The organism is Brevundimonas sp. TWP2-3-4b2 (genome assembly GCF_049897345.1).
Classification (GTDB): Bacteria; Pseudomonadota; Alphaproteobacteria; order Caulobacterales; family Caulobacteraceae; genus Brevundimonas.
Window position 1 is genome coordinate 1 of the sequence record NZ_JAFCWB010000009.1, and the last position, 49,804, is coordinate 49,804.

49 protein-coding genes, 2 tRNA genes and 1 other RNA gene are annotated in these 49,804 nt (G+C 67.8%); 23 read left to right on the forward strand and 29 right to left on the reverse strand.

All coding sequences use genetic code 11. The features are described 5' to 3' along the window. Positions 1-270: 270 nt before the first annotated feature. The 3 genes from ACP7AS_RS12580 (at position 271) to ACP7AS_RS12590 (ending at position 2,900) form a co-directional block, all read left to right on the forward strand. A complete protein-coding gene (locus tag ACP7AS_RS12580; RefSeq protein ID WP_426029206.1) occupies positions 271-1,176 on the forward strand; it encodes an SDR family NAD(P)-dependent oxidoreductase in 906 nt (301 codons plus the stop codon). A gap of 17 nt (positions 1,177-1,193) precedes the next feature. Further along, positions 1,194-1,490 carry a hypothetical protein gene (locus ACP7AS_RS12585; protein ID WP_426029207.1) on the forward strand — a complete coding sequence of 99 codons (297 nt, stop codon included), beginning with the start codon at positions 1,194-1,196 and terminating at the stop codon, positions 1,488-1,490. 207 nt (positions 1,491-1,697) lie between these two features. After that, a complete protein-coding gene (locus tag ACP7AS_RS12590) occupies positions 1,698-2,900 on the forward strand; it encodes an acetyl-CoA C-acyltransferase (protein ID WP_426029208.1) in 1,203 nt (400 codons plus the stop codon). Between the two features lie 12 nt (positions 2,901-2,912). On the opposite strand, the gene ACP7AS_RS12595 is transcribed toward ACP7AS_RS12590, so the two are convergent. From ACP7AS_RS12595 to otsB, 3 genes are read right to left on the reverse strand one after another with little or no spacing between them, the layout of a single operon-like run. After that, positions 2,913-4,340: an alpha,alpha-trehalose-phosphate synthase (UDP-forming) gene (locus tag ACP7AS_RS12595; protein WP_426029209.1), complete on the reverse strand. Its 1,428-nt coding sequence runs from the start codon at positions 4,338-4,340 to the stop codon at positions 2,913-2,915. A gap of 55 nt (positions 4,341-4,395) precedes the next feature. Beyond that, complete coding sequence (locus tag ACP7AS_RS12600) at positions 4,396-6,180, reverse strand: glycoside hydrolase family 15 protein (RefSeq protein WP_426029210.1); 1,785 nt, start codon at positions 6,178-6,180, stop codon at positions 4,396-4,398. Then, positions 6,177-6,965, reverse strand: a complete 789-nt coding sequence (gene otsB / locus ACP7AS_RS12605; RefSeq protein ID WP_426029254.1) for a trehalose-phosphatase — start codon at positions 6,963-6,965, stop codon at positions 6,177-6,179. The genes ACP7AS_RS12600 and otsB overlap by 4 nt, the downstream gene beginning before the upstream one ends. A 121-nt stretch (positions 6,966-7,086) precedes the next feature. Here otsB and ACP7AS_RS12610 point away from each other — a divergent pair, with 121 nt between their 5' ends. Beyond that, a complete protein-coding gene (locus ACP7AS_RS12610; RefSeq protein WP_426029211.1) occupies positions 7,087-8,073 on the forward strand; it encodes a KpsF/GutQ family sugar-phosphate isomerase in 987 nt (328 codons plus the stop codon). Here ACP7AS_RS12610 and ACP7AS_RS12615 read toward each other — a convergent pair. Beyond that, complete coding sequence (locus tag ACP7AS_RS12615) at positions 8,070-8,621, reverse strand: hemerythrin domain-containing protein (protein ID WP_426029212.1); 552 nt, start codon at positions 8,619-8,621, stop codon at positions 8,070-8,072. The two genes, ACP7AS_RS12610 and ACP7AS_RS12615, sit on opposite strands and share 4 nt — an antisense overlap. Before the next feature lie 224 nt (positions 8,622-8,845). Between ACP7AS_RS12615 and ACP7AS_RS12620 the strand changes: the two genes are divergently transcribed. The 4 genes from ACP7AS_RS12620 to ACP7AS_RS12635 all read left to right on the forward strand — a co-directional run bounded on the left by ACP7AS_RS12620 (position 8,846) and on the right by ACP7AS_RS12635 (position 14,289). Next, a complete protein-coding gene (locus ACP7AS_RS12620) occupies positions 8,846-10,051 on the forward strand; it encodes an acetyl-CoA C-acetyltransferase (protein WP_426029213.1) in 1,206 nt (401 codons plus the stop codon). 11 nt (positions 10,052-10,062) lie between these two features. Then, on the forward strand, positions 10,063-12,264 hold the full coding sequence (locus tag ACP7AS_RS12625; protein ID WP_426029214.1) for a 3-hydroxyacyl-CoA dehydrogenase NAD-binding domain-containing protein: 2,202 nt from the start codon (positions 10,063-10,065) through the stop codon (positions 12,262-12,264). A 231-nt stretch (positions 12,265-12,495) separates the two neighbouring features. Next, positions 12,496-14,163, forward strand: coding sequence for an amidohydrolase (locus ACP7AS_RS12630; RefSeq protein WP_426029215.1), 1,668 nt, complete (start codon positions 12,496-12,498; stop codon positions 14,161-14,163). 52 nt (positions 14,164-14,215) lie between these two features. Further along, positions 14,216-14,289: transfer RNA gene (locus ACP7AS_RS12635), tRNA-Gly, on the forward strand. A gap of 11 nt (positions 14,290-14,300) precedes the next feature. Here the strand turns inward: ACP7AS_RS12635 and ACP7AS_RS12640 are convergent. Beyond that, on the reverse strand, positions 14,301-14,468 hold the full coding sequence (locus ACP7AS_RS12640) for a hypothetical protein (RefSeq protein ID WP_426029216.1): 168 nt from the start codon (positions 14,466-14,468) through the stop codon (positions 14,301-14,303). A 36-nt stretch (positions 14,469-14,504) separates the two neighbouring features. Here ACP7AS_RS12640 and ACP7AS_RS12645 point away from each other — a divergent pair, with 36 nt between their 5' ends. Beyond that, complete coding sequence (locus ACP7AS_RS12645) at positions 14,505-14,672, forward strand: hypothetical protein (protein WP_426029217.1); 168 nt, start codon at positions 14,505-14,507, stop codon at positions 14,670-14,672. Positions 14,673-14,682: 10 nt separating this feature from the next. Here the strand turns inward: ACP7AS_RS12645 and ACP7AS_RS12650 are convergent, their stop codons facing one another. The 11 genes from ACP7AS_RS12650 to ffs form a co-directional block, all read right to left on the reverse strand. Then, positions 14,683-15,669, reverse strand: coding sequence for a TraB/GumN family protein (locus tag ACP7AS_RS12650; RefSeq protein ID WP_426029218.1), 987 nt, complete (start codon positions 15,667-15,669; stop codon positions 14,683-14,685). Positions 15,670-15,715: 46 nt separating this feature from the next. Next, positions 15,716-16,303: a hypothetical protein gene (locus ACP7AS_RS12655; protein WP_426029219.1), complete on the reverse strand. Its 588-nt coding sequence runs from the start codon at positions 16,301-16,303 to the stop codon at positions 15,716-15,718. Between the two features lie 3 nt (positions 16,304-16,306). Beyond that, a complete protein-coding gene (locus ACP7AS_RS12660) occupies positions 16,307-16,498 on the reverse strand; it encodes a helix-turn-helix transcriptional regulator (RefSeq protein WP_426029220.1) in 192 nt (63 codons plus the stop codon). 10 nt (positions 16,499-16,508) lie between these two features. Then, entirely contained in the window at positions 16,509-16,958 is a 450-nt protein-coding gene (locus ACP7AS_RS12665) for a hypothetical protein (RefSeq protein WP_426029221.1), read from the reverse strand. Positions 16,959-17,037: 79 nt separating this feature from the next. Beyond that, on the reverse strand, positions 17,038-18,306 hold the full coding sequence (locus ACP7AS_RS12670; protein WP_426029222.1) for a DNA recombination protein RmuC: 1,269 nt from the start codon (positions 18,304-18,306) through the stop codon (positions 17,038-17,040). 448 nt (positions 18,307-18,754) lie between these two features. Continuing rightward, positions 18,755-19,597, reverse strand: a complete 843-nt coding sequence (locus ACP7AS_RS12675) for a hypothetical protein (protein WP_426029223.1) — start codon at positions 19,595-19,597, stop codon at positions 18,755-18,757. 222 nt (positions 19,598-19,819) lie between these two features. Next, entirely contained in the window at positions 19,820-20,422 is a 603-nt protein-coding gene (gene recR, locus ACP7AS_RS12680) for a recombination mediator RecR (RefSeq protein WP_426029224.1), read from the reverse strand. A 15-nt stretch (positions 20,423-20,437) separates the two neighbouring features. Beyond that, positions 20,438-20,767 (reverse strand): YbaB/EbfC family nucleoid-associated protein, encoded by a 330-nt coding sequence (locus ACP7AS_RS12685; protein WP_426029225.1) that lies wholly within the window; start codon positions 20,765-20,767, stop codon positions 20,438-20,440. Between the two features lie 174 nt (positions 20,768-20,941). Then, positions 20,942-22,852 (reverse strand): DNA polymerase III subunit gamma/tau, encoded by a 1,911-nt coding sequence (locus ACP7AS_RS12690; RefSeq protein ID WP_426029226.1) that lies wholly within the window; start codon positions 22,850-22,852, stop codon positions 20,942-20,944. An 83-nt stretch (positions 22,853-22,935) separates the two neighbouring features. Continuing rightward, positions 22,936-23,316, reverse strand: a complete 381-nt coding sequence (locus ACP7AS_RS12695; RefSeq protein WP_426029227.1) for a DUF3597 domain-containing protein — start codon at positions 23,314-23,316, stop codon at positions 22,936-22,938. Positions 23,317-23,429: 113 nt separating this feature from the next. Next, positions 23,430-23,523: signal recognition particle sRNA small type (gene ffs / locus ACP7AS_RS12700), an RNA gene on the reverse strand. Positions 23,524-23,579: 56 nt separating this feature from the next. Here ffs and nudC point away from each other — a divergent pair. Both nudC and ACP7AS_RS12710 read left to right on the forward strand, forming a co-directional pair. Beyond that, positions 23,580-24,509 carry an NAD(+) diphosphatase gene (gene nudC / locus ACP7AS_RS12705; protein WP_426029228.1) on the forward strand — a complete coding sequence of 310 codons (930 nt, stop codon included), beginning with the start codon at positions 23,580-23,582 and terminating at the stop codon, positions 24,507-24,509. Between the two features lie 93 nt (positions 24,510-24,602). Beyond that, a complete protein-coding gene (locus ACP7AS_RS12710; protein ID WP_426029229.1) occupies positions 24,603-24,965 on the forward strand; it encodes a four helix bundle protein in 363 nt (120 codons plus the stop codon). On the opposite strand, the gene ACP7AS_RS12715 is transcribed toward ACP7AS_RS12710, so the two are convergent. Further along, positions 24,962-25,714 (reverse strand): 3-deoxy-manno-octulosonate cytidylyltransferase, encoded by a 753-nt coding sequence (locus tag ACP7AS_RS12715; protein ID WP_426029230.1) that lies wholly within the window; start codon positions 25,712-25,714, stop codon positions 24,962-24,964. The two genes, ACP7AS_RS12710 and ACP7AS_RS12715, sit on opposite strands and share 4 nt — an antisense overlap. 158 nt (positions 25,715-25,872) lie before the next feature. On the opposite strand from ACP7AS_RS12715, the gene ACP7AS_RS12720 reads away from it, so the two are divergent. Beyond that, positions 25,873-26,547, forward strand: coding sequence for a c-type cytochrome (locus ACP7AS_RS12720; RefSeq protein WP_426029231.1), 675 nt, complete (start codon positions 25,873-25,875; stop codon positions 26,545-26,547). Positions 26,548-26,614: 67 nt separating this feature from the next. Here ACP7AS_RS12720 and ACP7AS_RS12725 read toward each other — a convergent pair whose 3' ends face one another. Further along, entirely contained in the window at positions 26,615-27,394 is a 780-nt protein-coding gene (locus ACP7AS_RS12725) for an NlpC/P60 family protein (protein WP_426029232.1), read from the reverse strand. A gap of 135 nt (positions 27,395-27,529) precedes the next feature. On the opposite strand from ACP7AS_RS12725, the gene ACP7AS_RS12730 reads away from it, so the two are divergent. Continuing rightward, complete coding sequence (locus tag ACP7AS_RS12730) at positions 27,530-28,033, forward strand: hypothetical protein (protein ID WP_426029233.1); 504 nt, start codon at positions 27,530-27,532, stop codon at positions 28,031-28,033. On the opposite strand, the gene ACP7AS_RS12735 is transcribed toward ACP7AS_RS12730, so the two are convergent. Continuing rightward, positions 27,997-29,382 carry a leucyl aminopeptidase family protein gene (locus ACP7AS_RS12735; protein WP_426029234.1) on the reverse strand — a complete coding sequence of 462 codons (1,386 nt, stop codon included), beginning with the start codon at positions 29,380-29,382 and terminating at the stop codon, positions 27,997-27,999. The genes ACP7AS_RS12730 and ACP7AS_RS12735 overlap by 37 nt on opposite strands. A 93-nt stretch (positions 29,383-29,475) precedes the next feature. Between ACP7AS_RS12735 and ACP7AS_RS12740 the strand changes: the two genes are divergently transcribed. From ACP7AS_RS12740 to thrS, 4 genes are read left to right on the forward strand one after another with little or no spacing between them, the layout of a single operon-like run. Then, entirely contained in the window at positions 29,476-30,309 is an 834-nt protein-coding gene (locus ACP7AS_RS12740) for a tetratricopeptide repeat protein (protein WP_426029235.1), read from the forward strand. A 17-nt stretch (positions 30,310-30,326) separates the two neighbouring features. Beyond that, positions 30,327-30,797 carry an iron-sulfur cluster assembly scaffold protein gene (locus ACP7AS_RS12745; protein ID WP_426029236.1) on the forward strand — a complete coding sequence of 157 codons (471 nt, stop codon included), beginning with the start codon at positions 30,327-30,329 and terminating at the stop codon, positions 30,795-30,797. A gap of 43 nt (positions 30,798-30,840) precedes the next feature. After that, positions 30,841-31,092 (forward strand): membrane protein insertion efficiency factor YidD, encoded by a 252-nt coding sequence (gene yidD, locus ACP7AS_RS12750; RefSeq protein WP_426029237.1) that lies wholly within the window; start codon positions 30,841-30,843, stop codon positions 31,090-31,092. Further along, a complete protein-coding gene (thrS, locus tag ACP7AS_RS12755) occupies positions 31,089-33,014 on the forward strand; it encodes a threonine--tRNA ligase (protein ID WP_426029238.1) in 1,926 nt (641 codons plus the stop codon). Before yidD ends, thrS begins: the two co-directional genes overlap by 4 nt. A gap of 73 nt (positions 33,015-33,087) precedes the next feature. Here the strand turns inward: thrS and phnE are convergent, their stop codons facing one another. Genes phnE through phnC form a run of 3 tightly spaced genes read right to left on the reverse strand, consistent with a single transcriptional unit; the run spans position 33,088 to position 35,692 of the window. Continuing rightward, positions 33,088-33,906, reverse strand: a complete 819-nt coding sequence (gene phnE / locus ACP7AS_RS12760; protein ID WP_426029239.1) for a phosphonate ABC transporter, permease protein PhnE — start codon at positions 33,904-33,906, stop codon at positions 33,088-33,090. After that, positions 33,903-34,898 (reverse strand): phosphate/phosphite/phosphonate ABC transporter substrate-binding protein, encoded by a 996-nt coding sequence (gene phnD, locus ACP7AS_RS12765; protein ID WP_426029240.1) that lies wholly within the window; start codon positions 34,896-34,898, stop codon positions 33,903-33,905. Before phnD ends, phnE begins: the two co-directional genes overlap by 4 nt. Beyond that, a complete protein-coding gene (gene phnC, locus ACP7AS_RS12770) occupies positions 34,895-35,692 on the reverse strand; it encodes a phosphonate ABC transporter ATP-binding protein (protein ID WP_426029241.1) in 798 nt (265 codons plus the stop codon). Before phnC ends, phnD begins: the two co-directional genes overlap by 4 nt. A 420-nt stretch (positions 35,693-36,112) precedes the next feature. Here phnC and ACP7AS_RS12775 point away from each other — a divergent pair, with 420 nt between their 5' ends. The 5 genes from ACP7AS_RS12775 to ACP7AS_RS12795 all read left to right on the forward strand — a co-directional run bounded on the left by ACP7AS_RS12775 (position 36,113) and on the right by ACP7AS_RS12795 (position 40,372). After that, positions 36,113-37,378 (forward strand): type III PLP-dependent enzyme, encoded by a 1,266-nt coding sequence (locus tag ACP7AS_RS12775; protein WP_426029242.1) that lies wholly within the window; start codon positions 36,113-36,115, stop codon positions 37,376-37,378. A 99-nt stretch (positions 37,379-37,477) separates the two neighbouring features. Further along, on the forward strand, positions 37,478-38,530 hold the full coding sequence (locus tag ACP7AS_RS12780; RefSeq protein WP_426029243.1) for a 1,9-bis(guanidino)-5-aza-nonane synthase: 1,053 nt from the start codon (positions 37,478-37,480) through the stop codon (positions 38,528-38,530). A 109-nt stretch (positions 38,531-38,639) separates the two neighbouring features. Continuing rightward, positions 38,640-38,990, forward strand: coding sequence for a ribonuclease (locus ACP7AS_RS12785; RefSeq protein WP_426029244.1), 351 nt, complete (start codon positions 38,640-38,642; stop codon positions 38,988-38,990). Positions 38,991-39,098: 108 nt separating this feature from the next. Then, positions 39,099-39,596: a hypothetical protein gene (locus ACP7AS_RS12790; RefSeq protein WP_426029245.1), complete on the forward strand. Its 498-nt coding sequence runs from the start codon at positions 39,099-39,101 to the stop codon at positions 39,594-39,596. Continuing rightward, positions 39,593-40,372 carry a PA-phosphatase gene (locus tag ACP7AS_RS12795; protein WP_426029246.1) on the forward strand — a complete coding sequence of 260 codons (780 nt, stop codon included), beginning with the start codon at positions 39,593-39,595 and terminating at the stop codon, positions 40,370-40,372. The genes ACP7AS_RS12790 and ACP7AS_RS12795 overlap by 4 nt, the downstream gene beginning before the upstream one ends. On the opposite strand, the gene aguB is transcribed toward ACP7AS_RS12795, so the two are convergent. The 4 genes from aguB to ACP7AS_RS12815 form a co-directional block, all read right to left on the reverse strand. Continuing rightward, entirely contained in the window at positions 40,339-41,208 is an 870-nt protein-coding gene (gene aguB, locus ACP7AS_RS12800) for an N-carbamoylputrescine amidase (RefSeq protein WP_426029247.1), read from the reverse strand. The two genes, ACP7AS_RS12795 and aguB, sit on opposite strands and share 34 nt — an antisense overlap. Then, the gene (locus ACP7AS_RS12805; RefSeq protein ID WP_426029248.1) at positions 41,208-42,212 is read right to left on the reverse strand and encodes an agmatine deiminase family protein; all 1,005 of its coding nucleotides are present in this window, start codon (positions 42,210-42,212) and stop codon (positions 41,208-41,210) included. Before ACP7AS_RS12805 ends, aguB begins: the two co-directional genes overlap by 1 nt. A 146-nt stretch (positions 42,213-42,358) precedes the next feature. After that, complete coding sequence (locus ACP7AS_RS12810) at positions 42,359-45,100, reverse strand: TonB-dependent receptor (protein ID WP_426029249.1); 2,742 nt, start codon at positions 45,098-45,100, stop codon at positions 42,359-42,361. A 215-nt stretch (positions 45,101-45,315) separates the two neighbouring features. Beyond that, a tRNA-Met gene (locus tag ACP7AS_RS12815) sits at positions 45,316-45,392 on the reverse strand. Between the two features lie 184 nt (positions 45,393-45,576). Between ACP7AS_RS12815 and ACP7AS_RS12820 the strand changes: the two genes are divergently transcribed. Beyond that, positions 45,577-46,803: a PQQ-dependent sugar dehydrogenase gene (locus ACP7AS_RS12820; protein WP_426029250.1), complete on the forward strand. Its 1,227-nt coding sequence runs from the start codon at positions 45,577-45,579 to the stop codon at positions 46,801-46,803. Here ACP7AS_RS12820 and dapD read toward each other — a convergent pair whose 3' ends face one another. From dapD to argB, 3 genes are read right to left on the reverse strand one after another with little or no spacing between them, the layout of a single operon-like run. Then, positions 46,804-47,664, reverse strand: coding sequence for a 2,3,4,5-tetrahydropyridine-2,6-dicarboxylate N-succinyltransferase (gene dapD / locus ACP7AS_RS12825; protein ID WP_426029251.1), 861 nt, complete (start codon positions 47,662-47,664; stop codon positions 46,804-46,806). Then, entirely contained in the window at positions 47,664-48,356 is a 693-nt protein-coding gene (locus ACP7AS_RS12830; protein ID WP_426029252.1) for a pyrimidine 5'-nucleotidase, read from the reverse strand. Before ACP7AS_RS12830 ends, dapD begins: the two co-directional genes overlap by 1 nt. Continuing rightward, complete coding sequence (gene argB / locus ACP7AS_RS12835) at positions 48,353-49,279, reverse strand: acetylglutamate kinase (RefSeq protein ID WP_426029253.1); 927 nt, start codon at positions 49,277-49,279, stop codon at positions 48,353-48,355. Before argB ends, ACP7AS_RS12830 begins: the two co-directional genes overlap by 4 nt. Between the last annotated feature and the right edge of the window lie 525 nt (positions 49,280-49,804).

Here is a 49,804-nt window from a genome sequence, read left to right on the forward strand (position 1 = left end):
ATTCGGCTCAGCCGCCGCAGCGCCGGCTGACAACAGCCCCGCCATCGCGACGCCGGCGAGAAGTTTCACCTTCATCATATCCCTCATGCTCATTGTTTGCCCGAAGACCCATGTATACGGGACGCTCCCGAGGCCGAACGAGAATGTACGGTCGCGGTTCCGTATTCTGGCTACGAATGCGGCGACTGTGGCGCCGTTTCAACACATTGGGCCGGTGTTTCCCGTATCGAAGCACCTTCCCGATAGATTCCCGCAGACAAGGAGCACGACATGGCGATTGGGTTTGAGGGCCGGGTGGCCATCGTGACGGGAGCCGGAGGGGGTCTGGGGCGTGAACACGCCCTGGCCCTGGCCAAACGCGGCGCAAAAGTGGTGGTCAACGACCTGGGCGGCGCGCGGGACGGTTCGGGAGGCTCCGCCACGGCCGCCGAGGCCGTCGTCGAGGAGATTCGCGCCCTCGGCGGCGAGGCGATCGCCAACGCTGCCTCGGTCACGGATGTGGCGGCGGTCACGGCCATGGTGGTGGCGGCGATGGCGCAGTGGGGCCGGGTCGACATCCTGGTCAACAACGCCGGTGTGTTGCGCGACAAGACCTTCGCCAAGATGGAGCTTGAGGATTTTCGCTTCGTCGTCGACGTCCACCTGATGGGCGCGGTGATCTGTACCAAGGCGGTGTGGGACATTATGCGTGAGCGGAACTACGGCCGCATCGTCATGACCACCTCGTCCTCGGGCCTGTACGGCAATTTCGGCCAGTCCAACTATGGCGCGGCCAAGATGGCCCTGGTGGGCCTGATGCAGACCCTGTCGATCGAGGGCGCGAAGAACGACATCCGGGTCAACTGCCTGGCTCCGACCGCCCACACCCGCATGACCGAGGATCTGGGCGCGCGTCTGCCGCTCGACCTGCTGGGGCCGGATACGGTGTCTCCGGGCCTGCTGTATCTGGTCAGCGAGGATGCGCCGAGCCGTTGCATCCTGACGGCGGGCGCGGGCGGGTTCGAGCGGGCCTACATCACCCTGACCCAGGGTATCCGGGCCGTCGGCGAAGACGCGCCGGAACAGGTCGCCGCCCGGTTCGCCGACATCTCGGACCGCACGGGCGAGATCGTGCCGGAGATGGGGGCCGCCCAGGGCATGATCGAACTGACCAAGGCGCAGGCCGCCAGCCGCTGATCGACGGGAGCCAGCTCATGGTTGTGACCGGAATTGCCGCTTTCATCGCCTATGCCTCCCCGGACGGTCACACGCCGACGATCGCGCCAACGAGAGAATGCCCGATCGTTGTGCAGGCGGCGCGCTCTGCCGAGGCAGACACTTTCGTACTCGAGGATACGGGCCAAACGGTTCGTGTTGTCCCGGCGGGCGCGAGCGACCCCTTGGCGGTCACCGCGGTTGTCGATGATGATCCGATGGAGTTTGGCTCCGGCGACCTGATCTGGTTCCAGCGCTCGTCCGAGAATATGTTTGTGTTTCGGCGAGACTGCTAGCATGGCCCGAGGATCGTTCTGGTGCTCAGAAACAGGATCGGCATGGAAAGCAGCTTCGAGCGGATCGAATTCTGGGATGGTCGGGCACAGGCGTTCGGTCCGGGGTGGACGTATTCGCAATCGGCCCCGATGGTCCTGAGTGAGACCCGCTAACAACCGACCCACGAAACGTCTGACAAAATTTCACTTACTTCCAGAGGCCTGTCCATGCGCGAAGCCGTCATCGTCTCCACCGCCCGCACCCCGATCGGCCGCGCCTATCGCGGGGCGTTCAACGACACCCAGGCCCAGCAGCTAGGGGCCCACGCCGTCCGGCACGCCGTGGCGCGGTCGGGCGTGGACCCCGCCGAGATCGAGGACGTGATCATGGGTGCGGCCCTGCAACAGGGCTCGACCGGGACCAATGTCGCGCGCCAGATCGCCCTCGCGGCCGGCCTGCCGTCGTCGGTTCCGGGGATGAGCCTGGACCGCCAGTGCGCCTCGGGCCTGATGGGCATCGCCACGGCGGCCAAACAGGTGATCTTCGACCAGCAGAAGATGGCGGTCGGGGGCGGGCTGGAGTCCGTCTCCCTGGTCCAGAACCAGAATATGAACCTGTACCGGATGAAGGACGAGGCGCTGCTGGCCCTCTCGCCGCACATCTATATGTCGATGCTGGAGACAGCCGAGGTCGTGTCGCGCCGCTACGGCATCTCCCGCGACCGCCAGGACGCCTACGCCCTGCAGTCCCAGCAGCGCACTGCCAAGGCCCAGGCCGAGGGTCGCCTCGACGCCGAGATCGTCCCGATGACCAGCACCATGCTGGTGATGGACAAGGCGACCGGCCAGGCCTCTGCGAAGGAGGTCACCCTCTCGAAAGACGAAGGCAACCGCGCCGATACGACGCTGGACGGCCTTCAGTCGCTGAAGCCCGTCTTCGGCGGCGGCGAAGTAATCCAGCAGGGTGAGTTTATCACGGCGGGCAATGCGTCCCAGCTGTCGGACGGGGCCTCGGCCTGCGTCATCATGGAGGCCGGAGAGGCTGTGAAGCGCCAGCTTCAGCCGCTGGGGGCCTATCGCGGCATGGCCGTCGCCGGCTGCGAGCCCGACGAAATGGGCATCGGCCCCGTCTATGCCGTGCCCAAATTGCTGAAGCGTCACGGCCTGACCGTCGACGACATCGGCATCTGGGAGCTGAACGAGGCCTTCGCCGCCCAGGTGCTCTATTGCCAGGACACCCTGGGCATCCCCGATGACCGGCTGAATGTCTCGGGCGGTGCCATCTCGATCGGCCACCCCTACGGGATGTCGGGTGCCCGGATGACCGGCCACGTCCTGATCGAAGGCAAGCGGCGCGGGGCCAAGTACGGCGTCGTCACCATGTGCATCGGCGGCGGCATGGGGGCCGCAGGGCTGTTCGAGATCTACTAAACCCTCTGGTTTTCAGGCCGCATGGGCGGGAACGGCGGTGCCGTTCCCGACGGCCGGACGCTCGATGGCGCGCAGGGTCGAGACGAAGTCGTCGCGCCAGATGCCCACGTCGGTGTCGCGCACCACCTGCATCAGGCACGCCCATTTCCGCTTGCGCTCGGCCAGCGGCATGGTCAGGGCGCGCTGGATCGCATCGGACAGCTCTTCGCGGCTGAACGGATTGACCAGCAGGGCCTCGCCCATCTGTTCGGCGGCCCCGGCGAATCGCGACAGCACCAGAACGCCGGGATCGTCCGGATTCTGGGCGGCGACATATTCCTTGGCGACCAGATTCATGCCGTCCCGCAGCGGTGTGACCAGACAGACCCGGGCGGCACGATAGATGCCGGCCAGCTGATCGCGGCGATAGGTGCGGTTGATGTAGCGGATCGGCTGCCAGTCCATGTCGGCGTATTCGCCGTTGATGCGTCCGGCGAGGGAGTCGAGACGCCCGCGGATGTCCTGATAGGTATCGACGTCGTCGCGCGAGATGGGTGTGATCTGCAGCAGCAGCACCTCGGCGCGCATGTCGGGATGCGACGCCAGAAACTGCTCATAGCCGAGCAGCCGCTCTTCCAGTCCCTTGGAATAGTCGAGCCGGTCGACGCCGACCATCAGCGAGCGGAAGGCCGCCGAGGCCGCCATCCGGTCATAGGTCCGGTTGCCCTGCGGCGAGTTGCGGGCGGCGATAAAGCCCTCCACGTCGATGCCGATCGGGAAGACCCCCGTCTGGACCGTCTTGCCGAACGCCTCCACCGCGTCATTGGGCAACAGCTTGCCGTCCACGCCGTGTTCCGAAGCGACATAGTCGCGGAACAGGTCCAGCCACTCACGGGTCTGGAATCCGACCAGATCATAGTCGAACAGCGTCTCCACCAGCCGCCGGTGGTGCGGCAGGGTGACCAGCAACTGCCGGACCGGCCAGGGGATGTGGAGGAAGAATCCGATGCGGTTGCGGATCCCCAACCGTCGCAGGTCCCGGGCCAGCGGGATCATGTGGTAGTCGTGGATCCAGACGACGTCGTCGGGCTGGATCAGGGGGGCCAGGACCTCGGCGAACCGGGCGTTTGTCCGCTCATAGCCCTCGCCGTAGGACCGCTCATAGGCCGTCAGATCGACCCGATGGTGGAACAGGGGCCACAGCGTCTTGTTGGCGTAGCCGTTGTAATATTCGTCGACATCCTGGGCTTCCAGATCGACGAGGGCGACGGTGACGCCGTTGCGATCCTCCATCTTCAGCTCGCCGGTGAAATGCTCGACCGTCTCGCCGGACCAGCCGAACCACAGGCCGTCGTATTTCCGCAGTGCCGCCGACAAGGCCATGGCCAGACCGCCGGCCGAGCCTGCGGCGGGGTCCCTGGGCGCGGACACGCGGTTGGAAACGACGATCAGCCGGCTCATGGACGGACAACGCCTTCGACCCGCGCACGGTCGCAACGCGATGTCGTGAGGCCCCTCACCGCGCGTCGGTCCAGGACCGGCTGAGCAGCACCGCGCAGTTGATGATGCCGACGAGGGAATAGGTCTGCGGATAGTTGCCCCACAGCTCCTTGTCGCCCAGCGACAGATCCTCGGACAGCAGGCCGGCGTGGGTGCGGCGGCTCAACATTTCCTCGAAGATCTCGCGCGCTTCAGCGTCGCGGCCGTTCTGGTGCAGGGCCTCGATGAACCAGAAGGTGCAGAAGTTGAACGCCGTTTCCGGCTCGCCGAAATCGTCCGGCTCGACGTAGCGAAACAGATAGGGGCCCTTCTTCAGGTCGCGTTCGATCGCGTCGAAGGTCGCGACCTGCCTCGGGTCGCGGGCGTCGAGGAAGCCGAGGTCGGTCATCTGCAGCAGGGAGGCGTCGAGCTCGCGATTGCCGAAGCTGGCGGCGAACCGGCCCTCGTCCGCGACGAAGGCCTCCTTTTCGATCCGGCCCCGGATGATCGCCGCGCGATCGCGCCAGAACGAGGCGCGATGGGCCAGCCCCAGATGATCGGCGGCCTTGGCCAGCCGGTCGCAGGCGGCCCAGCACATCACCGCGGAATAGGTGTGCACCCGCGCGATCGTCCGGAACTCCCAAAGGCCGGCGTCGACCTGGTCGTGCATGGCGAAGGCGCGGTCGCCGACCTTCTCCAGCGCGTGGAAATCCTCGATCGTGCCGGGTCGCAGCAGCCGCTGGTCATAGAAGGCCTGAACCAGCGGCAGGACGATCTGTCCGTACACGTCGTGCTGCAGATGCTCGCGCGCCTGATTGCCGATGCGAACGGGCTTCATGCCGCGATAGCCGGCGACCGTTTCGGTGATCCGCTCGTCGATGTCCTCTTCCAGCCCGACGCCATAGACCGGCTGGACGTGCCCGCCGCCGGACGCGTCGACCAGATTGCGCAGATAGCCGAGGTAGTTTTCCAGCAGGTCGACCGCACCCAGCCGGTTCAGTGCCCGCACCACATAATAGGCGTCGCGGATCCAGCAGTAGCGATAGTCCCAGTTGCGCCCGCTCTCGGGAAATTCGGGCACCGAGGTCGTCATGGCCGCGACGATCGCGCCGGTTTCCTCATAGGCGCAGAGCTTGAGCGTGATCGCCGCGCGGATCACCGCCTCCTGGTAGTCCAGCGGCAGATAGAGGGTGCGGACCCAGTCCTGCCAATAGGCCACCGTGCGGTCCAGCGCCCCCGAAACGCCCGGGCCGACATCCTGGTCATAGCCCTCGTCGGGGCCGAAGAAGAAGGCGTGCGACCCCTCCAGGCGGAAGACCCGCTCGTTCAGAATGTGGGAGACCGGACAATCGGTCGTCAGCCGGAAGGTCACGTCCGTGCACAGATAACGGATGTGGTTCGAGCCATGGGTGGTCTCGGCCCGACGCGCGCCCCAGCCGGCCGAGGGGCGCAGGCGCACCCGGATGCGCGGCGATCCACTCAGGGGGCGGACGATCCGGCCGAAGGCGAGAGGTCGATAGGTGCGGCTGTGTTTGGGATGGCGGGGCGCGAAATCGATGACCTCGACCGAGGCCCCGTCTTCGGCGGTGAGGACGGTCCTCAGGACCGGTGTGTTGCGCACATAGGCCTGTTCGACGGTCTTCAGGCCTTCAAGCTGGATGTCCCAGAAGCCATGGTCCGGTTCGAACCCGTCCATCAGGGCCGAGAACACCGGGTCTCCGTCCACGCGCGGCGCGCAGGCCCAGACATAGCGGCCGTTGCGGTCGATCAGGGCGCTGATCGAACAGTTGCCGACCGGGGCGAGGTCGAGGTTCGGGGTCATGCGGTTTCCTCGACACTGTCGAGCCAGACCAGGACAGCCTCGACGTCCGGCAGGCTGTAGCGGGCGGCGGTGTCGCGGGGCGGCCCGACCAGCACGCCGAACCCGCCCAGCGCCCCGGCAGCGCGGAAGCCGTCCTCGTCGGTCAGGTCGTCGCCCAGCATCACCGGCACGGCCCCCTTGAACGGCACTTCGGCCATGAAGGCGGTCAGGGCCGTGCCCTTGTCCGTCCCCGGCGTCTTCAGCTCGACCACCAGATGCCCGGCCTGCAGCGTCAGGCCTGTCTCGTCCGCCAGCCGCTCGGCCAGGGCTCCCACCGCCTCGGCCTCACCCCGCGCCTGGCGATAGTGCAGGCCGGCGGACACGGCCTTGTCCTCGACGATGAGCCCGGGGCGGGTGCGGGCGAACTGGTGGAAGGCCGCCACGGCGTCACGTACGGCGGGGTCGGCGTCAGCGCGGTCCAGCGACCCGTCGGCGCGCCGGCGCTCAAGCCCGTGCACGCCCGAGGCCGAGGCGGCGGCGCTTTCGGCGATGCGGTCGATCTCGGCGATCGTGCGGCCGCTGATGATGGCGACCCGCCCGTCAAGCCGACCGGCCAGGCCGCGCAAGACTGCCGTGCGCCGGGCGTCCGGCACCACAGCGTCCGGCGTCTCGGCCAGCGGGGCCAGGACACCGTCCATGTCGAGGAACAACGCGGGCCGCGGCAGGCGGCGGGGCGGCGCGGGCAAGGGCGCAAGGGCGGCGGCGGCCGTGGTCACGGCGTCGATGATCAGGTCGGACGTCCCCATGGTCACGCTAACGCGCCGCAGAGCCGATGGTTGTCCGCTGCCGCTCATTTCTTCGCATTGCAGCATGGTTCGCCGGGGGCCGGGCGTTGTGAAACCGGACAGGATGGGCCAATTCCGGCGGATGACCGACGCTGTCCTGCCCGCCGATACCGCCGCCATCACCGCCCGCGCCCGCGCGGTGATCCAGTTGAACATCGCCGCGCTTCAGGCGCTGGAGACCGGCCTCGACGACAGCATGGCCCGCGCCTGCGAGGTCATCCTGTCCCGCCCCGGCTATCTGGTCGTGACCGGCATGGGCAAATCGGGCCATATCGGCGGCAAGATCGCCGCCACCCTGGCCTCGACGGGCACCAGCGCCTTCTTCGTCCATCCGGCCGAGATGAGTCACGGCGACCTCGGCATGCTGCGCAAGGACGTCACCCTGCTGGCCATCTCCAACTCGGGAGAAAGCCGCGAACTGCGCGATCCGCTGACCTACTGCCAGCGTGAGGGCATTCCGGTCATCGGCATGACCCAGCGGCCCAACAGCTTCCTCGGCCGCTCGTCGGCCGTCTGCCTGACCATGCCGCAGGTGGCCGAGGCCTGTCCCAACAACCTCGCCCCCACGACCTCGACCCTGATGACTCTCGCCCTCGGCGACGCCTTGGCCATGGTGCTCATGGACCGTCGCGGCTTCACTGCCGAGGCGTTCGGGCTGCATCACCCCGGCGGCAAGCTGGGCATGAGTCTGCAGAGCGTGCGCGACTGGATGGGTGACCGTCCCCCGGCCCCCGCCACCGTGCCCCTGACCGCGACCTTCGCCGAGGTCGTGTCCGCCATCACCGAGGGCCGCAAGGGTGCCGCCGCCGTGCTCACCGGGGACGGGAGGCTGGCCGGGATCGTCACCGACGGCGACATCCGCCGGGCCTTCTCGCGCGACCTCACCGGCCTGACCGCCGCCGATGTGATGAGCCCCAGCCCCAAGGTCATCGGCCCGGATGCGCGCATGAGCGACGCCGTCGACCTGATGACCCAGAACAGGATCGCTACCCTGCTGGTGGTGGACGACGGCCGCCCCCTGGCCATCGTCCACATCGCCGAACTGATGCAGGCCGGCTACGTCGGCTAGCGGGCGTCGGCGTCCATCGGGCGATCCAGCAGCGCCTTTTTGGTGTCATCGCCTTCCAGCGTCAGGGTCACCGCGGGTTTGCCGGCCTGGAATTCCTCCATTGCCGTCGCCTTGCGGGCGCGCATCGCGTCGGCCAGGGCGTCCATGTCGAGCCCGGCGGCGCGAGCCTGGGCGAACATGCCCTCGGAACGCATCTCCTCTTCCTCGACATGGTGCTCGATCATCTCGGACAGCACCTTGACCTTGGCGTCGTAGAATTCCTCGTCCGGGCCACCGGCCTCGATGTCGTTGATCATCAGCTTGGCACCGTCATGCTCGACATAGGCCTCGTTCAGCAGGTCCTCGTCGATCTTGCCGCGGCAGGCCGGATAGAAGACCTCTTCCTCGATCACGGTGTGGACCTTCAGTTCCAGGCAGGCCTGCTCGGCCAGGGCCTGCTTCCTCGCCTTTGACGTCGCCTTCTCGAAGGCAGCGAAAATCTCCTCCACCTTGCGGTGATCGGCCTTCAGCAGGGCGATCGCATCCATGTGTTCGTAGGTCTGGGCCATGGTATTCTCCTCCTGACAGCCAGCGTGTCCGAGGGCCTAATCCGCAGATCCCGCCGGTCGTTCCCTGGACCCGAAAGCTGAGAGTCATTCTCGAAAGACGGTGTTCGGGACCGGACACAGCGCAATCGCCGACGATGTCGGGATCATGAAATACTTGACGTTGACGTAAACGTAGGGTTTGTGGCGGGCACATTTGAATCCGTCCTTATTGGAGACCTGCTCCCATGGCCGACGCCTATATCTACGATGCGGTGCGCACCCCGCGCGGCAAGGGCAAGAAGGACGGGTCCCTGCACGAGATCACCGGCCTGTCGCTGGCGACCCAGGTGCTGGAAGCCCTGCGCGACCGCAACGACCTGGACACGTCCAAGGTCGACGACGTCATTCTCGGCTGCGTGACCCCCGTCGGCGAACTGGGGGCTGATATCGCCCGTACCGCCGTGCTTTCGGCCGGCTGGGCCCAGACGGTGGCCGGCGTGCAGATCAACCGCTTCTGCGCCTCGGGCCTGGAAGCCGTGAACATGGCCACGGCAAAGGTGAAGTCCGGCGAGGCCGATTTCGCCGTCGGCGGCGGCGTCGAGGCGATGAGCCGCGTGCCCATGGGTTCGGACGGCGGTGCCTGGCCCGTCGACCCCTCCTCGGCCTTCCCGACCTGGTTCGTGCCGCAGGGCGTTTCGGCCGACATGATCGCCTCGAAATACGGCTTCAGCCGCGACGACGTCGACGCCTATTCGATGGAAAGCCACAAGCGCGCCGCCGCCGCCTGGGCCGACGGCCGGTTCTCGAAATCGGTGCTGGCGGTCAAGGACCAGCTGGGCCTGACCATCCTCGACCGCGACGAGACCATCCGCCCCTCGACCGACATGCAGACCCTCGGTGCGCTGAACCCGTCCTTCGCCATGATGGGCGAGATGGCCTTCGATGCCGTGATCGGCCAGCGCTACCCCGAGGTCGAGCGCATGACCCACGTCCACACCCCCGGCAACTCGTCGGGGATCGTGGACGGTTCGGCCGGCGTGCTGATCGGCTCGCTGGAAGCCGGCAAGGCACTGGGCCTGAAGCCGCGCGCCAAAGTCCTGGGCGGCGCCTCGATCGGCTCGGAGCCGTCGATCATGCTGACCGGACCTGAATATGTGACCCGGAAGCTGCTGGGCAAGCTGGGCATGACCACCGCCGACATCGATCTGTGGGAGCTGAATGAAGCCTTCGCGGCCGTCGTCCTGCGCTACATGCAGGCGCTCGACATCGACCATTCGAAGATGAACGTGAACGGCGGCGGCATCTCCATGGGCCACCCGCTGGGGGCCACGGGTGCCATGATCACCGGCATCGCCCTGGACGAGCTGGAACGGTCGAACAGGTCGACCGCCCTGATCACCCTGTGCATCGGCGGCGGCATGGGCACCGCCACCGTCATCGAACGCGTCTGAGGATCATGAGCATGGAAAACTTCAAGATCGACGTCGATGCCGACGGCATCGCCCTGATCACCTTCGACGTCCCCGGACGGTCGATGAACACCCTGACCTCGGGCGTGATGAAGGAAATCCCCGAATGGGTCGAACGGGTGAAGACCGACGACGCCATCAAGGGCGCGGTCCTGACCTCGGGCAAGGCCTCGGGCTTCTGCGCCGGCGCCGACCTCGGCGACATGGCCGGCGGCATGCTGGCCGGTGGCTCGCTGCAGGAAGCCTACGACGCGGGCTGGAAGCTGAACGGTGCCCTGCGCGCGCTCGAGACCTGCGGCAAGCCGGTTGCGGCCGCGATCAACGGCCTCGCCCTCGGCGGCGGTCTGGAACTGACGCTGGCCTGCCACTACCGGGTCGTCGGTGACGACAACAGGATCCAACTCGGCCTGCCCGAGATCAAGGTCGGCCTCTTCCCCGGCGGCGGAGGCACCCAGCGCCTGACGCGCCTGATCGGCGTGCAGCAGGCCATGATGGCCATGACCGAGGGCAAGTCCTTCCGTCCGAACGACGCCAAGGGTGCCGGCTTCGTCCACGAGGTCGTTGCCAAGGGCTCGGAAGTCGAGGCCGCCAAGGCCTGGATCAAGGGCGGCGGCAAGGCCGTCCAGCCGTGGGACGACAAGGCGTTCAAGCTGCCCGGCGGCGGCCCCTACCACCCGGCCGGCATCCAGAATTTCCTCGTCGGCAATGCGATGATCCGCAAGCAGACCTACGGCAACTATCCGGCCGCGACGAACCTGATGAAGGCCGTCTATGAGGGCGTTCAGGTCCCCATGGATGCGGCCCTGCGCATCGAGACCCGCTACTTCATCAAGACCCTGATGACGCCGCAGGCCCAGGCCATGATCCGCAGCCTGTTCCTGTCGAAACAGGAGCTCGATAAGGGCGCCGTCCGCCCCGCCGGCGTGCCGAAATCCGATCCGAAGAAGGTCACCGTCCTGGGGGCCGGCATGATGGGCGCGGGCATCGCCTATGTGCAGGTCATGGCCGGCATCGAGACCGTGCTGATCGACCAGACCCAGGAAGCCGCCGACAAGGGCAAGGCGCACGTGGCCGACCTGCTGGGCAAACGCCTCAAGCGCGGCCAGATGACCCAGGAGAAGCACGACGCCCTCCTGGCCATGGTCACCGCCACGACCGACTACGCCCATGTGAAGGGCTCGGATCTGGTCGTCGAGGCCGTGTTCGAAAGCCGCGAGATCAAGGCCGACGTCACCCGCAAGTCCGAGGCCCAGCTGGCCCCGGGTGCCATCTTCGGCTCCAACACCTCGACCCTGCCGATCACGGGTCTGGCCGAGGCCTCGATCCGTCCTGAGGACTTCATCGGCATCCACTTCTTCTCGCCCGTCGACAAGATGATGCTGGTCGAGATCATCATGGGCGAAAAGACCTCGCAGGAGGCCTTGGCCAGGTCGCTCGACTATGTCCTGAAGATCAAGAAGACCCCGATCGTCGTCAACGACAGCCGCGGCTTCTACACCAGCCGCTGCTTCTCCACCTTCCTGACCGAAGGCATGGCGATGCTGAAGGAGGGCTATGCCCCGGCCCTGATCGACAACGTCGGCCGCATGACCGGCATGCCGCGCGGCCCGCTGGAAATGCACGACGATGTCGCGCTGGACCTGTCCTACAAGATCGGCAAACAGACCCGCGCCGACCTGGGCGACAAATACGTCCCCAACCCGGGCGAGGACATCGTCGCCACCATGGTCGAGGGCGGACGGTTCGGCCGCAAGAACGGCATGGGCTTCTATGACTACCCGGCCGAAAAGGGCACGCCCAAGACGCTGTGGAAGGGCCTGTCCGAGCTCGCTCCGACGACGAAGACTGACGGCTTCGGCGAAAGCCCCGACGCCCTGGCCAATGTCGAGGCGCTTAAGACCCGGCTGCTGTACCGCCAGGCCGTCGAGGTCGCACGGTGCTGGGAAGAGGGCGTCATCGACGACCCGCGCGAGGCCGATCTGGGGGCCATCCTCGGCTGGGGCTTCGCGCCCTGGACCGGCGGGCCGATCACCCTGATCGACCAGACGGGCCTGAAGGCCTTTGTCGCCAGGGCCGACGAACTGGCCGCCGCCCACGGCGACCGCTTCAAGGTCCCTCAGCTGCTCCGCGACATGGCCGCGAAGGGCGAGACCTTCTACGGCAATTTCGAAGGCAAGCAGAAGGCGGCGGCTTAAGTGTTTCCTTCTCCCCTTGCGGGAGAAGGTGGCCCGCGAAGCGGGTCGGATGAGGGGTTGCATCGGTCCATCGACAAAGGTTCGTGCGACCCCTCACCCGACCGCGCCACAACGGCGGCTCCGCCGCCGTGCGCGGTCTCCCTCTCCCGCAAGGGGAGAGGGTTCAAGCCTCTCGCTTGACGCCAGCGGCTTTCGGCTCCACCGATCGCTCCTGAATCCCGGAGCGTCCATATGATCCGTCCCCTCGCCCTCGCCCTTCTGCTCGGGTCCGTCGCTTGGAGCGCCGCGGCCCAGGAGCTGCTGATCCGGGGCGGCACGATCTACACGGGCGTCGCCGAGCGACCGACCGCCGAGGTCGTCCTCGTCCAGGACGGGCGGATCGCCTATGTCGGCCCGGCCTCGGGTGCCCCCGAAGTCGAATACGCGGAAACGCTGGATCTCAAGGGGGCCTTCCTGTTCCCCGGCTTCACCGACGGCCACGCCCATCTCGACGGGATCGGCTGGCGCGAGCTGACGCTGAACCTGGAAGGCTCGACCTCGGTCGTCGACGCCATGGCCCGTCTGACGGCCTGGGCCGCGGCCTACCCGGAGGGCCCGATCGTCGGGCGCGGCTGGATCGAGACCCGCTGGCCCGAATCCGCCAACGGGGCCCGCTTCCTGACCGCCGCCGACCTCGACGCCGCCGCGCCGGGGCGGGTCGTGCTGCTGGGCCGGGCCGACGGCCACGCCGTGGTCGCGTCCACGCCGGCCCTCCTCGCCGCCGGCATCGACGCCTCGACCGTCGCTCCGTCGGGCGGCGAAATCCTCAAGGGCCCGGACGGCAAGCCCACCGGCCTTCTGGTCGACGCCGCCGAACAGCTGGTCGCCGGCCTCATGCCCCAGGCCGATCCGGCGGCCCTGCGCGAGGCCTATCGCGCCGGCTTCCGTGTCGAGGCCGCCTACGGCTGGACCGGTGTCCACTTCATGAGCGCGCCGTGGAAGGACATCCCCCTGCTGGAGGCCATGGCCGAGGCGGGCGAGGCCCCCTTGCGCATCTACAACAGCGTCACGCCCGACGGCGCCGCTGCCCTGATCGCGGGCGGCCCGCGCAGCGTCGGCGACGGCCGCATCATCACCCGGGCGATCAAATACTATGCCGACGGGGCCCTGGGCTCGCGCGGCGCGGCGCTGTTCGAACCCTATGCCGACCGGCCCGACACCACCGGCCTGATGCAGATCACCGGCGCGGAGATCGTGCCCCTGTACGAGGCCGCCCTGCGCGGCGGCATCCAGATCGCCACCCATGCCATCGGTGACCGCGGCAATGCCTCTGTGGCCCAGTGGTACGACCAGGCCCTGCGCGAGGTCCCGCCGGCCTACCGCCCCAACGGTCAGGACGTGCGCTGGCGGATCGAACATGCCCAGATCCTGCGGCCGTCCGACTATCACTGGTTCAAGGACCTGCCGATCATCGCTTCGATGCAGCCCAGCCACGCCATCGGCGACCTGTATTTCGCCCCCGCCCGCCTCGGCGACGCCCGGCTGGACGGGGCCTATGCCTGGCACAGCCTGGTCGACATGGGCGTCGTCGTCGTCGGCGGCTCTGACGCCCCGGTCGAGCGCGGCGCGCCCCTGATCGAATTCTACGCCGCCGTCGCCCGCAGCGATCTCGAGGGCAACCAGGGCCCCGACTGGCGTCCGAACGAGGCGGTCGACCGCGCCACCGCCCTGAAGATGTTCACCCTCTGGCCCGCGTACGCCAGCTTCCGCGAGGCCGAGCTGGGCACGATCGAGGTCGGCAAGCGCGCCGACCTGACCGCCTTCAACGTCGACCTGATGACCGCGCCCTTCGCGGACATACCGAAAGGCAAGGCGACCCTGACCGTGGTTGACGGCGTCGTCGTCTATCGCGCCGACTGAGCCGTCCCGTCTGGACGCGGTCCCCCGTTGGCCCTAAGGCTGCGGCGGCTCCGCGGGCGTGATGTAGTGGTAGCCTGAAAGCTTCCCAAGCTTTTCGTGCGGGTTCGATTCCCGCCGCCCGCTCCAAGCCGTCCCCGTCAGCGCGGGGCGCGGCTCCGGCCTTCCCAGCCGCTGACCAGCACGGCACCCATCCCGATCCAGAACAGGATCTCCTTGATCCCGTCGGCGGGCCGGTCGGAGGCGAACTCCAGCCAGGCCCAGCCGAGGAAGGCGACGGTGAATACCGCAACGGCGAGCCCCTTCATGAGTGGCCTCCGCGCTTCCGGTTGAGGTTCAGGAAGATGTCCACCGCCGACAGCAGGAAGGTGCTGGTCAGCGCCGTGAACCCGGCCTCAACCCAGGACTGGCCGCGCATGATTGCCATGACCGCGGCAACCCAGAATAGGGCGATCAGGCAGATCACCGTGATCCTCACCCACCGGGGGTTGATCGGGGCGGGCGAAGGTTGAGGCTGGTCCATCATCGGGCCACCTCAACATCCACGCCGCGGGCCTCGAGGATTTCCTGCACGCTGTCCTCGCCGGCCAGGTGGGCAGCCCCCACGGCCATGAAGACGGTTCCCGAGCCCGCCAGCAGGGTCTGGATCTGGCCGGCCCAGTCCGTGTTCCGCTGCACCAGAAGGGCGTCGTACATCGCCTCGCTTTCCTCGCGCATCTCTATGACGCCCAGACGCTCGATGCCCGCGACGTCGCCCGTGGCCCAGGCATCGACGAGCTGATCCAGTTCGGTCGTGGCGTCCTCGTACGACTCAAGGACAGAGCGGAGGAAGGCCAGCTGGTCGGCCTCCGGCAGGCCGGCGAGCATGCCGACCTGTTTGTCGATGGTCTCAAAGCCATGGATCGGCTTGCCGGCGGCCTCGGCGCGGGCCTTGAGGACCAGCTCGACGCCTGACGTCGGATCGTAGCCGGCCTTGACCAGGGGCGCGACCGACAGGGTCAGGCCAACCAGCCAGGGGCGTAGCGAATCCAGTTGAGCGGCAGTCGCCCCGGCTCCGGTGGCGGCCGCATCCAGTGCGGTCAGCTCCGCAGGCGTCAGCAGACTGGACAAGGGCCGGTCCGGGGACAGCCCGTACTGCTGGACCAGAGGCATGACGGCGGCCTGGTCGTCGGGATTGGAAATCTCGAACCAGACCTGGTCGGCGCTGGCGAAGGCGGCATCGACCCGGGCCGAGCCCCAGGCCGTGGTCGGGCGCAGGACGTGGACCGTGCCGAACAGATAGAGGGTCGAGTCTGCGTCGCGGATGACCCACAGGGCCGGTCCGGCGCCCTGGGCCTGGGGTACGGCCCGGGGCGCGGCGGCGGCGGCGGGCGCGGCCTGGACCGCCTGGGCAAAGGCCTGTGCGGGCTGGAAGGCGACAGCGCCGGCGAGGCCAAGGCCGAGCACGGCTCCGAGGGCGGTGCGGGCCAGATCGGAGGCGCGCGTCTTCAGGCGGTCGGAAACGGTCATGGAAACACTCCGTGGAAAGGGTGGAAAGCGATTGTGGGAGGACGGCTCAGTGCAGGCCGCGCCGGGCGGCGGCGATGATCGAGGCGATGAAATAGACGCCCATCAATATGCCCATCAGGCCCCAGCCGGAGACGGTATCGACCAGCCCCAGCCGTTCGGCGGCGGCATAGACGAACAGACACAGCTGCAGGGCCCAGAAGGCCATGGCGCTGGTCTCTGACATGACCCGGCGCAACATCTCATCGGCGGCCCGCCACAGCATCAGATTGGCGACGCTCTGCAGCACCAGCAGGACCACGACGGCACCGAAGATCACCTCGGGCGTCGCCACGGCGGTTCCGAACATGGGCAGCAGGAACAGGGTGCCGGCCAGCAGCATGACGATGACCTGCAACACGCCGCAGCCCCGGGGCACCGTCGAGGGACGGGTGGCGACGACGAAGGCGCTGATCAGGCCGGTGGTGATGGTCATGACGGCCATGAGTACGGCCAGTTCGTCCTGCCAGACGGTCCGGACATCGCCCATCAGGGTGCTGATCCCGTAACCGGCGAGGCCGCCGAGGACGGCAAGGGCCACAAACAGGGCCGCCTTGCGCAGGAGCGAGGTGCGGGGGGTTTCGAGACTGACGGTCATGGCTCAGTCCTCCGTGAAGATGGATTCAATGGGTTGGCCGAACACCTTCGCAATGCGGAAGGCGAGCGGCAGTGACGGGTCGTAACGGCCGGTTTCCAGCGCGTTGACGGTCTGGCGCGAGACGCCGAGCGCATCGGCCAGGTCGGCCTGGCTCCAGTTGCGTTCGGCCCGGAGGACCTTGAGACGGTTGTTCATGACGCCGCTCTCACCGGTGCTTCAGCCACCAGCCGGCCCAGGCCAGCGAATAGCCCGCCAGCTGGAACAGCAGGATGGACATCATGCCCGAGACGAAGATGTCGGCGGGGGCCGAACCGATGCCGGCAGGGAGCGGCTGTTCCTCGGCCCGCAGCATCAGGGTCAGCAACAACACAGAACCGACGGCCATGCCGCCGGACCCACCCCACCACCAGGCCCATTTGTGGGCCTCGCGGGCGGCCTCGTCGATGCCGCGCCACCACCAGATACAGGCCGTGAACCCCACCGCCATCGCCGCCGAGACCAGGGCCGCCGTCATCGCGGTGCCGACCGGCCCCGGCTGATCGTCGAAGAAGGCGCTGGCCGCGCCCGCCAGGCCACCCAGGACCAGGGAGGTGCCGAGAACCAGCACATAGGCGCCGGGTCCGTGCGGACGCCTGGGCCTGGATAGGTCGTTCATGACAAGGCTCCCTGTCGATTTGACAAGGGTGTTTTACATCACCGCGCAGCGATGTCAAGCGTCCTTGTCCAGGACGCGGTCAGCCCTTGGGCAGGGCGGTCGGTCGGGTTTCGGCAGCGACCAGTTCCGGCCGGCTGAGGGCGCGCGGCGACTGGTCGACGGGCGGCAGGTCCACCAACTCCTTGCCCTCATGGTCGACCTGAAGGTCCTCGAACCGGCGGGCCGAGACCATGACCTGGCTCTCGAGCGAGCCGACGAACTGGTTGTATTTGCCCACGGCGGTGTCGAGCGCGCGCCCGACGGCGGCGGCGTGGCCGCCCATCACCGACAGGCGTTTGTAGAGTTCCTTGCCCAGTTTCGCGACATCCTCGGCGTTCTTCGCCTGCTCCTCGGCGCGCCAGCCGTAGGCGACGGCCTTGCACAGGGCGAACAGGGTCGTGGGCGTGACGATGACCACGCGCGAGGCCATGGCCGTGGTCATCAGGTCCGGCTCGTGATCGAGCGCGGCGGCGAGGAAGGCGTCGCCTGGCACGAACATGGCGACGAAATCCGGGCTGGGCTTGAACTGGTCCTGATAGGCCTTGGACGACAGCTGGCGGACGTGGGTCTTCATGCTGGTCGCGGTGCGCAGGGAGGCGGCCTTCGCCTGGGCCTCCTCGTCGCCGTCGGCCGCGTCGCCGAAGGCCAGGGAGACCTTGGCGTCGATCACGAACATGCCGCCGCCGGGCAGGCGCACGACGAAGTCAGGACGCTGCTGGCGGCCGGCGTCGTCGGCGCTGGAGCTCTGCTCCTCGAAATCGAACCGTCCGGCCATGCCCGCGGCCTCCAGCACATTGCGGCAGGTCTGTTCGCCCCAGCGACCCCGACGCCCGGTGTTGCCACGCAGGGCCTCGGTCAGGCGTCGCGCCTCGTCGCGGGTGGCGGTGGAGGCGGTCATCAGCAGGGCCAGCTGCTCCTTCAGCCCGCCGGTCTCCTCGTTGCGGGTCTTCTCCAGCGCCGCGACATGCTCCTGGAACAGTTTCAGCGTCTCGGCGACCGGCTTGAGCTGGGCCTCCATCCGCTGCTGGGACACGAGCTCGCGATTGCGGAAGGTCTCGTCGGTGCGTTTGAGCAACTCCTCGGCGGCGGTCGTGGCCGAGTCCCGAGCCTGGGCGCGCAGCAGTTCGGTCGAGGTCGCGGCCTGGTCCTCGAACAGGCGCATCCGCGCCTCGGACTCGGCATAACGCTCGCGCAGCTCCCACGCCCGCGTATCGGCGGCGGAGGCGCGACGGCGCTCCATCACGGCCCAGAAAAGGGCGATGACGGCGACGATGGCGGCGGCGATGGCGGGGACCAGATCAGCGTTCATGCTCCGTTCCTTAGCGAGAGTCGGCAGGGGCCGCCATGGCAGCGCGCGCGCGTAAAAGTTCGAGTGCACATCGTGCACATTTCTCGCCCCTCTTCCCCGACCGCCCGACGGCTCCAAGAAGACTGGCCAGGCGACGGATGCGTCGATTCCGGACGCAGGCCGTGATCGAGAGTCGGCTTTCGACCCTCAGGCGGCAGTCCGCTCCCGACCCCTTCCAAACATCTGCGACGTCCGCTTCCGGGAACCGGGCTCCGGCGCAGAGGATTGAGCGGGGAAGGTCACAGCAGGCGAGACGGCATCAGGCATTCCGCTGACCGGAAACCTGATGCCTCTTCCGCCAACCCGAGGCAGGACGTCCCATGATCGGCTCGCCCAGCCCTCGAGCTGGATCATTCTGTCTGGTGATGGAGGCGAAGCAGGCTGTGCGTCGGCCATGACGGCCTGCCGGCTACATCGGCGGAGTTACGCCGTCCTTGCCCATCGCCAGAAACCCGGCAGACGTCGTCCCCTTGGGTATAACGACGTACACCTTCTGACCGACCGCCAATGAAGACCTTTCGGTCGGTTCGAAACGCACGATCGGCGTTCCCTCGGGAATCGTGACGTTTGCCGTGCCGCCCTCGTAGGAGATAGTCAGCATACGGCCGCCGGACGACGCTTCACTGCTGGCAACCGTGCCGTTTGTCATTGCGCTTTGGGCCTGGACTGTCCCGTTGGTCATCGCGCTCTGGCTATCGACCGTGCCGTTGGTCATCGCACTCGACACGACCGAACCGCCACCGCGGGATGCGACAACGCCCGGCACGTCCCACTCATAGTGACCCTCGCCGGTGCCGCGCATCGATTCAGGAAAGATCACCAGTTCCAGCGAACGAAGCGCCGTCTTTGGACCCGTGGTCGCGGTCCCGACGAAATCGCCGTCCTTGAGGGTCGAAAGGCTGGACGCCACAACCCAGACAAAGCGCGTTGTCGCCGCAACCGGCACGGCGACCGTTCGGCCGTCCCAGGTCTGAACCGTCATCGAACCGTCTGCCACGGACTGGACTGTGCCGCGCACCCGCACAGTGCTGCTGCTGGCATCGACGACCTCGGCAGCGGGGGGCGTCGGCTCCGGGGCAGAGCATGCAGCGAGCGACGCCAGCGCGGTGGCGACAAGGGCCAGGTTTCTGATCGGTGTCATCATGCGTCCGTTCGTCGGTGACGGGCCGGCGTTCGACACCGGGTTCGGGTCGAACAATGCACGTTCGTGGCGGCACCTGCCATGGCCCGGCGGCTGCGACGAATGGTCCACGATCCTGTGTCGTGCGCCGGCAGCGAACCGGACCCGGGCGAACCTGCGGCGTTTCCCGGCGCTGATCAGGGTCGAGCGGGCGAAGTCGGCAGAACGGGCCTTTCCTTGAGGGATAGCGCCGGGGTCAAATGTCCGCTCACCACCCCAAGCCGACGCCCATAGGGTCCGTTTCCGGTCGGGGCGCGGGCAAGTCCCGGGCTTGTCGCGCTTCCCCTGCGCGGCTCAGGTCGGCCTTCTCTGGCGCATGGCCTGGATGATGGTGCCGTCGTCCAGCCAGTCGAGTTCGCCGCCGACGGGGACGCCGCGGGCCAGGGAGGTGATCTCGACGCCCGAGCCCGTCAGACGCTCGGCCAGATAGTGGGCCGTGGTCTGGCCGTCGACGGTGGCGGGAAGCGCCAGCACGACCTCCGCGACCTCGCCGCCGCGCACCCGGCCGACCAGTTCGGCGACCCGCAGCGCCTCCGGGCCGACGCCGTCCAGGGCCGAGAGCAGGCCGCCCAGCACATGGTATTTGCCGCGGAAGGCCCCCGACCGCTCCATGGCCCACAGGGCACCGGCCTCCTCGACCACGCAGATCAGGGCGTTGTCACGGGCCCCGTCAGAGCAGATCGAACAGGGATTGCGGGTGTCGGGCGCGCCGCAGATCGAACAGGACGAGACCTTTTCCGCCGTCTCGGCCAGGGACGCCGCCAGCGGGACCAGCAACTGTTCGCGCTTCTTGAGCAGGGCCAGGGCCGCGCGCCGGGCCGAGCGGGGGCCGAGGCCGGGCAGCTTGGCCAACAGCGCGATCAGACGCTCGATCTCGGGTCCGGCGGAGGCAGCCATGGGTCCGTGTCGGGCCTAGAACAGCTTGGGCATGCCGGGGATGTTCATCCCGGCCATGGGTCCGGCGGCCTCGCGCATCAGGGCGCTGTTGACCTCGTCCAGCCGGCGCTTGGCATCGGCGTGGGCGGCCACGATCAGATCGGCGAGGATCTCGCCCTCGCCGGGGACCAGCAGGCTGTCGTCGATGACCACCGAGGTGATCTCGCCCGCGCCCTTGAGCGCGATCGTGACCATGCCGCCGCCGGAGGTGCCCGAGGCGCTGGTTTCGGCCATTTGCGCCTGGGCCTCCTGCAGCTTCTGCTGCATGGCCTGGGCCTGTTTCATGAGGGCGTTGAGGTCTGTCATGGGGCGATAGATAGGACGTCCAGGTAAGAAACGACACCCTTCCCCGCTCATCCCGGCGAAAGCCGGGACCCAGATCTTTGGGCGATCAGTGTTTACGTATTCGCTGTTCGCTTGCCCCGTCCGCCGCTTCGTTACGAAAGGACTGGGTCCCGGCTTTCGCCGGGATGAGCGGAATCAGGAATCCTCGTCCACCTCATCCGGGATGACCGGAAGTTCCACCACCGGGGCCAGGGTCTTGATCTCGCCGAGCGAGGCCCCAGGGAAGGCGGCCATTACGGCCATGACGAAGGGGTCGGCCTCGACGCCGGCGCGCTCTTCCGAGCGTTTGCGGCGATCGATCTCGATCATGGTCTCGCCGCCGCCCTGGCCGTTGGCGGCGATCAGCCAGGTGCGGCCAGTCCAGTCCTTGAGCCGCGAGGCCAGCTTGCGGGCCAGGTCCATCGGCGCGCCGTCGAGGCTTTCATAGGTGATCGCCCCCGGCTTGAAGGCCACGGGGCGAACGTAGCGCTGGACGTCCATCTGCAGGCCGACCTCGCGCCGTTCGCCGATCAGGGCGACGACCTGCTCGAAGGACTGGGGGTCCGGCAGGGCGGGCGCGGCGACCGGGCGGGCGGCGAGCTGGGCCCCCATAGCGGCCTGGGCACCGCCGCCTCCACCGCCGCCGGACGGTCCGCGCGGGGCGGAGCCGCCGCCGGGCATGGGCTCGCCGTCGCGCAGGGCCTTCAGCGCCTCTTCCGGCCCCGGCAGGTCGGCGGCATAGGCGAGGCGGACGATGGCCATTTCGACGGCGTCGGCGGGATTGGGCGCGCGCCGGACCTCGTCCAGCGCCCGCAGCAGCATCTGCCAGACGCGGGCCAGGGTGCCGGCCGAGATGACAGCGCCCAGCGCCGTCAGCTTCTGGGCCTGATCGTTGGGCAGGCGGGTCGCCTGCGGACCCAGCATCTTGGCCACCGAGGCGGCGTGGCAGTGTTCCAGCAGGTCGTTGGTGATCTGCACCGGATCGGCGCCGTAGCCATAGAGGGTCCGGAACAGCTCCAGCGCTTCCGGTGTACGGCCGGCCATGATCGATTCGAACAGGGCGATGGTCTGGCTGCGGTCGGCGAGGCCGAGCATGTCGCGCACGACCTCGGTCTTGACCGTCTCGCCGCGGTCGCCCTGGACCAGGGCCTGATCCAGCAGGGACAGGCCGTCGCGGACCGAGCCCTCGGCGGCGCGGGCGATCAGGGCGAGGGCGTCCTGTTCGATCTTCATCCCCTCGCGGTCGGCGATGCGGGCGAGGTGTTCGACGAGGATCTCCGGCTCGACGCGGCGCAGGTCGAAACGCTGGCAGCGGCTGAGGATGGTCACCGGGACCTTGCGGATCTCGGTGGTGGCGAAGATGAATTTGGCGTGCGGCGGCGGCTCTTCCAGCGTCTTGAGCAGGGCGTTGAAGGCCTGGTTCGACAGCATGTGGACTTCGTCTAGGACGTAGACCTTGTAACGCGCCTCGACGGGGGCGTAGCGGACGCTCTCGATGATGTCGCGGATGCCGTCGATGCCGGTGTGGGAGGCGGCGTCCATCTCGACCACGTCCATATGCTGGCCGGCCATGATGGAGGCGTCGTGGCGGCCCTGATCGGTCAGGGCCAGCGACGGACGGTCGATGCTGTCGGTCTCGTTGTTCAGGGCGCGGGCCAGCAGGCGGGCGGTGGTCGTCTTGCCGACCCCCCGCACGCCCGTGAGCATGAAGGCGTGGGCGATGCGGCCTGTGGCGAACGCGTTGGTCAGGGTGCGGACCATGGCCTCCTGACCGATCAGGTCCTCGAAGGTGTGCGGCCGGTATTTGCGGGCCAGGACGGTGTAGGCCGAGCCGTCATCGGCATGGGCGGCGGGACCGTCCTCGCCTTTGGTCAGCTTGACGGGTTTGGCGCTTTCATTGGTCGGTTTGACCGCGGAATTGGTCGCCGCGGCCTCGGCCTCGCGCATGCCGGCGGGTTCGGGGGCGCCGAACATGTCGTCGGTGTCGGGATCGCGCTCGACGACGTCGCCCTCGGGCGCATCTTCTTCCCACGGAGGGCCATCGAGACTCGGGTCGGCGTCGCTCATGCATCCGTCTTACAGCGAGAGGGCCGCATCGCGCACCCCCTCGCCGCAAGGCGTCCCCGCTTTGACGGGGATGACGGCGTGGATCAGTCGGTCAGGTCGCGGATCTGGCCGCCGTCGGCCCGGATGCGGGCGATGACCTGCTTGTGCAGCCAGATGTTCATCGAGGCGGTGTCGGAGGTGTCGCCGGAATAGCCCAGCTCACCGGCCAGTTCCTTGCGCTCGGCCAGGGTGGACTCCATGCCGGTCAGCTTCATCAGATCGACGATCGAGGTGCGCCAGTTCAGCTTCTGGTCGCGCTGGTCGTTCATGAAGTCGAGGATGCCGTCGACATCGACGGGTTCGACCGCGGGCGCGAGCGCCGTCGTGGTTGTGGTCGGCGCGGCCGTGGGGGCCGGAGCGGCGGTCGGGGTCGCGGTTTCGCGTCGCTTGAAGATCTTGCCGAGGATGTTGCCGAGAATGCTCATGTCCGCTCCTGAAGGGGGTGAGCCTGCACAGCGAATAGCGAACGCGACGGTTCCGCACGCTCGCGCTCAAGCAGCGAGCGACCGCGTCGCATGCGTTAGCGGCAACAAGGAAAGGAAGTGGAGATCGCGACCCGAAGGGGAATTCGTTGTGGCTGCTGCCTTCCGGCCCTGACCAGATTGGCGAAACCTTCGCCCGCGATCTCCGAGGTCGATATGACGATTCTGGCTCGCGGATGCAAGCCGTCGCTTGCTAGATGACGGCCATGGCCCTCCCCGCCCTCAACACCTTCGCCGGCAATCCGCTCGATCGGGCCGGTGATCTTCGCAACGATCCCGACTGGCTGGCCGAACAGGCCGCGAGCCCCGATGCCGTGGCCATGGTCCTGTGGGAGGGTCGACCGCTGCTTGAGGGGGCCGAGCCCCGGCTGGCCTGGCTGGCGCTGACCCATGCGCGGGCGGTGGTCCCGGACCGCGAGCTGTTCCTTGGTCTGTGGAAGGGGGCACCGTGCTTCGCGGTCGAGGTCGAGGGCTCCGCCGATCCGGCAGCGGGACCGCTGGCCGGGCTGGGCGCGTTTCATGAAATGCGCGAGGCGGCGGCCCTGTTGTCGGGCGCCGACGCGGCCATGGCGGGGGCAGCCAAGTCGTTGTTCGACTGGCGGCGGCGTCACGGCTTCTGTGCCAGTTGCGGGACCGAGAGCCAGAATGCCTGCGGCGGCTGGAAACGGGTCTGTCCGGCCTGCGGCGTCGAGCATTTTCCGCGCGTCGATCCCGTGACCATCATGCTGCCGGTGTTCAGGGGCGGGGCCGAGCCGATCTGCCTGCTGGGGCGTCAGGCGGCCTGGCCCGAGGGGCGGATGTCGGCACTGGCGGGGTTTCTGGAGCCCGGTGAGAGCATCGAGGAGGCCTGTGCCCGCGAGATCGCCGAGGAGGCGGGGCTGACGGTGACGGCGGTGCGCTATCACTCCAGCCAGCCGTGGCCGTTTCCGTCGCAGCTGATGATCGGCCTGATCGCCGAGGTCGACAGTATGGACGCCCATCCGGACCAGACCGAGCTGGAGGCCGTGGCCTGGCTGACCCGGGACGAGGCGCGGGCCTGTCTGGCGGGGACGCATCCCGCGATCAAACCACCGCCGAAATTCGCCATCGCCCGGACCCTGCTGCAGGCGTGGGTGGACGGGTTTGAGGTCGAGTGAGGGATTAGGAATTAGGGATTGGGAATTAGGTTCATTCTCCTATCGCGTGAATTTATTTCACGTTATGATTGATCGCCTTCGAAGGGGGAGACGATGACCCGATCCCATCGAGAATTGACCGTCTGGCGTAAGGGGCTCGATCTCGCCTGTCAGGTCTACGAGCTCACCCGCAAGATGCCGAAGGAAGAGATTTATCGGCTGTCCGGGCAGATCATCCGCTGCTCGGCCTCCATTCCGGCCAATATCGCTGAAGGTAATGCCAGAGGCACGCGACGGGACTACGCCCACTTCGTCAGCATCGCCCGGGGCTCAGCCGCCGAACTGGAGACGTTTCTGGTGATCATCAAACGCTTGGGTCTCGCCCCACAAGACGATGTTGACCACCTGATGGTCCAAGCCGAGGAGGTTGGGCGGATGCTCAACGCACTTCGAGCCAAGCTCACCCCTAATCCCTAATCCCTAATCCCTATTCCCTCATGCCCCCCGGCCAGCGCCCGCGCCGCCGCCAGATCATCCGGATTGTCGACCGACAGCGGGGCTTCTGCGATGACCGCGGCCCAGATCTGAAGGCCCATTTCCAGCGCGCGCAGCTGTTCCAGCTTCTCGCGGCGCTCGAGGGGCGACGGCGTGGCGGCGCAGAAGCGTTCGAGCGCGGCGCGGCGGTAGCCGTACAGGCCGATGTGTCGCCAGACCGGCGCATCGCCGAACAGGGTCGAGCGGGTGAAATAAAGGGCGCGGCCGTGGTGCTGACCGTCGGACAGGGCGACGACCGCCTTGACCACATCGGGATTGGTCCGGTCAGAGGCGTCGGCCTCGGGCGCGATCAGGGTGGCGATGTCGCAGGCCGGCTCGCCGTGCAGCAGGGCGGCGCAGGCCGTGGCCAGCCCGGGATCGGCGAACGGCATGTCGCCCTGCAGGTTGATGATGGCGTCATGTCGGCCGTCGGGATCAAGGACTTCGAGGGCGGCGCGGATACGGTCGGACCCGGACGGCAGGTCTGGATCAGTCAGGACGGCCACGCCACCGATCGCTTCGATCGCCGCGACGATGTCCCGGTCCCCCGCCGCCACGGCGACCGGAAGGCCCGACAGCGCCGCCTGCTCATAGGCCCGCACGATCATCGGCTTGCCGCCGATGTCCGCCAGCGGCTTGTCGGGCAGGCGGGTCGCGGCCATGCGCGCGGGGATCAGGATCAGAGGATTCACGTTCGGTCCTGGAGCAGGTTGGGGGTGCGACGCTCCGGCGACCTTCCGCCGGTTGCGAAGGCCGCGCTAGCGTGTAGAAGACCACCACGCAAGAATTGGCCTGCCGGTGATCCGGTCGGCCACCCCGTTACGGCCAATGAAAAAGTGAGACGACGCGCATGAGCGGCGATCTGAAGTTCAACAAGATTCTGGGTGCCGGCTTGGCGACCGCCCTGGTCATCATCGGCCTGCCGCTGGTGACCGGCGCAATCTATCACAGCGAGGCCCCTGAAAAGATGGGCTATTTCGTTGACGCGCCGGAAGAAGCCGCTGCCGGGCCCGCCGAGGTCGTGCTGCCGCCCGACTGGGGTACCCTGCTTCCGGCCGCCGATCTCGCGGCCGGAGAGGCCGCCTTCGCGCGCTGCCAGGCCTGCCACAACAACGTCGCCGGCGGGGCCAATGGTATCGGTCCGAACCTGTACGGCGTGGTCGGTGGTCCGGTCATGCACGCGGCTGGCTTCGCCTATTCCGAGGGCATGGCCGCCCACAAGGGCGTGGCACCCGCATGGGGCTATGACGAGATGGATCAGTTCCTGACCAACCCCGGCAAGTACGTACCGGGCACCAAGATGTCGTTCGCCGGCATTCGTGACACCGCCACCCGCACCAATCTGATCGCCTATCTGCGCAGCCAGGGGTCGGGCGGCATGGCCATCCCGGCACCCGATCCCGCCCGCCAGCCCGGCGCTGCCCCTGCGGCGGCTCCGGCCGAGGGCGCGGCCCCCGCCGCCGATGCCGCCGCCGTTGCGGCTGATCCCGCCGCGGCGGCCACGCCTGCCGCGCCGCCGGCCTGATATCTGACGGTCATCGACCTGGGATGAATGGAAAAGGCGGTCTTCGGACCGCCTTTTTCTTTGGTTGTCAGAATCGTCGAATGACGGGGGTCGCGCCGTCGGTTCCGCGATGCCGGGCGTCGGCCTCGGCGAAGGCTTCGATGACCACGGCGCCGTGATGGCCGGTGGCGTGCAGAACGTGATCCGGATCCAGCATGAGGGCGGCATGACCGTTCCAGGGCCCCTCGCCCGGAGAAAGCCAGACGACCAGATCGCCGCGGCGCGCCTCCGAGATCGGGACGCCGACCCCTAGCTCTGCCTGCTGGTCCGAATAGCGCGGCGCGGCACGGCCGCAGGCGTAGAGAACCTGCTGGACCAGGCCGCAACAATCGGTGCCCTGCGGCGTCCGGCCGCCGAGGCGATGCGGCGCGCCCACGAACCGCTGGGCGAGGGCCACGGCGTCGACGGCGAAGGTGCCGATCGCGGCCACGCCCGCCTGCGTGCCGACGACCAGGGCATTCAGCGGCAGGGCGGCGTCAACCGTATCGATACAGTGGGTCGGGAGCGGTGCGCCCTCGGCCAGGGCGGAGACTTCGATCCAGCCGACGACGCCGTCCCGGCGCGCCCGGCCCCAGACCCGGTCGCCGCGCGTGTCGAGCACGTCGAAGGCCTCGCCGAAGATCAACTGGTCGACAGGATGCTCGCCGGCCGTAGCCTCGGCGTGGATGTCGGCGACCGGAATTGCGCAATGCATCGCCCGCACCGCGCGGAAGGCGGAGGCGCGAACAATCCCCTCCAGCGCCTGCTCGGCCAGATCGGGCCGGGCGAGGGTGGTGCGGGGATCAAGGCTGGCGGCAGCTGCGGTCAAACGTGGGCTCGTCCGATTGAGGAAGCATCCTGCCGCACGAAGGCGAAAGTCCCGTTAATGGCGGACCGACCGACGCATATCTTGAAACAAGCCCGTGAAGGCCCAGTTCAGACCTTCGCGATCGCGGAGCGGCAGATGCTTATCATTCTCGGGCTGGTGACGTTGGCGTTGGCCGTGATGCTGGCGTCCCCGGACAGCGCGCCTGGCCGGGCCCTGAGACGCGGGCTGGTCGAGACCCCCGCCCGTGCACTCAATCGCCTCCGGCGGGGCAAGATAGTTTTCTTCGTCCTGCTGGCGGCCGCGGGGCTCACGCTGGCGTTGCTGTTCAAGGCGGACGGCCTGCGCCTGTTCGGATTGATGCTTCCAGATCTTTTGGTCTGGTTCGCGGTGTTCGACGTGGGCGTCTTCATCGACGCCCTGCTGATCGCCGGAGCCGTGCTGGGCGCGAACGGACTGAGGGTGGCGCGAGCGCGGGTCTCGGCCCTGTCCGGCGAGATCGTCCTCTTCCTCAGGCGTCGGGGCGCACGGGTGCGGCGACCGCGCCGCCCCGGATCACGTCCGCCGGGCAAGGCCGTCGATGACGACGGACCGGGATGGGTGCATCAACCCGTCGGATACCGCGCCTTCAGCATGGCATAGCAGGCCCGCAACGCCTGCGCCTCGCCGCCCTCGGGCCAGCCAGGACGCGCCCGCGAATTCCAAGCGAAGATGTCCATATGGGCCCAGGCTCCGGTGGTGGGCGCGAACCGTTGCAGGAACAGGGCGGCGGTCACCGAACCGGCCTGGGCCCAGGCAGCCGAGTCGTTGCGCAGATCGGCGATCTCGGTCTCCAGCGCCGCGCGATAGCCAGGCCACAGCGGCATCCGCCACAGCGGGTCGCCGACGGCGCGGGCGGCCTCCAGCAAGTCAGCGGCCAGGGCCTCGTCGTCGGTATAGAGCGGCGGCAGTTCCGGCCCCAGGGCCACCCGGGCGGCCCCGGTCAGGGTGGCGAAGTCGAGCGTCAGGTCGGGACTGTGCTCGCTCGCGCGGGTCAGGACATCGGCCAGGATCAGCCGGCCCTCGGCGTCGGTGTTGCCGATCTCGATGGTCAGACCCTTGCGACTGTTCAGAATGTCCCCGGGCCGGAAGGCGTCGGCCGAGATGGCATTTTCGACGGCGGCCACCAGCACGACCAGGCGCACGGGCAGGTCCGCCTGCATGACCAGCCGGCCGAGGGCGAGCGCATGGGCGGATCCGCCCATGTCCTTCTTCATGTTGCGCATGCCGGCGGCGGGCTTGATGTCGAGGCCACCGGAATCGAAGACCACCCCCTTGCCAACCAGGGCGACCAGCGGCAGGTCGGCGCGGTCCAGGTTCCAGCCGATCTCGATGACCCGGGGCGCGCGATGGGCCGCGGCGGCGCGGCCGACGGCGTGGACAGCGGGGTAGTTTTCCTCCAGCAGGGCGTCGCCGGTGACTACCGAGATCGTGGCTCCGGAATCTGCTGCGATCTCGCGGGCGATGGTCTCGATCTGCAGGGGCCCCATGTCGGCGGCGGGCGTATCCACCATCTCGCGCGCGAGGGCGCAGGCCGAGGCGATTCGCAGGGTCGCCACGAGATCGAGGCCCTCGGGGGCCACCAGCCGCACCTTGTCGCGGTCGGGGCGGGGCTTGTAGCGGTCGAAGACATAGGTCCCCAGCACGAAGGCCAGGGCGGCCTTGCGGGCATCTTCCGGTTCCGCCTCCAGACGATAGAGGCCCGGCGGCAATCTGGCCGGCAGGGCCCGCACCGACATGGGATCGAAGGTCTCGCCCGCCCCCACCAGCACCGCGGCGATCCCGCCGCGGCCGTCCGGCGCGACCAGAATCTGGCCGGGCTTGCCCTTGAAGCCATTGGCATCGGCCCAGCCGCGCGTCGACTCGTCGATCCGGCCCGCGGGCCCGACGAACCGCACGGGAATGGCCCCTTCCGTCTCGGTGGTCAGCAGGTCGGGGTGCAGAGCGGACATGGACGACGGCCTTTCCGGCCGGCGGCGGCCGATCTTAACCAAGGATTGACGCGAAGAGCCGAGTCTGGCCCTCGAACCTTCCGGAGCGCCTCCATGTCGCGCACGACCGCCTCTATCGCAATCCTCGTCCTGTTTTCGGCCGCCGCCGGATCGGCCCTGGCCGAACCGGTCACGGCGCAGGCCAACGCCCGGACGCCGGCTTCCGCCCAGCCGCCGGTCGCCGCCACGCCGCGCCAGCCCGCCAGCGCCGAGGTGCGCGCGGCCTATGACCGATCGGACGCCCTGAGCCGGTCGGTGTTCTGGACGGATCAGGCGGACATCGATCCGCGCGACCCCGTCGCCGGGGTCAGGGCGGCGCAGGCGCTGCGCGACCTGGGCCGTTACGATCAGGCCGCCGAGACCGCCCAGGGCGTGCTGGTGATCCAGCCCGGAAACGTCGACGCCATGCTGGAGGTGGGTCGCGCCCATCTGGCGCGGGGTCAGGCCTTCTACGGGGTCGCCGCCCTGGAACAGGCCCGCACCGCGCGGCCGGGCGACTGGCAAGTCTGGTCGTTGCTGGGAACGGCCTATGAGCAGGTCCGCCGGCCCGACGACGCCCGAGCGGTCTGGGCCCAGGCCCTGGCGATCTCGCCCGACAACCCCGCCGTCCTGACCAATATGGCCATGTCGGCCATGACCCAGGGCGATGCCGCCACCGCCGAGCCCCTGTTGCGCCGCGCCGCTGCCCAGCCCGGCGCGTCCCTGAAGGTGCGGCTGAACCTGGCCATGGCGCTGGGTCTGACCGGCAAGATGGCCGAGGCGGAACAGATCCTGCGCCGCGACCTGCCGCCCGAGGCCGCCGACGCCAATCTGCAATGGCTGCGGGACCGGGCCAACAGCACCGGCGTCGATCAGGCCCGGACCTGGGGCTCGCTCCAGGGCGGCTGATCACCTATATTCGGACCATGATCGACGAGCTCTACAGCGCGCGCATCCTCAAGCTGGCGGCCAATCTGCCGCACAGCGGACGGCTGGCTGCGCCTGAGGGCACCGGCGAACGGATCGCCAGACTGTGCGGGTCGAAGGCGACCGTGGATGTGACGCTTGACGACGCCGGCCGGGTTCTGACGTTCGCCCAGGATGTGAAGGCCTGCGCCCTCGGCCAGGCGGCGGCGGGCGTGCTCGGCGAGACTGTCATCGGCGCGTCGCTGGACGAGATCGTCGTCGCCCGTGACGCCATGTCCGCCATGCTGAAACTTGGCGGCGAAGGTCCGACAGGCCGTTTCGAGGGTCTGCGCGCCCTGAAACAGGTGGCCGACTATCCGGCCCGCCATGCGTCGACCATGGTCGCGATCGAGGCGACGGTGGATGCGATGCGGCAGGCTCTGGCTCGCAAAAGCCCCGATACACGAACTAGCCTCGCCGGTGCGGCCTAGGCCCGTTGCCCCTTCAGCCATTGCGGGGGATAAGCGCGGCGACATGGCTTCCGGCGAAAATCTCTATGAACGCGGCGTTCGGCTGGCCCATCGCGGCTACAAGCTGACGCTGTCGCCCCTGATCGGGCAGCAATGCCGGTTCCTGCCGACCTGTTCCGACTATGGCCGGGACGCGCTGATCCAGCATGGACCGATCAAGGGGGGATGGCTGACGGTCAGACGCCTCTGCAAATGCCAACCCTTCGGCCAGTCGGGCTACGACCCGGTTCCGCCGCCTGTAAAGACGAAGACATGATCGATCTCAAATTCCCCGACGGTGCCGCGCGCCAGTATCCCGATGACGCCACGGGCCGTGACGTGGCCGCCTCCATCTCGCCGTCGCTGGCCAAGCGCGCGGCGCTGGTCGCCCTGAACGGCGAACAGCGCGACCTGGATCGCCCCTTGGGCGGTTCAGGCGACTTCAAACTGATCATGCGCGACGATCCCGAGGCGCTGGAGACCATCCGCCACGACGCCGCCCACGTGCTGGCCCAGGCGGTGCAGGAGCTGTTCCCCGGTACCCAAGTGACCATCGGCCCGGCCATCGAGGACGGCTTCTACTACGACTTCTTCCGCGAGGAGCCGTTCTCGACCGACGACTTCGCCGCCATCGAGAAGAAGATGGCCGAGATTGTCGACCGCGACGAGAAGCTGGTCCGCGAGGTCTGGGAACGCGATGCCGCCATCGCCCTGTTCGAAGGCAAGGGTGAAACCTTCAAGGCCGAGCTGATCCGCGATCTGCCGGGGACGGAGACCATCACCACCTATCGGACGGGGACGTGGGTCGATCTGTGCCGGGGGCCGCATTTCCCCTCGACCAAATTCGTCGGCAAGGCCTTCAAACTGACCAAGCTGGCCGGGGCCTACTGGCGCGGCGACCACCGCAATCCGCAGCTGCAGCGCATCTATGCCACGGCTTGGGCCTCGAAGGAGGATCTGGACGCGTATCTGCTGCGCGTCGAGGAGGCCGAGAAGCGCGACCACCGCAAGATCGGCAAGGCCATGGGCCTGTTCCACATGCAGGAGGAAGGCCGGGGCATGGTCTTCTGGCATCCCAAGGGCTGGGAGCTGTGGCGCGTGCTCGAAGCCTATATGCGCCGCCGTCTGGACGCCGCCGGCTATGTCGAGGTCAAGACGCCCCAGGTGCTGGACCGGACATTCTGGGAGAAGTCGGGCCACTGGGAGAAATACCGGCCCAATATGTTCGTCTGCGAGACGGTCGAAGGCGAGACCCTCAGCCTCAAGCCGATGAACTGTCCGGGTCACGTCCAGATCTTCGATCAGGGCCAGCGGTCCTATCGCGAACTGCCGCTGCGCATGGCCGAGTTCGGGGCCTGCCACCGCTACGAGCCGTCGGGGGCCCTGCACGGCCTGATGCGGGTGCGCGGCTTCACCCAGGACGACGCCCACATCTTCTGCCGCGAGGACCAGATCGTCGAGGAGACGGAACGGTTCATCCGCCTGACCCAGATCATCCACGCCGATCTGGGCATGACCACGCACGAGATCGCCCTGGCCACGCGGCCCGAGGTGCGCGCCGGCTCTGACGAGTTCTGGGACAAGGCCGAGGCCATGCTGGGCGAGGCCGCCCGCCTGGCCGGGGTCAATCCGGTCATCGCCGAGGGCGACGGGGCCTTCTACGCGCCCAAGCTGGACTTCATCGTCAAGGATGCCATCGGCCGGACCTGGACCTGCGGCACGCTGCAGCTCGACTATGTGCTGCCCGAGCGTCTGAACGCCGAATACATCGGCGAGGACGGCCAGAAGCACAGGCCGGTCATGCTGCACCGGGCCATCCTGGGGTCGTTCGAGCGGTTCATCGGCATCATGATCGAGAACTACGCCGGGGCCTTCCCGCTCTGGCTGGCCCCGACCCAGGCCGTGGTGGCGACCATCGTCTCCGAGGCCGACGACTATGCCCGCGAGGTGCAGGCGAGGTTCAAGGCCGCCGGCCTGCGGACCGAGCTGGACCTGCGCAACGAAAAGGTCGGCTACAAGGTCCGCGAACACTCGGTCGGCAAGGTCCCGGTCATCGCCGTGGTCGGCAAGAACGAGGCCGAACAGCGCACCGTCGCCATCCGCCGCCTGGGCTCACAGGCCCAAGAGGTGGTGACGCTGGACGAGGCCATCCGCATCCTGACGGAAGAGGCCACACCGCCGGATCTGCGGCCGGCCTGATCCGGTCCGGGAAACAAAAAGCCCGCCATCGTGATCGCGGTGGCGGGCTTTTCAATGGGTGGTCAAGCGACGGTTACAACAGCCGCTTGCGCATCGCCTGGGACAGCATGTCGATCAGGGTCACGGCGACCACGACCACGATGACGATCGCCGAGACGTCGCGGAAATCGAAGGCGTTCATGCGGTCGAACAGCACCTGACCAATACCGCCCGCCCCGATCAGGCCCAGCACGGTGGCCGAGCGGCTGTTGGACTCGAAACGGTACAGGGCGAAGGAGGTCCACAGCGGTGCCACCTGCGGGATTACGCCCCAGACGATCTCATGCAGCTTTGACGCGCCCGTGGCGCGCACGCCCTCGACCGGGCCCTTGTCGATCGACTCGACGGCCTCCGAGAACAGCTTGGCCAGAACCCCGGCGGTGTTCAGGGCGATGGCGAGCACGCCGGGCAGCGGGCCCAGGCCGACGGCGACGACGAACAGCAGCCCGATCACCAGATCGGGGATGGACCGCAGCATGTTCATCAGCCAGCGGACGGGCGTGACGACCCATACGGGCGCGATGTTGCGGGCGGCGGCCAGACCCATCGGAATGGCGGCGAAAACGGCCAGGAACGTGCCCCACAGAGCGATCTGCACCGTCTCCCACATCTTGGCGACAAAGATCCGCCAGTCGGTGAAATCGGGCTTCAGCAGCTCCCGGGCGAAATTCTGCGTCGCTTCGGAATTGGTGAACAGCTTGGTGATGTTGGCCAGATCCACGGCCTTGACGCTGTAGATCAGCACGGCGGCGACGCCGCCCCAGATCAGCAGATCCAGCAGCCACGAGCCGAGCGGCTTGGACGGCGGCTTCGGGATCGCGGTCGCGGCCGGTGGGACGGTGCCGTCGGTCAAGGCTGGACCTCGCGCAGGCTGCGCAGGCGCTGCAGTTCACGCTCGGCGGTCGCGGCCGCGGCGGTATCGCCCTTGGCCTTGGCCTCGTTCAGCTTCTGGTCGGCGACCATTTCGCGGATGGGGTTCAGATAGCCGTCATCGGCGGCGTTGAAGCGGGAATATTCGAGGCCCGACAGCACCTGACGCTGGCGGTCCGCCTCGACACCCTCGCCCTGGCCATAGGTCAGGAAGAAGCTGCGGATCTTTTCCTTGAGCACAGGGTCCAGATCCTCACGCACCAGAATGCCACTCTCGGGGATCGGAGGCGATTGCCAGATGTCCTGGATCTGGGCGGCGACCTGCGGATTCTGCTTGGTCATGAAGACGGTGTTGACGGTGTTCGACGTCGCCACATCCAGCACGCCCGAAGCCACCGAGAAGGCGTTGGACTGGTGGTTGGCCGAGCGAACGGTCTTGAAGCACTGGGCCGGAACGATGTTGCGGGGATTGAACAGGAAGGCCATCGGGGCGAGCGTGCCCGAGGTCGACTGCGCATCGCCGATGCCGAAGTCAAAGCGCTTGCCGCAGGCCAGAACCTGCTCAAGCGTGATGCCCGAGCCGGCGCGGACGATCAGGGTCGAGCGATAGCTGTCCAGCCCTTCCTTGTTGACCGTGCGGGCGATGACCTCGGCGTTGGCGCGGTCGATGGCCTCGACCGCGGGCTTGGCGGAGAACCAGGCGACCTGGGTCTGGTTGCCGCGCATGGCCTCGACCAGGACGGTATAGTTCGAGCCGAAATAGGGTTTCACCGGCACGCCGATGGCCTTGGACATGTCGTCCAGCAGCGGCTGCCACAGCGGGCCGGCCGAGGCCTGGCCTTCCGCCGACAGGATCGAGAAGGTCAGTTCGGTCGGTGAGGCCGAGGACTTGTCGTCCCCGCCTCCACAGGCGGCGAGGCCGAGGATGGCGGCGGCAGTGGCGGCGATCAGGCCGAGACGGCGGGTGACGGTCATGCCTTGGTTTCCCAGAACGCGTCCTCGAACTCGGGACCGTAGATATCGATAAGCTGCTTTGTGTCGAGGCCGGTCGCCGGTCCGTCGTAGACGATCTGGCCGGCTTTCAGGGCGATCACCCGGTCGCAGTAGCGGATGGCATAGTCGACCTGGTGCAGGGTGACGATGACGCCGAGTCCATCGCGCTTGTTCAGCTCGACCAGCAGTTCCATCACCTTGCGCGCGGAGACCGGATCCAGCGACGCGACGGGCTCATCGGCGAGGATGGCCTGGGCGCCCTGCACGAGGGCCCGGGCGATGGCACCCCGCTGCTGCTGGCCGCCGGACAGGGTGTTGGCGCGCTGGGCGGCATAGTCGGACACGCCGACGCGGTGCAGGGCCGCCATGGCCCGCTGCTTGTCGGCCTTGGGCCAGGCACCGAGGAAGCCTTGCCAGCCCGGCAGCCGCCCGAGTGCACCCAGCATGACGTTGGAGAACAGGGACAGCCGGCCCACCAGATTGAACTGCTGGAAGATCATGCCCAGCTTCTGGCGCGCGGCGCGGGTCGCGCCGGTCGTGCGGCCGTTCTTCTGGACGGTTTCGCCGAAGACGGTGATCACGCCCTTTCCGGGATCAATGGTCTGCAGGCCGGTGATCGACCGCAGCAGCGTCGACTTCCCGGACCCGGACGGGCCGATGAGGGCCACCATTTCTCCGGCCCCGACCTCGACGGACACGCCGTTCAGGGCCTTTCGAGCGCCGAAAGTCTTGGACACGTCCCTCACGGACGCGACGGCGGCTGTGGCAGAGGTCATGGACACGCTGAAGCGGTTGCAAGGGCGCGCCGCATGGCCCGATCAGGCCCGCGAGGCAAGTCTTAATGACACGTCCGCGAGGTTTTCGTCCAGCGGAACAGCATCAGAGCCGCACCGGCGCGTCGGTGCCGTCGCCCGGCCAGCCGCCGCCAGAGCCCTCCGCTCCGCCCTCACGCACAAAGGGGAAAGCCCCGGGCGCGGTCCGACCGTGCAGGCCGGTCCGGGGCGCGGGGAAGAGGGCCCGCGCGCCGGTCGTTCAGCACCCTGACGAATCTCCTGCAAACTCAATGACTGCCCGAAAAAAACCGCTTTACATGACAGTCGCGTGACCCTACATCGCGGCTTCCGGCGGACCCCGTGGTCTGACACTATGCGCTGCTAACGCCGGCTGGGTTCAACAATTACAGGGGTTTACGTGAATTGCGCACGTATCCATTTCCCCTGGACCTGGTCCGCGAGCGGTCCCCTGAACGTCCCGTCGCACTCGTGCGGCCGCGTTCAGTTTCCGTAGCGGCGCGCTGGTTCCAGGATAATCTAAAGGCCGACGTCTTCTATGCTGTGAAGGCCAATCCCTCGCGCTGGGTCATCGAGACCCTGGTCGAGGCGGGCGTGACTGCGTTCGACGTCGCATCGTTGTCAGAGATCGAACTGGTCCGTTCGGTCAGCGCAGGCGCGCGACTGGCCTTCATGCATCCGGTCAAGAGCCGGGGCGCGATCACCCGCGCCTATTTCGATCACGGCGTCCGCACCTTCTCGCTGGACAGCCATGACGAGTTGCAGAAGATCCTCGACGCCACCGGCAATGCGACCGACCTGAACCTGCTGGTCCGCATGACGGTCTCGGCCGATGGTGCCGCCTATTCGCTGTCGGGCAAGTTCGGCGTCTCGCCGGATCAGGCCCCGTCCCTGCTGCTGGCCACGCGCCAGGCGGTGGTCGACGGGCTGATGGGTGTCTGTTTCCACGTCGGTTCGCAGTGCATGCGTCCGTCCGCCTATGAGGCCGCCATGGCCCAGGTCGGCCGTGCGATCAGCCGCGCCGGCGTGATCGTCGATATCGTCGATGTCGGCGGCGGCTTCCCCTCGGTCTATCCGGGCATGGTGCCGCCGGACATGAGCGAATACGCCGACGCCATCCACCGCGGCTTCGCCGAGATGCCGGTCACACACACCACCGAACTGTGGTGCGAACCCGGCCGGGCGCTGGTGGCCGAAAGCTCGTCGGTGCTGTGCCGGGTCGACCTGCGCAAGGGTGACGCCCTGTATCTGAACGACGGTTCGTACGGCTCGCTGTTCGACGCGACCCATTCGCGCTGGCCCTTCCCGACCAAGCTGGTCCGGGACGGAGATGCATCGGCCGACCTGAAGCCGTTCCGCTTCTACGGACCGACCTGCGACTCCATCGACCACATGCCCGGCCCGTTCTGGCTGCCGGCCGATGTGCAGGAAGGCGACTTCATCGAGATCGGCATGCTCGGCGCCTATGGTGTCGCCATGTCCACCGGCTTCAACGGCTATGGCGAGCACGACCTCGCCATGGTCGGGGACGCGCCGATGGCCTCGCTCTACGGCCTGGCCCCGCGGTCCATTCCGACCGTGCGCACCACGGCGGAAGAGACCGCCCGCAAGGTCGTTCGCCTGTCCCGTCCCAAGGGCAAGGCCGGCCAGCGGAAAAAGCAGCGGCGCTAAACCGTCGCTTTCGCGTTGTAATCAGCAGCGGCCCGTCGCTCCGTCCGGGCCGCTGTTTTCTTTGACGACGGGCGCTCAAACCAAAGGGAAACCCTTGCAATGAACGCTCCCGTTCAGACCAACCAGAAGGCCCAGCTGCTCCAGAACACCGTGGAGCACGTGGACATCACGTCCTTCGACGCGCGTCCGATCATCGACGCCATGCGCAAGATGTCGTTCTCGAGCCGCGACACGGCCCGGGCCGCCGACATCTTCAACATGGCCATCGAGGATGCGGACTGCTCGCCGTGGCTGATCCTGGCCGGCTCGACCTCGGCCGGCGGCTGCATGCATGTGTACCGCGACATGGTGAAGTTCGGCATGATCGACGCCGTGGTCGCCACCGGTGCCTCGATCGTCGACATGGATTTCTTCGAGGCCCTGGGCTTCAAACACTACCAGGCCGCGGGCGAGGTGGACGACAACGTCCTGCGCGAAAACTACATCGACCGGATCTACGACACCTATATCGACGAGGAAGAGCTTCAGGCCTGCGACCACACCATCCTGGAGATCTGCAACCGGCTGGAACCGCGCGGCTATTCCTCGCGCGAGTTCATCTGGGAGATGGGCAAATGGCTGAGCGAGGGGAATGCGAAGAAGCCCGGTTCGCTGATCCAGACCGCCTATGAAGAAGGCGTGCCGATCTTCTGCCCGGCCTTCGTCGACTCCTCGGCCGGCTTCGGTCTGGTCAAGCACCAGAAGGAGCGGATCGCCGAGGGCAAGCCGTATCTGATGATCGACGCGGTCGCGGACTTCCGCGAACTGACCGACGTCAAGATCGCAGCAGGCGTCACGGGCCTGTTCATGGTCGGCGGCGGCGTGCCGAAGAACTTTGCCCAGGACACCGTCGTCTGCGCCGAGATCCTCGGCGTCGAGGCCGAGATGCACCGCTATGCGGTCCAGATCACGGTCGCCGATGTGCGCGACGGGGCCTGCTCGTCCTCGACGCTCAAGGAGGCGGCGTCGTGGGGCAAGGTCCAGACCACGCACGAACAGATGGTCTTCGCCGAAGCCACCACCGTGGTGCCGCTGATCGGTTCCGACGCCTTCCACCGCGGGGCATGGAAGAACCGGGACAAGCGCCGCTGGAACAAGCTGTTCGGCAAATAGGCCGCGTCAGATCTGAAGCGACCACGAGAGCCGGGATTTCGATCCCGGCTCTTTTCGTTCGGGAACCGGCAGGGCACCCGGCCGCTTCCTGTGGCGAAGGAGCTCCGCCATGACAGACGAGAACCAGACCCCCGACGCCCGCGAGGCCGAGGATATGGGAGAGAAACCTGATCCGGGTCGCAAACCCGATGCCTTGGGCAGAGCGCTGTCGGGCTCGGGCATGGGCTCGGACACCCGCGCCGGATCGTTGCAGGGCGGCGCCTCAACCGGGTCGGACGACGATCCCGATCAGGCGGCCATCGACGAAATGCTGGCCAGCGAGGGCATGGCCTCCGCCGATCCTCAATCGCCGTCGACAGCCGACCCGAGCCCGATCAAAAACACCGGCGCGGATTCGACCGGCCCCGAAGGCGAACCCGTCGACGGTGGACGCGGCGAGGCCGACGCCGCGTCCGGCTGACGGCTGCGGCATCCGCGCCTTGGCAAGGGCGCGAACCCGCCTTGCCGCCGCCGCACGCTTGGGTCACGGTGCGAGCAATCAACACAGTCTTTTCAAGGACGATACGGGATGAAGCGCATGTTTGCGGCCGCCGGATTGACGGCGGCCCTGGCGGTGGCGGGTTGTGGCCAAAGCCCCGCGCCGGAGTCCGCGGCCGCCGATGACGCCGCGGCCGACGCTGCGGCAGGCGCGGCCCCCGTCGCCGCGTCAGCCTCCCCGGAACCACCCGCGGTCGCCGCCCGGCCCGCCGCGACCGGCGCGCCGGCATTCGCCGTCATCTATCCGGGCGGGACCCCGACGGGGCCCGCCACCGTCGCCCAGGGTCCCGCTGGCCCCGGCGGCATCGTCAGTTTCACCACGGCATCCTCGCCCGACGCAGTGATCGCCTACTATCGCAAGACCGCAGAGACCGCCGGCCTGTCCTCGGTCATGGCCATGAACCAGGGCGACGCCCGGGCCTATGGGGCCGCGGCCGAGGACAACAGCGGCAAGTTGCTGCGCGTCGTCGCCACCCCGGTGGACGGCGGAACGACCAGCGTGCAGCTGGACTGGACCACCGGCAAGTGAACCAGGGGGCGGCGCTGGCGGCCTGTCTGCTGGTGGGTGCCTGCGCCTCGGCCGGCGCGCCCGCGCCCATCGCCGCGGCCCCGGGGTATCTTGACGCGGCCTCGATCCGGTCGCTGGCGGACGCCGCGCCCGCGCCGGCACCGTGGGATCCCGCCGGTGCCTTTCCGGAGCCATCGGGAACGGACCGCTGGTGGCTGGCCACCGCCCATGCGGAGCTGAGACCGCCGGAAGCCGCCCAGCATTTCGATTGCGTCCTGGGGACAAGGCTGGCAGGGGCTCCGCGCCCGGCGCTGACCCGGCTGATGAACCGGCTGCTGACCGACGCCGACAGCCTGACGCGTATCCTGGCGGAAACGGCCCCCCGTCCGCGTCCGATCAAGGCCAGCGCGGGGCTGCAGCCCTGCGTGCGGGTCAATGACGCCGTCCGCGACACACCCTCATGGCCGGCGGGTGCCGCGGTGGTGGGGTCGGCCTATGGAGACCTGTTCGCGGCCCTCGCGCCTGACCGGGCCGAGGGCGCGCGCCGGATCGGACGCGAGATCGGCCTGAGCCGCGTGGTCTGCCGCATGAACTGGCCGGGGGATGTCACGGACGGGGCCGTGCTGGGCCAGCGGCTGTTCGCGGCCGGGGCCCGGTCAGCGGCCTTTGCCGCCGACCTGGAGGCCGCGCGCGCGGAGGTCGCCGCCGCCCGGGCGGAGGGCCTGTCCAATCCCGGCTGCGCCGCCGAACGACGGGCTCTGGGTCAGGCGGGACGCGGCGCGACCAGCGAGCCGTAGAGGTCGGTGCGCCGGTCGCGGAAAAAGCCCCAGGCGGCCCGGTGCCGGTCGACGTAGTCGAGGTCGAAGGTGTGGACCAGGGCCCCCTCGTCATCGCGACCGAAGCTCTCGACCAGATCGCCGCGATGGTCAGCGATGAAGGATGAGCCGTAGAAGACCTGGCCCGCCTCGGTGACCTGCTCGTGCCCCGTCCGGTTGGCACCGACGACCGGGACCACGTTGGAGACGGCGTGCCCCTGCATGGCACGGCGCCAGGGCTCGGCGGTGTCCAGTTCCTTGTCGTGCGGCTCCGAACCGATGGCGGTCGGATAGAACAGCACCTCGGCCCCCTGCAGCATCATGGCGCGGGCGGTTTCGGGGTACCACTGGTCCCAGCAGATGCCGACGCCGATGCGGCCGTGCCGCGTGTCCCAGACCTTGAAGCCCGTATCACCGGGCCGGAAATAGTATTTTTCCTGATAGCCCGGGCCGTCCGGGATGTGGCTCTTGCGATAGACGCCCAGCGCCCGGCCGTCGGCGTCCAGCATGACCATCGAGTTGAAATAGTGCGGCCCCTCGCGCTCGAAGATCGAGACGGGAATGGCGACGCCCAGTTCGGCGGCGACCGGCTGCAGCGCGATCACGCAAGGATGTTCACGCCAAGGATAAGCGGTGGCGAACCATTTCTCTTCCTGACTGACGCAGAAATAGGGGCCCTGGAACAGCTCTGACGGCAGGATCACCTGCGCGCCCTTGCCGGCGGCCTGACGGACCAGGTCGATCGTCTTGTCGATATTGGCCTGCAGGTCCTCGCCATAGGAGGTCTGGAGGGCGGCGACGGTAAGGGTGCGGGTCATCACGCCGGCTCCTGCTGGGTGATACAGTGGAACGATCCGCCGCCGGACAGGATGGCGATGGACGGCAGCAGGATGATCTCGCGGTCCGGGAAGACCGTGGCCAGACCCTGACAGGCCAGATCGGCGGCACGGTCGTCGCCATAGGTGGGCAGGATGACGGCCCCGTTGGCGATGAGGAAATTCATGTGGCTGGCCGGCACGGGCTTTTCGTCCCCGTCGCCGACAAAGCCGGGCGAGGGCAGGCGCAGCAAACGGATCGGGGCACCGGTGGCGTCCGTCATCTCTGACAGCGACCGCGCCACGGTGTCGAAGACGTGGTCGTTCGGATCGCCCCGGCCCCATGCCACCGGACAGGCGACGACGCCCGGGGCGACGAACCGGGCCAGGTTGTCGACGTGGCCGTCGGTGTGGTCGTTCAGCAGTCCATCGCCCAGCCACAGGACCTTCTTCGCGCCGAGGGCACCGGCCAGCGCAGCCTCGGCCGTTACCTCGGTCCAGCCGGGATTGCGGTTGGGGTTCAGCAGGCACTGGCGGGTGGTCAGGATCGTGCCCTGTCCGTCGTGGTCGAGAGCCCCGCCTTCGAGGATGAAATCGTGCCGCTCCAGCGGAACGCCGGAGGCCGCGCCGATCTGGCCGGCGACGGTGTCGTCGTGCTCCAGTTCATACTTTCCGCCCCAGCCGTTGAAACGGAAGGCGGCGGCCGTGGCCGAGCCGGCACCAAAGATCGGCCCGGTGTCGCGCAGCCAGATGTCACCGAACCGGCCGTCGACGATCTCGACATTGGCGACCCCGGCGAAACGGGCCCGGGCGTCGTCCAGAGTTTCGGGCTTGCCGACCATCAGCCTGACGGTCTCGCGACCGGGGCCGGCCAGGGCGCGGACCAGGGCCTCGACCTCGGCCTGCGCCGGTTCGAGGTTGTCTTCCCAGAGCTCGGCATGGCTGGGCCAGCCGACCCACATCGCGCGGTGCGGGGACCATTCGGCGGGGATGGGTGCGTGGTTCATGGGGCCTCGTATCGGCGAATGACCGATCGCGCCAGATAGGGGGCGCAGGGTCCGACTTCAACGCATGGGCACCGGGGACGGCCCATGGAAAAAGGGCGGCCTGTAAACAGGCCGCCCTCGTTCGTCGTGGCGTCAGGCGTAAAGGTCTAGAACTTCATGCCCAGGGTGATCTGCGCGGTACGCGGCGAACCGATCGAATAGGTCCGTGCGGCACCGCCCCGAAGCGGCACGCGGGCATCCGGGCTGATCGACGAGGCAAGGCCGTTGTTGCCGGTCGAGATGTTGCCCAGATACTCTTCGTCGAACAGGTTGTTGATGTTGACCTGGACATAGGCCCCACGGATGCCGAAGCGATCGGTCAGGTCATAACGAACGTCCAGATCGGCGACGACGTAGGAGTCCGAGACTTCGTCGTTGACGTCCGTTGCGAAGCGTTCGCCCACGTATTTGGCTTGCAGGCCGACCGACAGATCCTCGGTCACGTCCCAGTCGCCGCGGGCCGAGAAGGTCCAGTCCGGGGTCTCGACCAACGTCTTGCCCTTGGTCGACAGGAAGGTCGGGATCAGCAGGGGAGCCGCGGGAGAGGTCGGGCAGGCCGGGGTCGAGAGGGCGACCTGGGTCAGGTTGGTGCAGCTGAAGTTGCCAAGGAACAGGTTTTCCTGGAGCTCGCTCTCGTTATACGACGCCGAAAGGTTCAGGGCGAAGCTGTCGGAGAAGATGTAGCCGACCTGGCCGTCGAAGCCCTGCTGCTTCACGGAACCCACGTTGCGATCGATGATGAGGTCGAACGTCGGGTTGGGGGTGACGCCATCGTCAAGGAACTGGGCACCGTCACGCGAGCTGACGATGCGGTTCTCGAACTCGATATACCAGACGGCGGCCTGGACGATCAGGCGCGAGTCGCGGAAGCGATAGCCCAGGTCATAGGCCTTGGTCGATTCCGGCTGCACGGTCGAGAAGTCGATCGAGTTGTCCGTCACGTTCCGCACGGGTTGGTACAGGTTGTCCGTCCGCGGCACCGACAGACCCTCGGCATAGCTGGCGTAGACGCTGTGACCTTCGCCGAAGCGGTAGACGGCACCGACGTTCGGCAGGATGTCGTCGAACTTCAGCTGGGCCTGGTAGGGCGGAATGAACTGGGTCGTGCCGGTCGAGGCGAAGGTCACGTTGCCGCTGGCCAGCGTCGAGGCCGGGGTTTCGGTCGTGCAGCGAACCGTCGAGGTGCCGTTCTGCGAGAAGCAGTACTGGTTCAGGTCGCGGGTGAACCGGGGTGCACGCACGCCGACGTTCACGGTCAGCGAGTCGTTGAAGAAGTCGCCGATATACTCGACGGCGAACTGCTGCAGCTCGGCGATCGAGAAACGGTCACGGAACCGGTAGGTCGAACCATCGCGGCCGGTAACAGCCGAATCCGGCGCGTTGAAGGTGCTGAACGGATCAACCGGATCGGCGTTGCGGCTCATGAACGAGCCCTCGCCGGTCTGGCGGTGACGGCCGTAGTCGAGCGAATAGGCGGCGCGAATGCGGTTGCTGTCGTTCAGGTCCCAGATCAGCGACGAGTTGATGCCGTAGCGATTGGTGTTGGTCACCGACGGTGCATAGACGTGAACGTTGTCGCAGGTGTCGCCGTCGCCGTTCAGGTCGCGGCCGGTGGTGTTGAACAGCGGCAGCGCGCACTGTTGTATGGGCGTCAATGCGCCGACGCCGGTCGTGCCGGTAAGCAGGTTGAGGCCGGTCGTGCTGTTGTTGTTCAGGCGGTTCTGGTCCAGTCGGTCGTCACGCTCGTTCAGCAGGCTGGTGGTCGTGCCGCCCGTCGCCAGGACGTACTGGTAGGACGGGTCGAAGGTGAAGCGCAGGTTGTCCGTCAGCGCATAGCTGAACTGGCCCCGGATGTTGCCGGTATCGGAGGGGTTGATGCGGTTTGCGATGGCGCTCGTGCAGTTGCCGGCGATGGTCGAACCATCGGACAGGATCCGCGAGGACTGGGTGTTCTCGTCCTGGACCGTGCCGTTGGCACCGAGGGGACGGAAGCAGGTGATGTCGTTCTCGAGCGGCTCAACGCCCGAGGCGAAGTTCGCCAGGGTGTAGTTGTTGAAGAAGGCCGCGTTGCGGTTGCGGTTGTAGTGTCCCGCCAGGCTGGCGAAATTCCCGTCGCCGCCGAGGTCCTGATAGACCTTGCCGTTGAACTGGGTCTTTTCCAGTTCGCCCGGTCCGCGGAACTTGTCGTAGTTGGTGTAAGAGGCCGCAACGAACGCCGTCGTGCCCCAGGGGCCGAAGGCACCGGTGTCGGCGCGCAGGAAGACGCGGCCGTAGTTGTTCTCGCCGATCGACGAATTGACCTGCACGCCGGCTTCTTCCAGCGGACGCGCCGAGAGGAAGGAGATGGTGCCGCCGGTGGCCGAGGCGGTTGGGCTGTCGACGTCAGTCGTGCCCTGGTTGACCGAGGCGCGCTGGATCAGTTCCGCGTCGAGCTGCTGGTTGGTGAACACCGCGTAGTTGCCGGTGTCGTTCAGCGGCATGCCGTCGAAGGTCAGCGAGACGCGGTTGCCGTCAAAGCCGCGCAGACGGATGTTACCGCCCGAGTTGCCGTAGGGATCGCTGTTCACGAAATTCAGGCCGGGGACCAGGTTCAGGCTCTGAAGGATCGTCTGGCCCGACGTCTGGGTCGAGATGAACTCCTGGCCGATGCTGGAGCGGGTCTTGGGGACCGTCTGGGCGATGATGCCGGTGATGGCCGGCGAGCGCGAACCCGTGACGACCACGGTGTCCAGTTCTGTGGCACCTTCGGTCGCGACCGTGCCCGAAGACTGGGCCGAGGCGGCACCGGCGACCAGAAGGCCGCTGAAGAGGGCCGTGGTGGCCCAGAACACGCGTTTGCGGTTCGTCATTGTCATCTGTCCTCGATGAAGATGGGCGCGTGCGCCCTGCGACCGGCGGTAGCCGATGGAAATCCCGCCCCCTCTAGGCGTGCCATCGGAAAGTGGGACGACATTCGTGTGACAGTGATATGACAGCCCGCGCGGGTGACACGGGAGACACAGTTCTGTGGGTCGTTTCGCTGTGGAGAAGACGGGTCGAGCGGCCCCGGCACGGATGCGGGGAGTGGTGGCTGGAGGCGGGCTCGAACCGCCGACCTGTGGGTTATGAATCCACCGCTCTAACCAGCTGAGCTACCCAGCCCCGATTGCTCGAGTCCCGGCGGGAACTGGTCTGTCCGCCGGAAGAGGCGTGCGTATATAGGCGGGCGCCGGCGGATTCAAGTCGATCAAACGACGGGTGCGGCGCGATGGAAGATGACGGGGCAGGACTGGAGCGGCTAGGCTGGCCGGGCTGTTTGTTCGATGTGCCATTCAGGGGATTTCCCATGCGCCTGCTCCCTCTCGCCGCCACGGTCGCCGTCGCAACCCTGTTCGCCGCCTGCGGGGCCAATGGACAGGACGCCGCCCCGGCATCGCCCGGTGCAGCGCTGGAAACCCGTCCCGCCAACGGCACCAGCCAGCAGCCCGCCTTCGCCGGTCAGACCCGCGCGCCCGGCGTGCGCACCCGGACAGCCATGGCCCACAGCGTCGTGGCCTCCGGGCTGGAGCACCCATGGGGCCTGGCCCTGCTGCCGGATGGTCGCTGGCTGGTCACCGAGCGGCCCGGCCGTTTGCGCATCATCACCCCGGAGGGCGCGGCCGGTGAGGCGGTCGCGGGCCTGCCCGCCGTCGATGCCCGCGGTCAGGGCGGCCTGCTGGACGTCGCGGTCGGCCCGACCTTCGCCCGCGACCGGCTGATCTACTGGAGCTATGCGGAACCGCGCGAGGGGGGCAACGCCACGGCCGTGGCGCGGGGCCGTCTGTCCGATGACGGGAGCCGGGTCGAGGGCGTGCAGGTCCTGTTCCACGCCCTGCCGACCTATAACGGCGACAAGCATTTCGGTTCGTCCCTGGCCTTTGACGGCGCGGGCCACCTGTTCATCACCCTCGGCGAACGCTCCGACTCGCCGATGCGGCCCCAGGCCCAGGACCTCGGTTCGCACATGGGCAAGACCATCCGCATCAATGCCGACGGCTCGGTTCCCGCCGACAATCCCTTCGTCGGCCGCGCCGGTGCCCTGCCGGAGATCTGGTCGCTGGGTCACCGCAACGTCCAGGGCATAGCCATCGCCGCCGACGGAGCCGTCTGGACCGTCGAACACGGCACGCGCGGCGGCGACGAGATCAATCTGGACCGGTCGGGGCTCAACTACGGCTGGCCGGACGTCGCCTATGGCATCGAGTACCGTGGAACACCGATCAATGCCGGTGACACGGCCCGTGAAGGCACCGAACAGCCCGTACACTACTGGGACCCCTCGATCGCGCCCGGCGGCATGACGCTCTACGACGGTGCCATGTTCCCCGGCTGGCGCGGCAATCTGCTGGTCGCCATCCTGAAGGACAAGCACATCGCCCGGCTGGTGATCGAGGGGAACCGGGTCGTCGGCGAGGAACGGCTGCTGACCGACCTCGGCGAGCGCGTCCGCGACGTGGCGGTCGGTCCCGACGGCGCGGTCTGGGCCATCACCGACGAACAGAACGGCAAGCTGGTGCGGCTGGCGACCCGCTGATCAGTCCCGCAGCAGTTCGTTCACGCCCGTCTTGGCCCGCGTCTGGGCGTCCACCTTCTTGACGATGACGGCGCAATAGAGCGACGGCCCGCCCTTCGGGTCGGGCACAGCGCCCGGCACCACCACCGAATACGCCGGGACCTCGCCGCGGAAGACCTCGCCGGTCGCCCGGTCGACGATGCGCGTCGAGGCCGACAGATAGACGCCCATGGCCAGGACGGCACCCTCGCGCACGATCACGCCCTCGGCCACCTCGGCTCGGGCGCCGATGAAACAGCCGTCCTCGATGATGGTCGGATTGGCCTGCAGCGGCTCCAGCACCCCGCCGATGCCGGCCCCGCCTGACAGGTGCACATTCTTGCCGATCTGGGCGCAGGAGCCGACCGTGGCCCAGGCGTCGACCATCGCGCCCTCGTCCACATAGGCCCCGATGTTCACGAAGCTGGGCATCAGCACAACGTTGCGGCCGATGAAGGCTCCCTGCCGCGCCACGGCTCCCGGCACCGCGCGGAAGCCCGCCCGCTCGAAATCGGTCTCGGTCCAGTGCGCCCATTTGACGGGGACCTTGTCCCAGTAGGGGCCGGGGCTCGGATCGGTGACCCCCATCGTCGCCCCGACCGGCGCGCCCATGCGCACGTTCGGATTGAGGCGGAACGAAAGCAGGACCGCCTTCTTCAGCCACTGATGCGTGGTCCAGACTCCGTCCGATCCGCGCGAGGCCACCCGGGCCTCGCCCGAGTCCAGCAGCGCCAGGGCCTGTTCGACCGCCTTGCGGACATCGCCGTGGGTCGAGACCGAGAGATCGGCCCGGTCCTCCCAGGCGGCTTCGATGGCGGTTTCAAGGTGCACGCGATCCAGCATCAGGCGTCTCCGGGCAGGCGGGCGGTGGCGAGGAAGGGGGCCAGCGAGGCGGCCCTGTGATCGACGAAGGGTGTATCGGTACCGACGGCGCGCGCACCGACCAGAACCGTCGTCATACCGATGGCGTGGGCCGGTTCAAGATTGCGCACCGTATCCTCAAAGAAGGCGGCCGAGGCCGGGGCGATCCCGAACCGTTCGGTCATGCGGGCAAAGGTGCGCGGATCGGGCTTGGGAATCAGGTCGGCGTCTTCGAGCGAGAACAGGCCGTCGAACAGATCGACCAGCTCCAAGCGCTCGATCACGCGGCGGGCATGGGCCGTCGAACCGTTGGTGAAGACGATGCGCGGCCCGTCCAGCCGCTCCAGGGCGGCGCGCAGGCCGGGGTCCGGCGTCAGCACGTCCAGCGGCACGTCATGCACCTCGGCCAGGAAGTCGTGGGGGTCGATCCGGTGGTGGGCCATCAACCCGGCCAGCGAGGTACCATAGTCTTTCAGATAACCCTTCTGGACCACCAGCGCCTCGTCCGCTGGCAGGCCGGAGGTGCGCACCACATAGTCGTTGATGCGCCCCTGGATCAGCCGCATGAACTGGCTCTCGGGCGGATACAGGGTGTCGTCCAGATCGAAGATCCAGCTGCGGATATGGCGCAGATCGGCCCCCGGTCCGGTCGCCCGCAGCGGCTCGGCGGTCATTCCGCCTTCACCAGGGTGCCGGCCCCGTGCTCGGTGAACAGCTCGACCAGCATGGCATGGGGCCGACGGCCGTCCAGGATGACCACCGCCTCGACCCCGTCGCGCACGGCCGCCATCGCGGTCTGAAGCTTGGGGATCATGCCGCCGGTGGCGACGCCGTCGTCGATCAGCTTCGAGGCCTCGCCCACGGTCATCTGGCGGATGATCTGGCCGTCCGCGCCCTTGACCCCCGCGACGTCGGTCAGCAGCAGCATCCGCTTGGCCTTGAGCGATCCCGCCAGGGCCCCGGCCACCGTATCGGCGTTGACGTTGAACGTCTGGCCGTCCTCGGCCACGCCGATGGGCGCGATCACCGGCACCCAGTCCGCGTCGGATTCGAGCAGCCGCACGATCAGCTTGGGATCGACCTTCGTCGGCTCGCCGACCAGACCCAGATCGACCTCGTGCTCAATCATACTGTCGGGATCACGCCGGGTCCGCTTGGTCTTCTCGACCGTCAGCAGGCCCGCGTCCTTGCCGGACAGGCCGATGCCGCGGACGTCGGCTTCACGCCCGGCCATGGTGATCCAGTGGGCGATTTCCTTGTTGACCGCCCCGGACAGGACCATCTCGGCCACCTGCATGGTGTCGGCGTCGGTCACACGCAGCCCGTCGACGAAGCTGGACCTCACGCCCGCCTTGTCCAGCATGGCGCTGATCTGAGGCCCGCCGCCGTGGACGACGACCGGGTTGACCCCCATCAGTTTCAACAGCACGACGTCGGCGGCGAACTGTTTGGCCACAGCGCTCTCGCCCATGGCGTGACCGCCGTATTTGATCACCACCGTCTTGCGGTCATAGATCTGGATGTAGGGCAGGGCCTCGGCCAGCGTCTTTGCCGTGTCCCAGCCCCTGTCCTCGGATTGGCGTTCGGTCTCGTCCATGATGAGCGGGTCCGTAAAGCCAAGGCCGCCCGCTGTCATCATGAAACCGGATGGCCGCCGCACCGTTTCAACCGGCATGAACCCGCATGACATTGACGACCGTGACCTGACGCCGTCCAGCCCGGGAGACCCCGCGTCGCTGCAGAACCCGGATCCGACGCTGTGTCCAGAGTGTCAGGGCACGGGAGCGACAGCCTCCGGAGAGACCTGCGCCGTCTGCGAGGGGTCGGGCAGGGCGACCGGCAGGACCGGGGGCGGCTGAACCCTGCCGCGCACGTCTGCCTTGAATTGCGCAGATTTTCCGACTTGTAGCTATATGGCCACGCTGGCCGGTTATCGGCGGGACCATCTCGACCTCTGCGAATGAGGCTGTTAAGAGACCTCAGCGGCGGTTACTATCGCCGTCACAAAATTCACTTGGGCTGCGGAGGGCATCCACCCATGCGCGTAAAAACTTTCATCATGGCCACCAGCGCGGTCGGGGCTCTGGCCCTGTCAGCCGGCGCTGCGGCGGCTGAGCCGAAC

What these genes read in the sequence shown, in the direction of transcription:
- ACP7AS_RS12580 (WP_426029206.1), top strand. Translation starts at nt 271, where the DNA reads ATGGCGATTGGGTTTGAGGGCCGGGTGGCCATCGTGACGGGAGCCGGA.
- ACP7AS_RS12585 (WP_426029207.1), top strand. Translation starts at nt 1,194, where the DNA reads ATGGTTGTGACCGGAATTGCCGCTTTCATCGCCTATGCCTCCCCGGAC.
- ACP7AS_RS12590 (WP_426029208.1), top strand. Translation starts at nt 1,698, where the DNA reads ATGCGCGAAGCCGTCATCGTCTCCACCGCCCGCACCCCGATCGGCCGC.
- ACP7AS_RS12595 (WP_426029209.1), bottom strand. Translation starts at nt 4,340, where the DNA reads ATGAGCCGGCTGATCGTCGTTTCCAACCGCGTGTCCGCGCCCAGGGAC.
- ACP7AS_RS12600 (WP_426029210.1), bottom strand. Translation starts at nt 6,180, where the DNA reads ATGACCCCGAACCTCGACCTCGCCCCGGTCGGCAACTGTTCGATCAGC.
- otsB (WP_426029254.1), bottom strand. Translation starts at nt 6,965, where the DNA reads ATGGGGACGTCCGACCTGATCATCGACGCCGTGACCACGGCCGCCGCC.
- ACP7AS_RS12610 (WP_426029211.1), top strand. Translation starts at nt 7,087, where the DNA reads ATGACCGACGCTGTCCTGCCCGCCGATACCGCCGCCATCACCGCCCGC.
- ACP7AS_RS12615 (WP_426029212.1), bottom strand. Translation starts at nt 8,621, where the DNA reads ATGGCCCAGACCTACGAACACATGGATGCGATCGCCCTGCTGAAGGCC.
- ACP7AS_RS12620 (WP_426029213.1), top strand. Translation starts at nt 8,846, where the DNA reads ATGGCCGACGCCTATATCTACGATGCGGTGCGCACCCCGCGCGGCAAG.
- ACP7AS_RS12625 (WP_426029214.1), top strand. Translation starts at nt 10,063, where the DNA reads ATGGAAAACTTCAAGATCGACGTCGATGCCGACGGCATCGCCCTGATC.
- ACP7AS_RS12630 (WP_426029215.1), top strand. Translation starts at nt 12,496, where the DNA reads ATGATCCGTCCCCTCGCCCTCGCCCTTCTGCTCGGGTCCGTCGCTTGG.
- ACP7AS_RS12640 (WP_426029216.1), bottom strand. Translation starts at nt 14,468, where the DNA reads ATGAAGGGGCTCGCCGTTGCGGTATTCACCGTCGCCTTCCTCGGCTGG.
- ACP7AS_RS12645 (WP_426029217.1), top strand. Translation starts at nt 14,505, where the DNA reads ATGTCCACCGCCGACAGCAGGAAGGTGCTGGTCAGCGCCGTGAACCCG.
- ACP7AS_RS12650 (WP_426029218.1), bottom strand. Translation starts at nt 15,669, where the DNA reads ATGACCGTTTCCGACCGCCTGAAGACGCGCGCCTCCGATCTGGCCCGC.
- ACP7AS_RS12655 (WP_426029219.1), bottom strand. Translation starts at nt 16,303, where the DNA reads ATGACCGTCAGTCTCGAAACCCCCCGCACCTCGCTCCTGCGCAAGGCG.
- ACP7AS_RS12660 (WP_426029220.1), bottom strand. Translation starts at nt 16,498, where the DNA reads ATGAACAACCGTCTCAAGGTCCTCCGGGCCGAACGCAACTGGAGCCAG.
- ACP7AS_RS12665 (WP_426029221.1), bottom strand. Translation starts at nt 16,958, where the DNA reads ATGAACGACCTATCCAGGCCCAGGCGTCCGCACGGACCCGGCGCCTAT.
- ACP7AS_RS12670 (WP_426029222.1), bottom strand. Translation starts at nt 18,306, where the DNA reads ATGAACGCTGATCTGGTCCCCGCCATCGCCGCCGCCATCGTCGCCGTC.
- recR (WP_426029224.1), bottom strand. Translation starts at nt 20,422, where the DNA reads ATGGCTGCCTCCGCCGGACCCGAGATCGAGCGTCTGATCGCGCTGTTG.
- ACP7AS_RS12685 (WP_426029225.1), bottom strand. Translation starts at nt 20,767, where the DNA reads ATGACAGACCTCAACGCCCTCATGAAACAGGCCCAGGCCATGCAGCAG.
- ACP7AS_RS12690 (WP_426029226.1), bottom strand. Translation starts at nt 22,852, where the DNA reads ATGAGCGACGCCGACCCGAGTCTCGATGGCCCTCCGTGGGAAGAAGAT.
- ACP7AS_RS12695 (WP_426029227.1), bottom strand. Translation starts at nt 23,316, where the DNA reads ATGAGCATTCTCGGCAACATCCTCGGCAAGATCTTCAAGCGACGCGAA.
- nudC (WP_426029228.1), top strand. Translation starts at nt 23,580, where the DNA reads ATGGCCCTCCCCGCCCTCAACACCTTCGCCGGCAATCCGCTCGATCGG.
- ACP7AS_RS12710 (WP_426029229.1), top strand. Translation starts at nt 24,603, where the DNA reads ATGACCCGATCCCATCGAGAATTGACCGTCTGGCGTAAGGGGCTCGAT.
- ACP7AS_RS12720 (WP_426029231.1), top strand. Translation starts at nt 25,873, where the DNA reads ATGAGCGGCGATCTGAAGTTCAACAAGATTCTGGGTGCCGGCTTGGCG.
- ACP7AS_RS12730 (WP_426029233.1), top strand. Translation starts at nt 27,530, where the DNA reads ATGCTTATCATTCTCGGGCTGGTGACGTTGGCGTTGGCCGTGATGCTG.
- ACP7AS_RS12735 (WP_426029234.1), bottom strand. Translation starts at nt 29,382, where the DNA reads ATGTCCGCTCTGCACCCCGACCTGCTGACCACCGAGACGGAAGGGGCC.
- ACP7AS_RS12740 (WP_426029235.1), top strand. Translation starts at nt 29,476, where the DNA reads ATGTCGCGCACGACCGCCTCTATCGCAATCCTCGTCCTGTTTTCGGCC.
- ACP7AS_RS12745 (WP_426029236.1), top strand. Translation starts at nt 30,327, where the DNA reads ATGATCGACGAGCTCTACAGCGCGCGCATCCTCAAGCTGGCGGCCAAT.
- yidD (WP_426029237.1), top strand. Translation starts at nt 30,841, where the DNA reads ATGGCTTCCGGCGAAAATCTCTATGAACGCGGCGTTCGGCTGGCCCAT.
- thrS (WP_426029238.1), top strand. Translation starts at nt 31,089, where the DNA reads ATGATCGATCTCAAATTCCCCGACGGTGCCGCGCGCCAGTATCCCGAT.
- phnD (WP_426029240.1), bottom strand. Translation starts at nt 34,898, where the DNA reads ATGACCGTCACCCGCCGTCTCGGCCTGATCGCCGCCACTGCCGCCGCC.
- phnC (WP_426029241.1), bottom strand. Translation starts at nt 35,692, where the DNA reads ATGACCTCTGCCACAGCCGCCGTCGCGTCCGTGAGGGACGTGTCCAAG.
- ACP7AS_RS12780 (WP_426029243.1), top strand. Translation starts at nt 37,478, where the DNA reads ATGAACGCTCCCGTTCAGACCAACCAGAAGGCCCAGCTGCTCCAGAAC.
- ACP7AS_RS12785 (WP_426029244.1), top strand. Translation starts at nt 38,640, where the DNA reads ATGACAGACGAGAACCAGACCCCCGACGCCCGCGAGGCCGAGGATATG.
- ACP7AS_RS12790 (WP_426029245.1), top strand. Translation starts at nt 39,099, where the DNA reads ATGAAGCGCATGTTTGCGGCCGCCGGATTGACGGCGGCCCTGGCGGTG.
- aguB (WP_426029247.1), bottom strand. Translation starts at nt 41,208, where the DNA reads ATGACCCGCACCCTTACCGTCGCCGCCCTCCAGACCTCCTATGGCGAG.
- ACP7AS_RS12805 (WP_426029248.1), bottom strand. Translation starts at nt 42,212, where the DNA reads ATGAACCACGCACCCATCCCCGCCGAATGGTCCCCGCACCGCGCGATG.
- ACP7AS_RS12810 (WP_426029249.1), bottom strand. Translation starts at nt 45,100, where the DNA reads ATGACGAACCGCAAACGCGTGTTCTGGGCCACCACGGCCCTCTTCAGC.
- ACP7AS_RS12820 (WP_426029250.1), top strand. Translation starts at nt 45,577, where the DNA reads ATGCGCCTGCTCCCTCTCGCCGCCACGGTCGCCGTCGCAACCCTGTTC.
- dapD (WP_426029251.1), bottom strand. Translation starts at nt 47,664, where the DNA reads ATGCTGGATCGCGTGCACCTTGAAACCGCCATCGAAGCCGCCTGGGAG.
- ACP7AS_RS12830 (WP_426029252.1), bottom strand. Translation starts at nt 48,356, where the DNA reads ATGACCGCCGAGCCGCTGCGGGCGACCGGACCGGGGGCCGATCTGCGC.
- argB (WP_426029253.1), bottom strand. Translation starts at nt 49,279, where the DNA reads ATGGACGAGACCGAACGCCAATCCGAGGACAGGGGCTGGGACACGGCA.